This is a genomic window from Virgisporangium aurantiacum, assembly GCF_016863635.1.
Classification (GTDB): Bacteria; Actinomycetota; Actinomycetes; order Mycobacteriales; family Micromonosporaceae; genus Virgisporangium; species Virgisporangium aurantiacum.
On sequence record NZ_BOPG01000027.1, the window covers coordinates 1 to 56,022 of the forward strand.

56 protein-coding genes (1 of these 56 only partly in view) are annotated in these 56,022 nt (G+C 71.4%); 38 read left to right on the forward strand and 18 right to left on the reverse strand.

Annotated features, from left to right (window positions below; all coding sequences use genetic code 11):
- The first annotated feature begins 929 nt into the window (after positions 1–929).
- The 9 genes from Vau01_RS21255 to Vau01_RS21295 all read left to right on the forward strand — a co-directional run bounded on the left by Vau01_RS21255 (position 930) and on the right by Vau01_RS21295 (position 7,665).
- Entirely contained in the window at positions 930–1,271 is a 342-nt protein-coding gene (locus Vau01_RS21255; protein WP_203995616.1) for an ArsR/SmtB family transcription factor, read from the forward strand.
- The gene (locus Vau01_RS21260; protein WP_203995623.1) at positions 1,268–1,699 is read left to right on the forward strand and encodes an SRPBCC family protein; all 432 of its coding nucleotides are present in this window, start codon (positions 1,268–1,270) and stop codon (positions 1,697–1,699) included. Before Vau01_RS21255 ends, Vau01_RS21260 begins: the two co-directional genes overlap by 4 nt.
- The gene (locus Vau01_RS21265) at positions 1,696–2,256 is read left to right on the forward strand and encodes a maleylpyruvate isomerase family mycothiol-dependent enzyme (RefSeq protein WP_203995624.1); all 561 of its coding nucleotides are present in this window, start codon (positions 1,696–1,698) and stop codon (positions 2,254–2,256) included. Before Vau01_RS21260 ends, Vau01_RS21265 begins: the two co-directional genes overlap by 4 nt.
- Positions 2,257–2,405: 149 nt before the next feature.
- The gene (locus Vau01_RS21270) at positions 2,406–3,299 is read left to right on the forward strand and encodes a permease (RefSeq protein ID WP_203996045.1); all 894 of its coding nucleotides are present in this window, start codon (positions 2,406–2,408) and stop codon (positions 3,297–3,299) included.
- Positions 3,296–4,009, forward strand: a complete 714-nt coding sequence (locus Vau01_RS21275; protein ID WP_203995625.1) for a TIGR03943 family putative permease subunit — start codon at positions 3,296–3,298, stop codon at positions 4,007–4,009. Before Vau01_RS21270 ends, Vau01_RS21275 begins: the two co-directional genes overlap by 4 nt.
- A gap of 108 nt (positions 4,010–4,117) precedes the next feature.
- Positions 4,118–4,987 (forward strand): polyphosphate polymerase domain-containing protein, encoded by an 870-nt coding sequence (locus Vau01_RS21280; RefSeq protein ID WP_203995626.1) that lies wholly within the window; start codon positions 4,118–4,120, stop codon positions 4,985–4,987.
- On the forward strand, positions 4,977–5,654 hold the full coding sequence (locus Vau01_RS21285; RefSeq protein ID WP_203995627.1) for a DUF4956 domain-containing protein: 678 nt from the start codon (positions 4,977–4,979) through the stop codon (positions 5,652–5,654). The genes Vau01_RS21280 and Vau01_RS21285 overlap by 11 nt, the downstream gene beginning before the upstream one ends.
- Positions 5,654–7,249 carry a CotH kinase family protein gene (locus Vau01_RS21290; RefSeq protein ID WP_203995630.1) on the forward strand — a complete coding sequence of 532 codons (1,596 nt, stop codon included), beginning with the start codon at positions 5,654–5,656 and terminating at the stop codon, positions 7,247–7,249. Before Vau01_RS21285 ends, Vau01_RS21290 begins: the two co-directional genes overlap by 1 nt.
- A 17-nt stretch (positions 7,250–7,266) precedes the next feature.
- Positions 7,267–7,665 (forward strand): VOC family protein, encoded by a 399-nt coding sequence (locus Vau01_RS21295; RefSeq protein WP_203996047.1) that lies wholly within the window; start codon positions 7,267–7,269, stop codon positions 7,663–7,665.
- Positions 7,666–7,879: 214 nt separating this feature from the next.
- Here the strand turns inward: Vau01_RS21295 and Vau01_RS21300 are convergent, their stop codons facing one another.
- Together Vau01_RS21300 and Vau01_RS21305 are read right to left on the reverse strand one after the other, a co-directional pair.
- Positions 7,880–8,380: a hypothetical protein gene (locus Vau01_RS21300; protein WP_203995631.1), complete on the reverse strand. Its 501-nt coding sequence runs from the start codon at positions 8,378–8,380 to the stop codon at positions 7,880–7,882.
- Positions 8,364–9,227 (reverse strand): SCO6745 family protein, encoded by an 864-nt coding sequence (locus Vau01_RS21305; protein ID WP_203995632.1) that lies wholly within the window; start codon positions 9,225–9,227, stop codon positions 8,364–8,366. The genes Vau01_RS21300 and Vau01_RS21305 overlap by 17 nt, the downstream gene beginning before the upstream one ends.
- A 120-nt stretch (positions 9,228–9,347) precedes the next feature.
- On the opposite strand from Vau01_RS21305, the gene Vau01_RS21310 reads away from it, so the two are divergent.
- Together Vau01_RS21310 and Vau01_RS21315 are read left to right on the forward strand one after the other, a co-directional pair.
- Positions 9,348–10,076: an ABC transporter ATP-binding protein gene (locus tag Vau01_RS21310; RefSeq protein WP_203995633.1), complete on the forward strand. Its 729-nt coding sequence runs from the start codon at positions 9,348–9,350 to the stop codon at positions 10,074–10,076.
- The gene (locus Vau01_RS21315) at positions 10,073–12,565 is read left to right on the forward strand and encodes an FtsX-like permease family protein (protein ID WP_203995635.1); all 2,493 of its coding nucleotides are present in this window, start codon (positions 10,073–10,075) and stop codon (positions 12,563–12,565) included. Before Vau01_RS21310 ends, Vau01_RS21315 begins: the two co-directional genes overlap by 4 nt.
- Positions 12,566–12,568: 3 nt before the next feature.
- Here Vau01_RS21315 and Vau01_RS21320 read toward each other — a convergent pair whose 3' ends face one another.
- A complete protein-coding gene (locus tag Vau01_RS21320; protein WP_203995637.1) occupies positions 12,569–13,219 on the reverse strand; it encodes a response regulator in 651 nt (216 codons plus the stop codon).
- Positions 13,207–14,370 carry a sensor histidine kinase gene (locus Vau01_RS21325; protein ID WP_239151754.1) on the reverse strand — a complete coding sequence of 388 codons (1,164 nt, stop codon included), beginning with the start codon at positions 14,368–14,370 and terminating at the stop codon, positions 13,207–13,209. Before Vau01_RS21325 ends, Vau01_RS21320 begins: the two co-directional genes overlap by 13 nt.
- 120 nt (positions 14,371–14,490) lie before the next feature.
- On the opposite strand from Vau01_RS21325, the gene Vau01_RS21330 reads away from it, so the two are divergent.
- Positions 14,491–15,624 (forward strand): hypothetical protein, encoded by a 1,134-nt coding sequence (locus Vau01_RS21330; protein WP_203995644.1) that lies wholly within the window; start codon positions 14,491–14,493, stop codon positions 15,622–15,624.
- Positions 15,625–15,648: 24 nt separating this feature from the next.
- The gene (locus tag Vau01_RS21335) at positions 15,649–16,164 is read left to right on the forward strand and encodes a GNAT family N-acetyltransferase (protein ID WP_239151755.1); all 516 of its coding nucleotides are present in this window, start codon (positions 15,649–15,651) and stop codon (positions 16,162–16,164) included.
- Here the strand turns inward: Vau01_RS21335 and Vau01_RS21340 are convergent.
- Positions 16,134–16,565: a protease complex subunit PrcB family protein gene (locus tag Vau01_RS21340; RefSeq protein WP_203995646.1), complete on the reverse strand. Its 432-nt coding sequence runs from the start codon at positions 16,563–16,565 to the stop codon at positions 16,134–16,136. The genes Vau01_RS21335 and Vau01_RS21340 overlap by 31 nt on opposite strands.
- Positions 16,566–16,605: 40 nt before the next feature.
- Between Vau01_RS21340 and Vau01_RS21345 the strand changes: the two genes are divergently transcribed.
- Positions 16,606–17,793, forward strand: coding sequence for a VOC family protein (locus Vau01_RS21345; protein ID WP_239151756.1), 1,188 nt, complete (start codon positions 16,606–16,608; stop codon positions 17,791–17,793).
- Here the strand turns inward: Vau01_RS21345 and Vau01_RS21350 are convergent.
- Positions 17,783–19,489: a glycosyl hydrolase gene (locus Vau01_RS21350; RefSeq protein ID WP_203995648.1), complete on the reverse strand. Its 1,707-nt coding sequence runs from the start codon at positions 19,487–19,489 to the stop codon at positions 17,783–17,785. The genes Vau01_RS21345 and Vau01_RS21350 overlap by 11 nt on opposite strands.
- Before the next feature lie 124 nt (positions 19,490–19,613).
- Here Vau01_RS21350 and Vau01_RS21355 point away from each other — a divergent pair, with 124 nt between their 5' ends.
- The gene (locus tag Vau01_RS21355) at positions 19,614–21,107 is read left to right on the forward strand and encodes a PepSY-associated TM helix domain-containing protein (protein ID WP_203995649.1); all 1,494 of its coding nucleotides are present in this window, start codon (positions 19,614–19,616) and stop codon (positions 21,105–21,107) included.
- On the opposite strand, the gene Vau01_RS21360 is transcribed toward Vau01_RS21355, so the two are convergent.
- A complete protein-coding gene (locus Vau01_RS21360) occupies positions 21,077–22,702 on the reverse strand; it encodes an amidohydrolase (RefSeq protein WP_203995650.1) in 1,626 nt (541 codons plus the stop codon). The two genes, Vau01_RS21355 and Vau01_RS21360, sit on opposite strands and share 31 nt — an antisense overlap.
- 122 nt (positions 22,703–22,824) lie before the next feature.
- Here Vau01_RS21360 and Vau01_RS21365 point away from each other — a divergent pair, with 122 nt between their 5' ends.
- The 5 genes from Vau01_RS21365 to Vau01_RS21385 all read left to right on the forward strand — a co-directional run bounded on the left by Vau01_RS21365 (position 22,825) and on the right by Vau01_RS21385 (position 29,577).
- Positions 22,825–24,042, forward strand: a complete 1,218-nt coding sequence (locus Vau01_RS21365; RefSeq protein ID WP_203995651.1) for an alpha/beta hydrolase family protein — start codon at positions 22,825–22,827, stop codon at positions 24,040–24,042.
- Positions 24,043–24,125: 83 nt separating this feature from the next.
- Positions 24,126–25,775 (forward strand): 2,3-epoxybenzoyl-CoA dihydrolase, encoded by a 1,650-nt coding sequence (gene boxC, locus Vau01_RS21370; protein WP_203995652.1) that lies wholly within the window; start codon positions 24,126–24,128, stop codon positions 25,773–25,775.
- Positions 25,776–25,779: 4 nt separating this feature from the next.
- Positions 25,780–27,198, forward strand: a complete 1,419-nt coding sequence (boxB, locus tag Vau01_RS21375) for a benzoyl-CoA 2,3-epoxidase subunit BoxB (RefSeq protein ID WP_203995659.1) — start codon at positions 25,780–25,782, stop codon at positions 27,196–27,198.
- 17 nt (positions 27,199–27,215) lie between these two features.
- Entirely contained in the window at positions 27,216–28,733 is a 1,518-nt protein-coding gene (locus tag Vau01_RS21380) for a benzoate-CoA ligase family protein (RefSeq protein WP_203995661.1), read from the forward strand.
- Position 28,734: 1 nt separating this feature from the next.
- On the forward strand, positions 28,735–29,577 hold the full coding sequence (locus tag Vau01_RS21385; RefSeq protein WP_203995663.1) for a PaaX family transcriptional regulator: 843 nt from the start codon (positions 28,735–28,737) through the stop codon (positions 29,575–29,577).
- Here the strand turns inward: Vau01_RS21385 and Vau01_RS21390 are convergent.
- Positions 29,566–30,102, reverse strand: a complete 537-nt coding sequence (locus Vau01_RS21390) for a P-loop nucleotide/nucleoside kinase family protein (protein ID WP_203995665.1) — start codon at positions 30,100–30,102, stop codon at positions 29,566–29,568. The genes Vau01_RS21385 and Vau01_RS21390 overlap by 12 nt on opposite strands.
- Before the next feature lie 29 nt (positions 30,103–30,131).
- Here Vau01_RS21390 and Vau01_RS21395 point away from each other — a divergent pair, with 29 nt between their 5' ends.
- Both Vau01_RS21395 and Vau01_RS21400 read left to right on the forward strand, forming a co-directional pair.
- On the forward strand, positions 30,132–31,073 hold the full coding sequence (locus Vau01_RS21395; protein ID WP_203995667.1) for a cyclase family protein: 942 nt from the start codon (positions 30,132–30,134) through the stop codon (positions 31,071–31,073).
- Between the two features lie 24 nt (positions 31,074–31,097).
- Positions 31,098–31,505, forward strand: a complete 408-nt coding sequence (locus Vau01_RS21400) for a hypothetical protein (RefSeq protein ID WP_203995669.1) — start codon at positions 31,098–31,100, stop codon at positions 31,503–31,505.
- A gap of 473 nt (positions 31,506–31,978) precedes the next feature.
- On the opposite strand, the gene Vau01_RS21405 is transcribed toward Vau01_RS21400, so the two are convergent.
- Positions 31,979–32,146: a hypothetical protein gene (locus tag Vau01_RS21405; protein ID WP_203995671.1), complete on the reverse strand. Its 168-nt coding sequence runs from the start codon at positions 32,144–32,146 to the stop codon at positions 31,979–31,981.
- A gap of 90 nt (positions 32,147–32,236) precedes the next feature.
- On the opposite strand from Vau01_RS21405, the gene Vau01_RS21410 reads away from it, so the two are divergent.
- Entirely contained in the window at positions 32,237–32,503 is a 267-nt protein-coding gene (locus Vau01_RS21410; protein ID WP_203995673.1) for a hypothetical protein, read from the forward strand.
- Positions 32,504–32,575: 72 nt separating this feature from the next.
- On the opposite strand, the gene Vau01_RS21415 is transcribed toward Vau01_RS21410, so the two are convergent.
- A complete protein-coding gene (locus tag Vau01_RS21415) occupies positions 32,576–34,894 on the reverse strand; it encodes a xanthine dehydrogenase family protein molybdopterin-binding subunit (RefSeq protein WP_203995681.1) in 2,319 nt (772 codons plus the stop codon).
- Between the two features lie 119 nt (positions 34,895–35,013).
- On the opposite strand from Vau01_RS21415, the gene Vau01_RS21420 reads away from it, so the two are divergent.
- Positions 35,014–35,166, forward strand: coding sequence for an LxmA leader domain family RiPP (locus tag Vau01_RS21420; RefSeq protein WP_203995684.1), 153 nt, complete (start codon positions 35,014–35,016; stop codon positions 35,164–35,166).
- 403 nt (positions 35,167–35,569) lie between these two features.
- On the opposite strand, the gene Vau01_RS21425 is transcribed toward Vau01_RS21420, so the two are convergent.
- Together Vau01_RS21425 and Vau01_RS21430 are read right to left on the reverse strand one after the other, a co-directional pair.
- A complete protein-coding gene (locus Vau01_RS21425) occupies positions 35,570–36,415 on the reverse strand; it encodes a hypothetical protein (protein ID WP_203995685.1) in 846 nt (281 codons plus the stop codon).
- Positions 36,416–36,435: 20 nt separating this feature from the next.
- Positions 36,436–37,560 (reverse strand): Kelch repeat-containing protein, encoded by a 1,125-nt coding sequence (locus tag Vau01_RS21430; protein ID WP_203995686.1) that lies wholly within the window; start codon positions 37,558–37,560, stop codon positions 36,436–36,438.
- 48 nt (positions 37,561–37,608) lie between these two features.
- On the opposite strand from Vau01_RS21430, the gene Vau01_RS21435 reads away from it, so the two are divergent.
- Positions 37,609–38,121 carry a hypothetical protein gene (locus Vau01_RS21435; RefSeq protein ID WP_203995687.1) on the forward strand — a complete coding sequence of 171 codons (513 nt, stop codon included), beginning with the start codon at positions 37,609–37,611 and terminating at the stop codon, positions 38,119–38,121.
- Positions 38,122–38,129: 8 nt separating this feature from the next.
- On the opposite strand, the gene Vau01_RS21440 is transcribed toward Vau01_RS21435, so the two are convergent.
- The gene (locus Vau01_RS21440) at positions 38,130–39,164 is read right to left on the reverse strand and encodes a HEAT repeat domain-containing protein (RefSeq protein ID WP_203995689.1); all 1,035 of its coding nucleotides are present in this window, start codon (positions 39,162–39,164) and stop codon (positions 38,130–38,132) included.
- Between the two features lie 18 nt (positions 39,165–39,182).
- On the reverse strand, positions 39,183–39,788 hold the full coding sequence (locus Vau01_RS21445) for a zinc-dependent metalloprotease family protein (protein WP_203995691.1): 606 nt from the start codon (positions 39,786–39,788) through the stop codon (positions 39,183–39,185).
- A 116-nt stretch (positions 39,789–39,904) separates the two neighbouring features.
- Between Vau01_RS21445 and Vau01_RS21450 the strand changes: the two genes are divergently transcribed.
- Together Vau01_RS21450 and Vau01_RS21455 are read left to right on the forward strand one after the other, a co-directional pair.
- A complete protein-coding gene (locus Vau01_RS21450; protein WP_239151757.1) occupies positions 39,905–40,465 on the forward strand; it encodes an RNA polymerase sigma factor in 561 nt (186 codons plus the stop codon).
- A complete protein-coding gene (locus tag Vau01_RS21455; RefSeq protein WP_203995695.1) occupies positions 40,462–41,295 on the forward strand; it encodes a hypothetical protein in 834 nt (277 codons plus the stop codon). The genes Vau01_RS21450 and Vau01_RS21455 overlap by 4 nt, the downstream gene beginning before the upstream one ends.
- A 26-nt stretch (positions 41,296–41,321) precedes the next feature.
- Here Vau01_RS21455 and Vau01_RS21460 read toward each other — a convergent pair whose 3' ends face one another.
- Positions 41,322–42,518, reverse strand: coding sequence for an ROK family transcriptional regulator (locus tag Vau01_RS21460; protein WP_203995697.1), 1,197 nt, complete (start codon positions 42,516–42,518; stop codon positions 41,322–41,324).
- A gap of 118 nt (positions 42,519–42,636) precedes the next feature.
- Here Vau01_RS21460 and Vau01_RS21465 point away from each other — a divergent pair, with 118 nt between their 5' ends.
- From Vau01_RS21465 to Vau01_RS21480, 4 genes are read left to right on the forward strand one after another with little or no spacing between them, the layout of a single operon-like run.
- On the forward strand, positions 42,637–43,713 hold the full coding sequence (locus Vau01_RS21465; RefSeq protein ID WP_203995699.1) for a sugar ABC transporter substrate-binding protein: 1,077 nt from the start codon (positions 42,637–42,639) through the stop codon (positions 43,711–43,713).
- Positions 43,713–44,435, forward strand: coding sequence for an ATP-binding cassette domain-containing protein (locus tag Vau01_RS21470; RefSeq protein WP_203995701.1), 723 nt, complete (start codon positions 43,713–43,715; stop codon positions 44,433–44,435). The genes Vau01_RS21465 and Vau01_RS21470 overlap by 1 nt, the downstream gene beginning before the upstream one ends.
- Positions 44,432–45,568: a sugar ABC transporter permease gene (locus Vau01_RS21475; RefSeq protein ID WP_203995702.1), complete on the forward strand. Its 1,137-nt coding sequence runs from the start codon at positions 44,432–44,434 to the stop codon at positions 45,566–45,568. Before Vau01_RS21470 ends, Vau01_RS21475 begins: the two co-directional genes overlap by 4 nt.
- Positions 45,569–45,620: 52 nt before the next feature.
- On the forward strand, positions 45,621–46,508 hold the full coding sequence (locus Vau01_RS21480; protein WP_203995703.1) for an ROK family protein: 888 nt from the start codon (positions 45,621–45,623) through the stop codon (positions 46,506–46,508).
- Here Vau01_RS21480 and Vau01_RS21485 read toward each other — a convergent pair.
- The 3 genes from Vau01_RS21485 to Vau01_RS21495 form a co-directional block, all read right to left on the reverse strand.
- Complete coding sequence (locus tag Vau01_RS21485; RefSeq protein ID WP_203995707.1) at positions 46,487–47,233, reverse strand: MBL fold metallo-hydrolase; 747 nt, start codon at positions 47,231–47,233, stop codon at positions 46,487–46,489. The two genes, Vau01_RS21480 and Vau01_RS21485, sit on opposite strands and share 22 nt — an antisense overlap.
- A 26-nt stretch (positions 47,234–47,259) precedes the next feature.
- Positions 47,260–47,661: a peptidase inhibitor family I36 protein gene (locus tag Vau01_RS21490; protein WP_203995708.1), complete on the reverse strand. Its 402-nt coding sequence runs from the start codon at positions 47,659–47,661 to the stop codon at positions 47,260–47,262.
- A 65-nt stretch (positions 47,662–47,726) separates the two neighbouring features.
- On the reverse strand, positions 47,727–48,713 hold the full coding sequence (locus tag Vau01_RS21495) for an AraC-like ligand-binding domain-containing protein (protein WP_203995709.1): 987 nt from the start codon (positions 48,711–48,713) through the stop codon (positions 47,727–47,729).
- A 120-nt stretch (positions 48,714–48,833) separates the two neighbouring features.
- Here Vau01_RS21495 and Vau01_RS21500 point away from each other — a divergent pair, with 120 nt between their 5' ends.
- From Vau01_RS21500 to Vau01_RS21530, 7 genes are all read left to right on the forward strand, one after another.
- The gene (locus Vau01_RS21500; protein WP_239151776.1) at positions 48,834–49,646 is read left to right on the forward strand and encodes an AfsR/SARP family transcriptional regulator; all 813 of its coding nucleotides are present in this window, start codon (positions 48,834–48,836) and stop codon (positions 49,644–49,646) included.
- Positions 49,647–49,798: 152 nt separating this feature from the next.
- Positions 49,799–50,680 carry a transketolase gene (locus Vau01_RS21505; protein WP_203995711.1) on the forward strand — a complete coding sequence of 294 codons (882 nt, stop codon included), beginning with the start codon at positions 49,799–49,801 and terminating at the stop codon, positions 50,678–50,680.
- On the forward strand, positions 50,677–51,642 hold the full coding sequence (locus tag Vau01_RS21510) for a transketolase family protein (protein ID WP_203995712.1): 966 nt from the start codon (positions 50,677–50,679) through the stop codon (positions 51,640–51,642). Before Vau01_RS21505 ends, Vau01_RS21510 begins: the two co-directional genes overlap by 4 nt.
- Complete coding sequence (locus Vau01_RS21515; RefSeq protein ID WP_203995714.1) at positions 51,635–53,101, forward strand: FGGY family carbohydrate kinase; 1,467 nt, start codon at positions 51,635–51,637, stop codon at positions 53,099–53,101. Before Vau01_RS21510 ends, Vau01_RS21515 begins: the two co-directional genes overlap by 8 nt.
- Positions 53,102–53,145: 44 nt before the next feature.
- Positions 53,146–54,438 carry an ABC transporter substrate-binding protein gene (locus Vau01_RS21520; RefSeq protein WP_203995716.1) on the forward strand — a complete coding sequence of 431 codons (1,293 nt, stop codon included), beginning with the start codon at positions 53,146–53,148 and terminating at the stop codon, positions 54,436–54,438.
- Positions 54,435–55,313 carry a carbohydrate ABC transporter permease gene (locus Vau01_RS21525; protein WP_239151758.1) on the forward strand — a complete coding sequence of 293 codons (879 nt, stop codon included), beginning with the start codon at positions 54,435–54,437 and terminating at the stop codon, positions 55,311–55,313. Before Vau01_RS21520 ends, Vau01_RS21525 begins: the two co-directional genes overlap by 4 nt.
- On the forward strand, positions 55,310–56,022 hold the 5' portion of the coding sequence (locus tag Vau01_RS21530; protein ID WP_203995718.1) for a carbohydrate ABC transporter permease. It continues 112 nt past the right edge of the window; the window shows 713 of its 825 coding nt (coding positions 1–713); the start codon lies at positions 55,310–55,312; its stop codon lies off the right edge, out of view. Before Vau01_RS21525 ends, Vau01_RS21530 begins: the two co-directional genes overlap by 4 nt.

Below are 56,022 nucleotides of genomic sequence, written 5' to 3' on the forward strand. Positions count from 1 at the left end.
CGGGACCCAACCGGACCCGACCGGGCCCAACTGGCGCCCAACTGGTCGGCTGCCCGGAGCGGCGGCGTGTCGGTCGACGACCAACGGTTACCCCAACTGGTCAGTTGAGTGGCGGCTGCCTGGCTGCGAGCCCGACTCGTTGCGGTGCTCGACTGGTACCGCCTGGATGTGCGCCGCTGGGGCTGGAGGTCACCGGTCCGACGCCGGGACCGGTGCGGCCGTGACCGGGCAGGAGCCGGTCTGGCCGAACCGCGGTCCGGTACCGGTGGCCACGCGGACCGTCCCGCGGCGGTACCGCGGCGGTACCGCGGCAGGACCGCCGTGATACCGCCGAGGCCGCCGTCGGTACCGCCGGGACCGGTCACGGAACCGGTCCGGTGACCGGTGGGCCTGCCGACCGCGGTACCGGTCACCCGGGTCGACCGGGCCAGGACCGCACCGGTCACGGCGCCCGACGAGGAGGCCGCCGGCCGGGTGATGACTCAGACGGGGGTCGGGGCCGCCCGTTGAGCACCCAACTGACCCAACTGGATCCGCGACCGGTTGGGTCAGTTGGGGTCAGTTGGGTACCCGCCCACCGGCAGTTGGGTGCCGGTTGGGCCATCGGTTGGCGTGAACCCTTCGACCCCAGCGGGCGAGCCGCCCACGCCCGCCGCTCGACACGGTCGCCGGCGCCATCGTCGCCCTCGCCACCCTGCCCGCCGGCACCGCCGCGTACACCCTCACCCCGCTGCTCATCCCCGCCGCCCGACAGGCCGGCCTCGACTGGCTTCGGCCCGACGTCGCCGACGCATACCTACGGGCCGGGGCGTCCGCTGGCCGAGGGTTCGGACGCCCGGTCGGCCTCCCTGCCGCAGATGGGCGACGGCTCGATCGAGGCCGCATTCTTCTAGTTGACGGTTGATAAAGCTGATGCTTGAGTAAGGTGCATGACAAGCACCACCGAGGACGAACGGCTCGACGCCGTGTTCACGGCGCTCAGCGATCGGACACGGCGGGACATTCTGGCCCGGCTCGGCGTGGGCGAGGCGACCGTCAAGGAGCTGGCCGAGCCGTACGCCATGAGCATGCAGGCCGTTTCGCAGCACATCGGGGTTCTGGAGCGGTCCGGGCTGATCAGCCGGGGACGGCATCGGCAGACCCGGCCGTGCCGGCTCGAACCGGCGGCGCTCGAGGCGGCGCTCTCGTGGATCGAGGCGAGCCGGCGGACCTGGGCGGACCGCATGGACCGGCTGGAGTCGCGCCTCGCCGATCTGCAGGAGGACCGGTGAGCGATGACGAACTCGTCTACCGGCGGGTCTTCCACGCGCCGCGCGACCTGGTGTGGCGGTGCCTCACCGAACCGGCCGAGCTCGCCCGGTTCTGGGGGCCGCGGGGCATAACCACCCCGCTCGACGGCATCGTCGTCGAGCTGCGGCCCGGCGGGCGCTTCGAGACGCTGATGGTCGGCGACCACGGCAGCTACCGGATGGTGGCCACGTTCACCGAGGTCGTTCCGCCGGAGCGGCTGGCCTGGGTGGAGCCGGCGAGCGGGATGCACACCACCAGCACGCTCGACGACCTCGGCGACGGCACCACCGCCGTCGTCATCCACCAGCGGCACGTACCCGAGGCCATGCGGACGCCCGAGGCCCGCGCCGGGTTCGCCACGTCCCTGGACAAGCTCGAGGAACACCTACAAGCGAGGAGACCGACGTGACCGACCTGCAGTCCCTGGTGGCGCCGACCTGCAACCGGCTCGCCGACGTCCTGGAAACCGCCGGGGCCTGGGACAAGCCGTCGCTGTGCGAGAAATGGCTCGTGCGTCATGTGGTCGCGCACATGACGATGCCGGCCCGGCTGACCCCCGAGCAGTTCGGTGCCGAGATGGCGGCGGCCGGCGGCGACTTCGGGGTGCTGTCCGACACCGTGGCCGCCCGGGACGCCTCGCTGCCCACCGAGGACCTGCTCGGCCAGCTCCGGTCCCCGAAACTGCACGGGTGGCAACCGCCCGGAGGCGGCGCGGCCGGCGCGCTGAGCCACGCCGTCATCCACTCCCTGGACGTGACGATCGCGCTCGGCCTGCCCACGGTCGCGCCGGACGAGGCGGTGACCGCCGTCCTCGACCTGCTCACCGGCGCGAACGGCGCCTGGTTCGGGGTCGACCTGACCGATGTCCGACTGGAGGCCACCGACAGCGCCTGGAGCTGGGGGAGCGGCGGCCGGACCGTGCGCACCGACAGCGGCTCGCTGGTGGCATTCCTGAGCGGCCGCTGAACCGTCGGCGCCCGGCGGGCGTACTTCCGACCGTGACCACCACCGAGACCGGCCCGGACATCAGCCCGGAGACCGGCTCCGCCCGCAAGCCGGCCGACCGCAGCCTCAACTCGGTTCTCGCCTTCACCGTGGTGCTGCTGCTGGTGACGATGGCGCGCGGGCCGATCTCCGGGCTGCTGTCCGGTCCGGCGCTGCAGAGCTGGATGACGGTGTTCATCGCGGTGGTCACCCAGGCCCTGCCGTTCCTGGTGCTCGGCGTCGTCCTGTCGGCGGTGATCGCGGTCTTCGTGCCGCCGTCGTTCTTCGCCCGGGCGCTGCCCAGCCGGCCCGGTCTCGCGGTTCCGGTCGCCGGTGCGGCCGGTGCGGTGCTGCCCGGCTGCGAGTGCGCGTCGGTTCCGGTGGCCGGTGCGCTGGTCCGGCGCGGGGTGACGCCGGCCGCGGCCCTCACGTTCCTGCTGTCGGCGCCGGCGATCAACCCGGTGGTGCTGACGGCCACCGCGGTCGCGTTCCCGGGCAACCCGGAAATGGTGCTGGCCCGGTTCGTGGCGAGCCTGCTCGTCGCGTGCGCGATGGGCTGGTTGTGGCACCGGCTGGGCCGCGCGGACTGGATCCGCCCGCCGGCGCGCCCGTCGACCGACGGGCAGAGCCGGGCGACCGCGTTCTGGACGTCGGTGCGCCACGACGTGCTGCACGCGGGGAGCTTCCTGGTGCTCGGCGCGGCCGTCGCGGCCACCCTGAAGGCGGTCGTGCCGGAGGCGTGGCTGGCCGCGGTCGCCGGCAACCCGGTGGTGTCGGTGCTCGCGCTGGCCCTGCTCGCGGTCGTCCTGTCGATCTGTTCGGAAGCTGACGCGTTCGTCGCCGCGTCGCTGTCGCAGTTCTCGCTCACCGCCCGGCTCGCGTTCCTCGTGGTCGGCCCGATGGTGGACCTGAAGCTGATCGCCATGCAGGCCGGCACGTTCGGGCGCGGGTTCGCGCTGCGGTTCGCACCGACCACGTTCGTGGTCGCGGTGGGTGTTTCGGTGGCCGTGGGGGTGTTCCTGTGAACCGGGAGACGCAGGGGATCGTGACCGGGCTGGTCGGCGGGGCGGTCCTGTACGCCAGCCTCACCGACGCCTACCTGCGCTATGTCAAGGCGGGCCTGCGTCCGCTCCTGATCATCACGGCCGTCGTGCTGCTCGTCACGGCCGCGGTGACGCTGTGGCAGGAGTACCGGTCCCAGCGGCAGGACGAGCACGACGACGGCCACGGTCACGGTCACCGCGAGTCGCGCCTGTCCTGGCTGCTCGTCGCCCCGGTGTTCGCCCTCGTGATCGCGGCACCGCCGGCGCTCGGCTCGTACACCGCGGGCCGGGCCGGTACGGCGCTGCAGCAACCCGTCGGCTACGCCGACCTCCCCGCGACCGACCCGCTGCCGATGCCGGTGCTGGACTACGCCGCCCGCGCGGCGTTCGACCACGGCCGGTCGCTCGACGGCCGGCGGATCCGGCTGACCGGCTTCATCAGCTACGGGCGGACCGGCACGCCGTACCTCACCCGGATGACGCTCAACTGCTGCGCCGCCGACGCCCAGCCCATCAAGGTCGGCCTCGCCGGCACCCTGCCGCCGGACCTGAAACCGGACACCTGGATCGAGGTCACCGGAACCTACACCGACCGCATGGCGAAGGACGACATCAACGGCGGGCCGATCCCGTTCATCGTGGTCGTCGACTCCCGCCCGGTGCCGGCTCCGGAGCAGCAGTACGAGAACTGAGCGCGTTCACCCGGCGTTCACGTGTAGTTGGGATCCCGTTTCCAGGGTTCTTTGAGGTTCGGCTGCTTGCATCCATGTTCGTCCCTGTCATTCAGAGATGGGCCTGCCATGCGCCTGCCGTTCCGACGCCGCCGTGCCTCGCCGCCGACCCCGGTTCCGTCGGCCGTCGACCCTGCGGCGGTCGTCGACGACGTCGGTCACGCGTTGCGGGCGCCGAGCGCGTTGCACGCGTTCAACCGCTACGAGATCAAGTACCTGATGCCGGCCGACGCCGTGCCGGCGCTGCGGCACGAGCTCGCGGCCCGGCTCGACGTCGACAGCCACGGTGTCAGCGGCGGCTACGGCGTGTGGAGCGTCTACTACGACACCACCGACCTGCGGTTCTACTGGGAGAAGATCGAGGGGCTGCGGTTCCGCCGCAAGCTGCGGATCCGCCACTACGGCGACCGGTTCACCGTCGACGACGACACCACCGTGTTCGTCGAGATCAAGCAGCGGGTCAACCGGGTCACCCAGAAGCGCCGGATCGCCCTGCCGTACCGGTTGGCCCGCGACCTGTGCGACCAGCGCGTGATGGTGGAGCACGACCCGGCCCAGCGCGCGTTCGTCGAGGAGGTGCTGGAGCTGGCGTCCGGGCTGGACCTGCGTCCGGTGGCGGTCACCGGCTACCAGCGCGAGGCGTTCCTCGGCCGCGGCGCCGAGGTCGGCCTGCGCGTCACCATGGACCACCGCGTCCGCGGCCGCGACCGCGACTTCCGGTTCGACGCCGACGCCGAGAACCGGCTCATCGTGCCGGCCCGGCTGGCGGTGGTGGAGTTCAAAGCCAACGAGCGGGTGCCGTACTGGCTGACCGACCTCACCGGCGAGCTGAACATGTCGGTGGTCCGCATGTCCAAGTACTGCCAGGGCGTCGAGGCGTTCGGCCGGGCGCCCCGATCGATCTTCCACATTCCTACCGAGGTGTCATATGCCGTTTGATGTCCAGGACCTGTCCGGCACGTTCAGCGTCGGCGACATCGCCATCTCGTTGACGCTGTCGTTCGTGCTCAGCGTGATGATCGGTTGGGTGTACCGGTTCACCCACCGGAACATCTCCTACAGCCAGTCCTACGTGCAGACCCTCGTGATCCTGGGCATGCTGATCTCGTTGATCATGCTGGTGGTCGGCTCGAACATCGCGCGGGCGTTCGCGTTGGTCGGCGCGTTGTCAGTGGTGCGGTTCCGCAACGCCATCAAGGAGACGCGCGACGTCGGGTTCATCTTCCTGGTGATGGGCATCGGGATGGCCGCCGGTACGCGGTTCTACACGCTGGCGATCGTCGCCTCGGTGGCGATCTGCCTGGTGATCCTCGTGATGTTCCGCTTCAACTGGTTCGCGGCCAACGTGCAGCGGCAGGTGGTGAAGGTGCAGGTGCCGCCCGACGGCGATTACCTGAACCACATCCAGGACGTGCTGATCGCGCACACCAGCGAGTTCGAACTGGTCAGCATGGAGTCGATCCGGGGCGGCGCGCTCACCGAGATCATGTACACGGTCCGGCTCAAGAAGGGCCACGAGCCGGGCCAGCTGATCACCGCGCTCGGCGAGCGGACCGGTGGCCAGCGGGTGACGGTGCTGACCGGGTACGACCAGACGGACCTCTGATGTCGCTCCGGCATCGGATCCCCGTGCGGGTACGGCACTACTGGAAGCTGCTCGCCGTCTGCGCGGCGTTCCTGGTGACGTGCGCGGTGGTGTTCAGCACCGTGCGGGTCGCCCCACTGGTCACCAGCGCCAGCGACGACACCGCCGACACGGTCACCCGGAACGTCGCCGGCACCACGGACCTGTTCGACGCGACGGTCGCGCACAGCATCAAGCTCACCTTCCACGACGACGACTACCAACGGCTGCTCGACTCGTTCTGGACGGAGGGCGAGAAGGAGTTCCTCGAGGCCGACATCACGATCGACGGCACCACCATGGCCAGCGTCGGCATCCGTCTCAAGGGCAACTCCACGCTGGGCGGGTTGACCCGCAACGGCGTCAGCCGGCCGGGCGGCTTCGGCCCGGGTGGCGGGCAGGGCCAGCGCCAGAACGGTGGCATTCCGGGCGGGAATCCGGGCGGTTTCCCGGGCGGCGGCGCTCCCGCCGGCGGCGGGTTCAACCGGGCGTCCCTCAAGGCGGAGGAGCCGGAGACGCTGCCGTGGCTGATCCGCTTCGACGAGTTCGTCGACGGCCGCGTCTACCAGGGCCACCGCGAGATCGCCGTGCGGGTCGCCGGAATGGGCGGCGGAACCACCGTCCTCAACGAGGCGGTGTCCCTCGACGTCCTCGCCGCCGCGGGCCAGACCGCCCAGCGCTACGCCTACACCGGGTTCACCGTCAACGACCGGCCCACCACCGCCCGGCTCATCGTGGAACACCCCGACGAGGGTTTCGCCGGCACGCTCGGCGGTTCCGGCGTCCTCTACAAGAGCCTGGCCTCCGGCCAGTTCGCCGACCAGGGCGACGATCCCACCGCGTACACCGACGACTTCAAGCAGATCACGATGAAGGGCAGCCAGGACCTGCAACCCGTCATCGACCTGATCAAATGGGTCACCTCCAGCAGCGACGCCGAGTTCGCCAAGCACCTCGCCGACCACGTCGACGTGCCGTCGTTCGCCCGCTACCTCGCGGTGCAGAACCTGCTGCTGAACTTCGACGACATGTCCGGCCCCGGCCGCAACTACTACCTCTGGTACGACCTGAAGAGCCGGAAGTTCACCGTCGTCGGCTGGGACTACAACCTCACCTTCTCCGGCAACGCCACCCAGGGTCCCCACGACGCGATGACCATGGGCGGCGGGCGGGGCGGTTTCCAGCCACCGGAGGGAATGCAGCCCCCGCCGGGCGCCGGTCAGCAACCCGGCGGCGGCCAGCAACCCGGCGGCGGCCAGCAACCCGGCGGCGCCCAGCAACCCGGCGGCGGCCAGGGACGGCCCGGCGGCTTCGGCGGTGGCGGCCACAAACTCAAGGACCGTTTCCTCGCCAGCGCCGCGTTCACCACGACCTACGAGGACGCCTACCGCGAGCTGTACCGCAAGATGTTCGCCGGCGCCACCGCCCTGACCTCCGTCGACCGCATCGCGTCGGTCCTCGCCACCGTCGACGGCAGCGATCGGCAAAAGGCCACCGCCGAGGCCGACCAGCTTCGCACCGTCATCCGGCAACGCACCCAACACCTGGCCACCGACCCCGTCATCACCAAGGCCTGAGCGTGAGATGGTGGGTCATGCCGTTGAGCGAGCATCCCGTCAGAACGTCGATCGCCGTGTCCGACATACAGGCGGCGATCGGGTTCTACGAAGGCAAACTCGGCCTCCGGGCACTGAGGTCCGGACCCAGCGCCACCATCGCGAACGGCAGTCGCGTCTACGGTTCCGGTGGCGGGCCGGCGCTCAACGTCTACCAGTCGGCCACCGCCGGGAAGACGCCGGCGACCCTGGCGACGTGGTACGTCGACGACATCGACCGGATCGTCGACGAGCTCGTCTCGGCCGGCGTCGAGTTCGTCCGCTACGAGCAGTTCGACCACGACGCCAGCGGAATCACCGCCCGGGCCGGCGGCGGGCGGATCGCGTGGTTCCAGGACCCCGACGGCAACACCTTCGCCATCGAGGCCGACGCCTGACGCTCAGGCGCAGTCCTGGACGAACGCGGTCAGCAGGGCGGCGAACGCGCCGGGCTGTTCGACGTGCGGTGCCCACGTCGGGTGTGAACCCGATCGCGACCGCCGGGTTCGGCCGGAACGCGGCGGCGGGGCCGGCCGCGTCGGCGACCGGCGGCGTTCCGAAGACCGCGATGCCGGCCGGCGACCGGCCGTGCCGTGCACGAACACGACCGGCTCAGGTCGTGGCTGATCTTCTCAATCGTGCCTTGAAGTCGTCGTAGGCGGCCTCGACCGGGTGGAGGGCACCGGGACCGGCTTCGGCACGGGAAACGGGCGGGCGAGCCGGCCAGCGGTCCGCCACGTGCGGATCGCCGGCGAGAACGCGCCACGGGGGTGCCAGCCGTATCCCGCTGGCCGGCACCCCGATGAGCGCCTCGACGAGCACGATGTCGGAGGTCAACCACTTGTGGGTGCCGGCGCCGTTCGGCTCGTCGAGCCAGTGGTCCCAGCTGTGCACCGTGCCGGTCACCCGCAGGCGGTCACGGTCGCGCCACGCCTGGTCGAACGCCCCGTCGTGGACGCCGACGAGCAGATCGACGTCGCTCACCCCGTCAGCGAGGTCCGACGCCAGCGACCCGATGACGACGACCACGGCGACCCACGGCAGGTCCGCGACGCGCCGCTGCAGCCGGTCCAGGAACCGCTGTTGCCGCTCCGGTTCACCCAGCCCGGCCATGGCCGCTCCCCGGGTCAGCGGTAGCCCGGGGCACGCCCATCGGGTTGGGGTAGGGGACGAACACCTCGACGGCGTCCGCCAACGGGGCCAACAGTTGTGCCAGCCGAGGCTGGTCGATCGCGGCCCAGGGTCGGGCGGCGAGGCGGTCGGTGCGGTCCTCGACGGCCCGGTGCAACGCCTCTGCCGCGGCGGTGGGACGGCCGTCGTCGCCGAGCAGCCCGCGTCCCGCCAGAGCCCGTGCCGCGGCGTCCCATTCGCTGTTGCCCCAGCCCCGGTTGGGTTGCAGCTGTTCGCGTCCGCCGTACAGGGCGTCCCGCAGGACGAGCGCCTGGCACCCGTCGAGCTCGGCGTCCACCAACGCGGCGACGTGCCCGTCACCCCGGTGCTCCCGCAGCACCGTGGCGGCGTGCCACAACCGGGCGAGCGGATCGGTCGGCCACGGCAGGGCGGCGTTGGCCGCGGCGAGCGCCCGTCCGTCGGTCACCACCGCCCGCGCGGCGGCCTCCAACAGGTCGGCCGCCTCCGCCCAGTGTGCGGGCCCGGGCGGCAGAATCGCGCGGAGCGCGGCCGTCGCCCCGTCGAGGCGGGCCGCCAACGCCTCGTCCGGCGACGCGCGCGCCCACACGTCGGGCACGGCACGGGCGACCATGGCCGGCGCGAACGAGAAGAACAGGGCGGTGACCGGTGCGGCCCCGACCACCCCCAGCGGAGCCGCCCGCCCCGCGAAGTACCCACGCCAGTACCCGCGAAGCGCGACGCGTTCATACGCGGCCCGCGCCTGCGGCGCAAAATAGGTGACCGCGTGCAAAGGCTCGTACAACTGCCACAGGTGCCGGACCGTCGCCATGCCGACGATCCAATCATCGGGTGGGAAGCGAGGAGGTGCCGGTACTACAGCCAGCTGTACCACGGGTCCGGTGGCAGGGGGTATCGGTCCGGGCCGGCGGCGAACCTAGCGTCGATCACCATGAGATACGCGGTGCGCCTGGACGGGGTGTCCAAGGAATACGGGTCGGGGAAGAACGCGGTGCGCGCGCTCGACGGGGTGACCGCCGGGTTCCCGCGCGGGACGTTCACCGCCGTCATGGGGCCGTCCGGGTCCGGCAAGAGTACGTTCCTGCACTGCGCGGCCGGCCTGGACCGGCCGACGGCGGGGCGGGTGGTGCTCGGGGACACGGAGCTGTCGGGCCGGTCGGAGACCGAGCTGACCGAGCTGCGGCGCGACCGGATCGGGTTCGTGTTCCAGGCGTACAACCTGCTCGGCGCGCTGACCGTGGCCGACAACGTCACGTTGCCGGTCAGGCTGGCCGGGAAGTCCGTCGACCGCGGGCACCTGGACACGGTGCTCGCCGCGGTCGGGCTCGCCGAGCAGCACGACCGTCGGCCGAGCCAGCTCTCCGGTGGGCAGCAGCAGCGGGTGGCGATCGCCCGGGCGCTCGTCACCCGGCCCGACCTGGTGTGCGCCGACGAGCCGACGGGTGCGCTCGACAGCCGCAGCGGGCGTCAGGTGCTGGACCTGCTCCGGAAGATCGTCGACGAGCTGGGCCAGACCGTGCTGATGGTCACCCATGATCCGGTCGCGGCCGCGCGGGCCGACACCGTGGTGTTTCTCGCGGACGGCCGGGTGGCCGGCGAGCTGGACCGACCGTCGGCCGAGCGGATCGCCGAGCGGATGACCCACCTGGGGGACTCATGAGACTGGCGTGGGCCACGATCCGGGGACGCAAGGGCGGGTTCGTCGCGGCGTTCGTCGCCGTGCTGTTCGGCTCGGCGGTGATCACGGCCTGCGGGATCCTGCTGGAGAGCAGCGAGCGGTCGGGTGCGCCGACCGAGCGGTACCGGTCCGCCGATGTGGTGGTGGGCGCCCGGCAGGCGCTGCCGGTGGCCGACGACGTGGATCCCCGGTACGCCGAGCGGGCGACCCTGCCGGCCGGCACGGTCGGCGACGTCGCGCGGGTGCCCGGCGTCCGGGCGGCGATCGGTGACGTGAGCGTCCCGGTGAGCCTGGGGAACACGAACGCCGCGGGACACGGTTGGGGGTCGGCCGTGTTGGGGGCGTTCACCCTCAGCGCCGGCACGGCGCCGACGGAACGGGACGACGTCGTAGTGGACCCCGCGCTGGCAAAGAGCGTCGGCGAGACGGTCGAACTCGCGGTCGGCTCGACGACGTCGACCTACACGGTGACGGGCATCGTGGGCCAGGAGGGACGACGGCAGCCCGCGGTGTTCTTCACCGACGACCGCGCCCGGGAACTGACCGGCCAACCCGACCGGGTCGACGCGATCGGCGTCCTCGCCGAGAAGGGTGTCGACGCCGAAGACCTGGCGGACGCCATCAGCAAAGCCGTCAGGAACACCGTCGTCTACACCGGCGGCGACCGCGCCGAGGTCGAGTTCCTCGACATCGGAACCACGCGGTCGTTCATCAGCGAGCTGGCCCTGGCGTTCGGCGGCACGATGATTCTGGTGATCATGGTCGTCGTGGGGAGCACGCTCGCGCTGTCCGTCCGGCAGCGGCTGCGCGAACTGGCGCTGCTGCGGGCGATCGGCGCGACGCCGAAGCAGGTGCTCCGCATGATCTCCGCCGAGACGATGGTGGTGGGGACGCTCGGCGCGGTGCTCGGGGTGATCCCGGGCATCGGGCTGGCGTTCCTCTTCCGCGCGACCTTCACGCTCGTCGGCGCGGTACCGGCGGACTTCGAGCTGTCGATCGGCCCGCTGCCGGTGCTCGCGGCGGTGGTGCTGTGTCTGGTCGGCGCCCGGCTGGGCGGCTGGATCGCGGCGCGGCGCGCGGCGAGACTCCGGCCGGTGGACGCGCTGGGCGAGGCCGCGGTCGAGCCGCCGAAGCTCGGGTGGTTCCGGGTGACCGCCGGCGTGCTGCTGGTCCCCGCCGCGCTCGCCATGGCGTTCGTGGTGCCGTGGAGGCTCGTCGGCGAGGGGTCCGCGGAGAGCGCCGCCTTCTCGGCGTTCATGCTCGTCGTCGCGGTCGCGTTGCTGGGGCCGCGGCTGCTCGGCGGCGCTGTCACCGTGCTGGGTCCCTGGTTGAACCGCCGGTCGGGCGTCAGCGGGTTTCTCGCGACCGCGAACGCGCACGCCAACTCGCGGCGGATCGCCGCGGCGACCACGCCGCTCATCATGGGCATCACGCTGGGCGCCGGTCAGCTCTTCAGCGGCACGACCGCGACCGCGGCCGCCCAACGCCAGGCCGCCGACGGGCTGCGCGCCGACTTCGTCGTCACGTCGACCTCGGCCGGCGTCTCGCCCGAGGTTGCCGACACACTCCGCGCCGTGCCCGGCGTCGCCACCGTGACCCCGGTCGTCCGCACGCGGACGCTGGTGGTCTTCGGCCCGAAGGACGGCCCGCAGTACCGGAGTTACGCGACGCAGGGGATCGTCGGCGACGACCGGACCATCGACCTCGACGTCATCGAGGGGGATGTCGCAGCCGTGAAGGGCGACGCCGTGGCGGTGAGCCGGATCGCGGCGAGCACGATCGGCGTCGGGCTCGGCGACACGGTCGACCTTCGGCTGGGCGACGGCACGCCGATCAGGCCCACGGTGGTCGCGATCTACGAACGCGGGCTCGGCCTCGGTGACGTCACCCTGCCGCACGACCTCGTCCTGGCGCACACCACCGACCGTCTCGATACCGCGGTCCTCGTCGCGGCGGCCGCGGGAACGGACCCCGGAAGGCTCGGCGACGCGTTGCGGTCCGCGCTGACGGGCGCACCCACGCTGCGGGTGAGCGACCGCGGGTCGTTCGTCGCCGCGCAGCGGGACGCCTCGGCCGGCGAGTCGGCGGTCGGGCTCATCCTCAACGCGGTGCTGCTCGGCTACCTCGCGATCGCCGTGGTGAACACGCTGGTGATGGCGACCGCCGCACGCTTCCGCGAGTTCGCGTTGCTGCGACTGGTCGGCGCCACCCGCCGGCAGGTGCACGCGATGATGCGGAGCGAGGCGCGCATCATCGTCGTCGCGGCCGTGCTCATCGGCACCCTGGCCGCGGTGCCGTCGCTGGTCGGCACGAGCATCGGGCTCACCCGGACGCTGATCCCGTCCGTCCCGCCGTTGGCCTACCTGGGGATCGTCGCCGTGGCAGCGCTGCTCGGCCGGGCCGCGGTCATGGCGTCCACCCGCATTGCCATGCGGCAGGAGCCGGTCGACGCGATCGGCGTCCGCGAATGACGGTCACCGGAGCCCCGCCGCGTTCAGGTAGGTGAGGACCGCGAGGACGCGGCGGTGACCGCTGTCGGTCACCGCCAGTCCGAGCTTCGTGAAGATGTTGCCGATGTGCTTGTGGACGGCGTTGTCGGTGATGACGAGCTGCTGCCCGATCGCGGTGTTGTCGTGTCCCTGCGCCATCAACGCGAGCACCTCGCGCTCGCGCGGCGTGAGGGCGTCGATCGGGTCGCCGGCGCGCTGGACGAGCTGCGCGATGACCTCGGGGTCCATGGCCGTGCCGCCGGCGGCGACCCGGCGCAGCGCGTCGACGAACTGGTCCACCCGGCTGACCCGGTCCTTCAGGAGGTAGCCGACGCCGCCGCCGGTGGTGGACAGCAGTTCGGCGGCGTACTGCTGCTCGACGTACTGCGACAGCACCAGCACCGGCAGGCCGGGATGCTCCCGGCGGGCCTGGAGGGCGGCCCGGATCCCCTCGTCGCGGAACGACGGCGGCAGCCGGACGTCGACGATGGTGACGTCGGGCCGGTGCTCCCGCACGGCGGTGAGGAAGCCCTCCGCGTCGTCGACGATGGCGACGATCTCGAAGCCCACCCGGCCGAGCAGCAGCTCCAGCCCGGTGGACAGCAGCACGTTGTCCTCGGCGATCACGACCCGCACGGCAGCTCCACGGTGATGGTGGTCGGCCCCCCGGTGGGGCTGTCGACGTCGACGGTGCCGTCGAGCGCGAGTACCCGGCGGCGGATCCCGGCGATACCGGTGCCGCGGCTGTCGTCGGCGCCGCCGGTGCCGTTGTCGGTGATGACCGCCGACAACCGGTCGCCGGCGCGGTCGACCCGGACGCCCGCCGCGGTCGCGCGGCTGTGCTTGGCGACGTTGGTGAGCGCCTCGGCGACGGCGAAGTAGACGACGACCTCCACGGCCGCCGGCACCCGGTCGAGGTCGCCGATCGTCAGCCGGGTCGGCACGCCGCAGCGGGTGGTCACCGCGGTCAGGGCACCGGCGAGGCCGCGGTCGGCGAGAATCGGCGGATAGACGCTCCGGATCACGTCGCGGAGTTCGGTCATCGCCTCTTCGATCCCTTCGTGCGCGTCCCGGAGCAGCCCTTCCACGAACGCCTCGTCGCGCGGGTCGTCGGCGAACGCCTGCCGGGCCACGGCGAGCCGCATCGCGGTGGCCACCAGCCGGGCCTGGGTGCCGTCGTGCAGGTCGCGTTCGATCCGGCGCAGCTCCGCACCGTGCGCGTCGAGCACGTCGGCCCGGGTGCGGGTCAGCACCTCGACGCGCTCGGCGAGCTCTTCGGCCGTCGAGTGCGACAGCACGGCCAGGCAGATCCGGGCGTGGGCGCGGGCGATCGGCCGGAACGCCAGATAGGCGACCGCGGCGAGCAGGACGATCTGTAGTGGACCCAGGGTGAGTGCCGTCGCCCAGCCCGTCACCGGAACGTCGACGAACAGCCGGGGCCGGTCCACCGGCCGGAACGCCCACCACAGCGGCGTGGCGATCGCGGCGACCACGATGTTGCCCACGCACAGCAGCGCGGGCAGGCCGAGCGCCAACCCGGTCAGGGCGTTCACCGGCAGCCACAGCAGGTCGCGGGGCGTCGCCGCATCCGCCCACCGACGCCGGGCGGGACGGGGTTCCAGCGGCGTACCGAGCAACCGGCCGGCGCGGTCGCGGTGCCAGTTCGCCCAGAGCCGGGCCAGCCGGGGATGGAACAGCAGCGGCAGCACGAGCACGGTGGCGGCACCGGACATCAGCGACCCCAGCAGGTAGACCCCGCCGCGCCACGCCTGCCCCGTTCTCGACACGGCGCCCAGTCTGCCTGGTGCCGGTTGCCCACGGCACTACAGCCTGCTGTAGCGCCGGTTCCGTTGCCACGCCTCGTTAGAATGACCGTCCTCGATGGTCTTCGGCGGCGGGAGATGCCGGTGCGTCAGGTGGGACCGAGGCAGTTGCCGGGGCCGCTGCGGTGGATCGGTCCGCTGCGTCGGCGGGCCGAGATGGCGGAGCTGGCCGAGCGGGCGGGCATCGGGCCGGTCCGGCGCCGGTACCGCACCCGGCGCACCATGGCCAGCCGCGGCCTCGGCTGGCTGGTCTTCGGCGGCGCCCTCGCGGCGGCCACCGTCTACGTCAACCTGTCGGCGACGTTCGGGTACGTCATCGCGGCGACCGTGATCGGCCTGTTCCTGTACCTGGTGTACCGGCTCGACACGGGGGACCCGGCCGGGTGGTACCACATCGGCGCCGCCGACGGCGGGCTCGTGCTGATACCGAAGTACGGGACGCCCACCGTGCTGCCGTGGGCGTCGATCGCCGGCGTCGTCGAGCACCGGGCCGGCACCGAGTCGGTGTTCGAGGTGCAGGCGGTCGACGCCGCGGCTGGTGGTGGCCGGCCGATGTTCGTCCGCATCGACGCGATGACCGGCCGCGGCGCGTTGATCCGGTCGATCCTCGACCGCACGCCGGTGCGGCCGCCGGTGGTGGCGCGGGCGGTGGTCGCCGGCGTGCTGGCCGTCGTGCTGCTGGTCACCGCGTGGCTGGTGTTCCTGCCCGACTTCATCGTCCGGAGCGAGAAACTGCCGGGTGACGTGGACGGGCTGGCCCGCGCGTGCGAGCGGGCCGGCGCGAAGTTCCCCGACGCGCCGCGCCTGGCCGGGCCGGCGCCGCACCCGATCCGGGCGTTCGCCGAGGTGGACGACCAGAACGGGCGCGAGTACGGGCCGATGTCGGTGGCCGTCAAGGACCCGCCGCCCGGCTACGGTGTCACCTCGCCGCGGGAGATCCAGCTCGTCGCGTGCGTGCGCCGCACCGGATCCGGCGCCACGCTCGACAACTGCGTCTACCGGGAGCAGCTCGGCAGCGACGTGAAGACGCTGACGATGCGGTCGGCCACCTACACGGTCGACGTGTACGAGCTGCGCTCGCACCGCCGGGTCGGGTCGGTGCGGGTCACCGGCGACGACGGCGACTGCCCCACCTACGTCGGTGACGACGACGAGCTGTACTCGGAACTCGACCCCGACGACCTCCGCGCGGCGCTGGACCCGTACGTCAACCGCTGACGCACCTGTTGACACCATGGCGTGGTGAACATCCGCATCGTGCACCTGGACGTCGCGGCGTTCCGCGCCCTCGCCGACGGCGACCTCGACGCCGCGAACGCGGCCGGCCCGGTGCCGCTCTCGCCCTACCTCGCCGGCCCCGAGTGCCAGGGACTGTGGCGCATGCGCCGCGACCAGTGCGAGCGGGATCCGTCCCACGCGGCGTGGGTCACCGGCGTCATCTGGGACGAGCGCCGTCACCTGGCGGTCGGCGCGGCCGGGTTCCACGGGCCGCCGGACGCGTCGGGCCTGGTGGAGATCGGCTACCGCGTCGACCCGCAGCACCGGCGCCGCGGCTACGCCCGGGCCGCGTTGGAGGCGTTGCTCGACCGGGCGGCGACGGAGCCGGACGTGCGTCGGGTGCGGGTCAGCATCGGCCCCGGCAACCTGCCCTCGGTCGGGCTGGCGCTGCAGTACGGCTTCGTCAAGGTCGGCGAGCAGTGGGACGACGAGGACGGGCTGGAGTTCGTCTACGAGATGGTCGCTTCGCAGTCCTCGTAGGCGATGCGCAACGCCATCCTGCCGTCACCGGGATGGGCACGAACCGCCACGGCGTGGAACGGGCTGGTGACGGCGCGCGTGGTTCCGCAGTGGGGGCCGGGCCGGATCTCCCATGCCCGCACGGTGAGTACGCCGTCGAAGTCCCCGATCATGTCGATCACGACGAAGTACCCGCCGCTCGACCGCTGCCCGAGGGAGACGACGACGCACATCTCGGTCTGCCAGGACACTGCCAACGCCGGCGGCTCCGACGGCGGGCGGGAGTCCACCCGCGTCCACAGGCGGGCCCACTCGTCCGCGTCGCGGACGATGTGCAGACCCTCCGGAAGGTGCCGGTGCGTCTGCAGGAGACCGTCGATGGTCCGGTACGGCAGCAGGACGAAGCCACCCGGCTCAACCATCAGGACACCGTACCGCCGTACCCGGGTCTAGGGTCGGGCTGTGACCGACTTCCAGCACGGGGACTGGCGCGTTCTCGACGCCGGCGCGAGCGCCTGGTTCGGCGCGCCGTCGATGGCCGCGGGTGCGGCGCTCGTCCGCCGGATCGCCGACCTGACGCCCGCCGGCGGCCCGCCCGACGTCGATCTGCGACCCGGCGGGGTCCGTGTGCGGCTCGGCCCGACGGACGCGGAGTTTGCCCGCTCGGTCTCCGCGGCCGCCCACGACCTGGGCCTGACCGCGGATCCGGCCGTGCTCCAGACCGTGCGCCTCGTGATCGAGACCGCCGACCGGTCGTCGCTGGTGCCGTTCTGGCGGGCCGTGCTCGGCTACGGGCCCGCCGGCGCCGACGGGCTCGCGGATCCGTCCCGACGCGATCCGGCGCTGTCGTTCCACGAGAGCCCGCCCCGGCCGGTGCGCGACCGGATCCACGTCGACGTGGTCCGCGCGCCGGACGCGGTGGCGGCGGCCCGGGCCACGGTCGGGCAGGAGCCGTCCGGGCCGTTCGGCGTCGCGCTCGCCGACGCCGACGGGAATGTGGTCGACCTGGTGCCCGGCGGCGGCATCGCGAAGGAGCCGGAGACCGCCGACTGGCAGGCGCTGTTCGCCGCGGTGACGTTCTACGCCGTCGACTCGCCGGTGCGGGCGGCCGAACTCGCGGCGGCCGTCGCCGGTCTGGCCGACGACGCGGGGCTGCCGCTGCTGGTCGACGTGCGGCCCGACGGCGTCACGATCGACAGCGGAAAGGACCTGTGGGAGGACGGCACAGGCACCGCCACCACCGGGTTCCTCGCCCTGGCCGGTCGGATCCAGGCGGCGGCCCACGACCTCGGGCTCGCCGCCGACCCGACCCGCCCGCGCTTCGTCCAGGTCGGCATCGACGCGGTCGACGTTCCCGCGGTGCGGGCGTTCTGGATGTCCGTGCTCGGGTACCGGCCCGACCCGCGGGACTTCCTGACCGACATCTGCGATCCGCGTCGGCTCAATCCGGTCCTGTTCTTCCAGCCGACCGACGCGTCGGACGCCGGCCGGCGGGAGCACCGCAACCGCGTCCACCTCAGCCTTGCCGTACCCCACGATCAGGCCCGGGTCCGGATCGACGCCGCGGTGGCCGCCGGTGGGCGGCTCCTCCCCGGTGGTCACACGGTCGCCGACCCGGAGGGCAACGAGTTGGACATCGTCACGAGATGAACTCCCGGTACGCGTCGTAGGCGAGGCGGTGCGTGCCGTCCCAGTTGACGATGCCCCACTTCTGGTCGGTGGTGGTGGCGCTGTAGTCGAACATCTTGAACCAGACGTACGCCTGGGCCCACGGCCAGTTGACGAAGTCGGCGAGGCTGCGCTGCAGATAGGCCGCCTGGCCCTCCTGCGTCAGGACGGTGCCGTCGAGTTCGACGTCGAGGCGGAAGCCGATCTCGGTCAGCCATACGGGCTTGGTGGGGAAGTCGGCGTGCGTGTCGGTGGCCCGGCCCCAGCCCAGCGCCTCCTGGTAGGAGTTGTACGGGTGCACGGTGACCGCGTCGGCCAGGGCGATCGCCGCCGGTCCGTCGGGTGCGGCCTTCACCAGGTCGTTCCATGACCGGGTGGTCCAGTTGCCGTTGCCGTCGTGGAACGGCTGCGGGTCGGTGGCGAGCAGGAACTTCGTGTTCGGGTTGGCGGCGCGGGCCCGGGTGACGACGGTCCGGAAGAACGTCGCGTAGGCGGCCGGCTCCGGCGACGGGTAGAACCACGGCACGAACGGCTCGTTCAGGATCTCGAAGTAGACCGGGGCGAGGTGACCGTCGGTGCGCCCGACCCAGTAGGTGCCGCCCGGGCCGTACCGGGCGACCACACCGGCGGCCCAGGCCGACCACGCGTCGACGTCGATGGTGGAGATGCGTTGGTAGTGGCTCAGGATGGGCAGCGGCGTGAGCCCGTCGGCGACGTCGCGCGCCATCACCGCGTCGAGTTCGGCGAACGACGCCGGGTACTTCCAGTCGTCGCGGTCGAGCGTGAGGCCGACCCGCTTTGCGTCGGCGCCGGCGTCACCGCGCGGTCCGTGCGCGTTGGCGACGCCGTAGTACTTGACCGGCGGAGCCGCGACGGTGACCTCGGGTGCCCAGGGGTTGCTCGCGGGTCCCGCGGCGCGGGCGCTGACCCGCACCGTCCGGCCGCCGTACACCGCCGGATCGATGACGAACGGCGACGGCGCCTCGACGTACCGGTCGGCCAGGTCCGCGCTCTTCACCACGAAGACGAAGGTGGTGGCGCCGGGCAGCGTCGCGCGCACGTGCCGGCGGTCCGGCCCGATCTCGACCACCGGTACGCCGGCGGTCGGGGCCGGCACGGTGAACTCGACCGACGTCGCCCACGGATTGCCCGCCGTACCCTGCGCGCGGGCGCTGACCCGCACCGTCCGGCCGCCGTACGTCCACGGATCGACCGCGAACGTCGAGGCGACGTTGTCGACGTAGAAGTCGTCCAGGCCGTTCGACTTCACCACGAAGACGAAGCTGGTGGCGAGCGGGAGGCTCGCGGTGACGTGCCGCCGGTCGGCCGCCAGCGCGAGCGACGGCTTCGCCTCTGCCACGGTGAAGGTGACGGCCGACGACCACGCGTCGGTCGGCGACGTCCGCCCGCGGGCGGTGACTTTCACCGGGAGGCCGCCGTAGACCAGCGGGTCGACCGTGAACCGCGGGCCGACGTCACGGACGTACCGGTCGGGTCGGCCGGGCGCCGTCACGAAGAACTCGAACAGGGTGACGCCGGTCAGTTTCGCGGTGACGTGCCAGCGGTCGGCCTCCACCGAGAGCGTGGGCGCGGGTGCCGCGGCGGACGCCGCCGGGCCGGGCACTCCCGACCCCACCAGGCAGGCGAGCATGATCAATAGTCGCGCAACAGTTCGCATCGAATCCCCCATGGTCGGCGCGTAGGGGAAATCATATCCACGGCTGTAAATGGGAACTTCTCGCCGGTGGTGGACGACCAATACCTCCGACGCCCACCGACCGGGTACCGGATGAGGAGTGACGATGGCCGCACCAGAGACGACCGCCGTGGCAGACGGGCCACCGGACAGCCGGGCCGACGCCGGCTCCCGGTTGGGTGACGGTGTCACCGCCCCGAGCCGCTCGATCGCGCCGCTGCTGCTGCGTCTGCACTTCTACGCCGGGATCCTGATCGCGCCGTTCCTGGTGGTCGCCGCGGTGACCGGCCTGGCGTTCACACTCACCCCGACGCTGGACAGGCTGGTCTACGCCGACGAGTTCTTCACCGACGGGTCCGGCCAGCGCCGGCCGCTCGCGGAGCAGGTCGCGGCCGCGTCCGCCGCCCGGCCCGACGGGACCGTCGCGGCCGTCATCCTCCCCGACGGCAACGACGCCAACACGCGCGTGGTGTTCAACGTCGAGGGGCTCGGCGAGAATCAGATCACGGTGTACGTCGACCCGTACACCGCACGGGTGACGGGCTCCCTGGAAACCTGGTTCGGGGAGACGCCGCTGCAGACCTGGTTCGACGACCTGCACCGCAACCTGCACCTCGGCGACGTCGGCCGGCACTACTCGGAACTCGCGGCGAGCTGGCTCTGGGTGGTGGCCCTCGGCGGCCTCGTGCTGTGGCTGCGCCGCCAACGCGGCCGGCGGAAGAAGGTCCGCGGGACGCTGCTGCCCGACCTGGCCGCCCGGAAGGGGGTGCGCCGCACCCGCGGCTGGCACGCCGCGACCGGCGTGTGGCTGACCGTGGGCCTGCTGATTCTCGCCGCGACCGGCCTGACGTGGTCACGGTATGCCGGCGGGAATTTCGGCGCGGTTCTCGACCACTTCGACAAGGGCCGCCCGGCGGTGTCGACCGACGCGACTGCCGCCGGGGGCGGCGGGCACCACGACGCGGCCGGCGGGGCAGCGACCGAGGTGGACCTGTCGGTCCTCGACACGGTGGTCGGTACCGCCCGTGCGGCCGGCCTCGACGGTCACATCGAGATCAGCGTGCCGGCCGCACCGGGCGGCGCCTGGACGGTCATCCAGGACGACATGCTGTGGCCGGTGCACTACGACTCGGTGGCCGTCGACGCGGGCGGCACCACGGTCACCGACCGGGTGAACTACTCCGAATGGCCGGTGCTGGCGAAGCTGAGCAAGCTCGGCGTCCTCGCCCACATGGGGCTGCTGTTCGGCATCGCCAACCAGATCGTGCTCGCCGCGTTCGCGATCGGGCTGCTGTGCGTCATCTTCTGGGGGTACCGGATGTGGTGGCAGCGCCGCCCGACCCGGGCCGACCGCGCCCGCCCGTTCGGCGTCGCACCGGCCCGGGCGGCCTGGCAGCAGTTGCCGTCCTGGGCGATCGTCGTCGGTGTACCGGCCGTGCTGGCGATCGGATACGCCATGCCGGTCCTCGGGGTCTCGCTCGTGGTGTTCCTGGCGATCGACCTCGCCGTCGGGACCGCCCGGAAGCGGCGGGTTGGCCGGATCGCACCGGTTTCCCCCGCCGTCGACAGTCACGCGTACACCAGGGCTCCGTCGACGTAGGTGCGGGCGGCCCGTGCGGCGCCGATCTCCTCGGGGGGACCGTCGAAGGGGTCGCGGTCGAGGACGACGAGGTCGGCGCGCCGGCCGACGGCCAGGGTTCCCGTGTCGTCGCGGTGGTTCACGTACGCGCTGCCGGCGGTGTAGGCGGCCAGTGCCGTTCCCAGGTCGACTCGCTGGTCGGGCAGGAACGCCGCGCCCGTCCGGCCGTGCAGGCGGCGGTTCACCGCGACGTGGATCGCCGCCATCGGATCCGGGCTGCTCACCGGCCAGTCGCTACCGGCGGCCAGGGTCGCACCGGCCCGGAACAGGTCGCCGAACGGATACTGACGGGCGGCCAGGCCGTCGCCGAGGAACGGAACGGTCAGCTCGTCCATCTGCGGCTCGTGCGTGGCCCACAGTGCCTGCAGGTTCGCCGACGCGCCGAGCCCGCGGAAGCGTGGAACGTCGGCGGGGTCGACGACCTGCAGGTGGGCCAGGTGCGGGCGGGTGTCCCGGAACCCGTTCGCGGCCCGCGCCGCCGCCACCGCGTCGAGCGCCTCGCGCACGGCCCGGTCGCCGAGGGCGTGGAAGTGCACCTGGAAGTCCAGCGCGTCCAGCGCGGTGACGTGCTCGCAGAGAGCGGCGGGATCGACGAAACTCAGGCCGGTGTTGGCGGTCGCGTCGCCACGGGCATCCTTGTACGGGCTGGTCATCGCGGCGGTGAAGTTCTCCACGATGCCGTCCTGCATGATCTTCACCGTCGAGCACCGCAATCGTCCGACGGTGAACCTGGCGCGCGTGTCGACGAGGTCGGGGATCTGTTCGGCGCCGCGCTCCCGGTCCCACCACAGCGCCCCGACGACGTCGGCGGTCAGCAGGCCGTCCCGGGCCGCGGTCAGGTACGCGTCCGACACGTCCGGGTAGCCGTTGGAGCCGCCCACCATCGCGTCCTGCCAGGCGGTGATCCCGAGCGAGTGCAGCAGCGTCTGCGCCCGCAGCAGACCGGCCAGCCGATCCGCCGGTGTGACCGCGGGCAGCACCCCGGCCACCAGCGACACCGCGCCCTCCTGCAGACAGCCGGTCGGGCGTCCGTGGGCGTCGCGGTTGACCACACCGTCGGCCGGGTCCGGGGTGTCGCGGTCGACGCCGGCCCGCTCGAGTGCCCGGCTGTTCACCCACGCACCGTGGTGGTCCCGGTTGAAGAGGAACACCGGCCGGTCCGCCACGACGGCGTCGAGCAGGTCCGCCGTGGGCACGCCGCCCGCGAAACTCTCCAACGACCAGCCACCCCCGACGATCCACTCCGCGCCCGGGTGGGCATCGGCGTAGGCGCGGATCCGGCGCAGGTACTCGTCCGGATCGACGGTGCCGGTCAGGTCGCACTGGCCGAGTTCCACGCCACCCAGCACGGCATGGACATGGGCGTCCTGGAAGCCCGGCAGCAGCGGCCGTCCGGCGAGCTCCACGACCTCGGTTCCCGGGCCCACCAGGTCGCCGACGTCGCGTCCGATGGCCGCGATCCGCCCGCCGCGGACCGCGAGCGCGCTCGCCCGCGTGCGCGCTCCGTCCATGCACAGCACCGGACCACCGGTGAACACCAGGTCCGCTTCGCTCATCGGGCCGCCTCACTTCGACCGCCCCATTGTCGGTCGTTTCGCACCAGGACGCAGCACTGAGGCGATCCAGCTCTCGTTCCGGCGCGAATACCACCCACACCGATTTGCTACGGAGGAGAGAGATGTCCCACCCGGACATGCCGGGCAGCATGCTGTCCCGGCGCTCGTTCCTGTCCACCGCGGCGACCGCCGCGTTCGCCGTCCCGTTGGTGGCCCCGACCCGCGTCGGCGCGGCCACCCGCCCGGGCCCGGCCCGGCCGACTCCGCTGTTGCTGCCCGGGCCCACCGGCCGGTTCGCGGTCGGCGTGCTGCCGCTGCACCTGCGTGACCCGTCCCGCCCCGACCCCGTGGTGCCCGGAATCCCGTTCCGCGACTTCATGGTGAGCATCTGGTACCCGGCGCACCCGGGATCCGGGCAGCCGCGCGCCGACTGGCTCCTGCCGGCGGCCTGGCGCACGTTCGGGGAGGGCAACGGGCTGCCGCTCGACGTGCTCGCCGTACCCCGTACGCACGGTCGGATCGGTGCCCGGGTGCGGCACGCGGCCGCGCCGTACCCGGTGGTGATCTTCTCGCCCGGGGGCGGCCTCGACCGGGACAGCGCCACGGTACTGGTGGAGGATCTGGTCAGCCACGGATACCTGGTGGTCACCGTGGACCATCCGCACGACGCCGGGGAGGTGCAGTTCCCGGACGGCCACGTGGTGACGGCCGGCCTACCCGACGACGACGTCCTGTTGGTCGGGCTGCGGACGGCCGACGTGCTCTTCACGCTGGACCATCTGTCCACTGTGGACGCCGGCCGGAACCCGTCGGTGGAGGGCGGGCCGTTGCCGGCGGGCCTGGCCGGTGCGCTGGATCTGGGTCGGCTGGCGGTGATCGGGCACTCGCTCGGCGGCGCCACGTCGGCACACCTGCTGACCGACCCGCGCGTGCGGGCCGGCGCGAACCTCGACGGCGCCATCTTCGGCCCGCCGTTGTGGAACGGCTCGGACAAGCCGTTCCTGTTCTTCCTGGGCCAGGGCCACGACACCACCCTCGACCCGACCCTGCACGACCTGTGGGTGCGGCTGCACGGGTTCCGGGCCGCGGTGAACCTGCGCGATTCCGGGCACCTGTCGTTCACCGACTTCCAGGTGTTGGTCCCCCAGCTCGCCGGTCCGGCGGGCTTCCCGCCGGAGCAGGTGGCCGGCTTCATCGGCACCATCGACCCGGTGGCCTCGTTGCGCACGGTCCGTGCGTACCTGCGCTCGTTCCTGGACCTGACCCTGCGCGGCCACGACGACGGCCTGCTGCGGCGTCCGTCACCGCGATTCCCGGACGCGCAGTTGATCACCCTGTGAATATCGCTTAAATGCTACATACAGTTGACGGATGGACGCAGGTTTGTAGTATTTAGGGGACGCCGGCAGGAAGGCGACCCCCCATGACCGTCGAGTTCCGGACCGACCCTGGGCAGTACCGGCACTGGCGGCTGAGCGTCGACGGTGCGGTGGCCACGCTCGCGATGGACGTGGACGAGCAGGGCGGACTCGTGCCCGGCTACGAACTGAAGCTCAACTCCTACGACCTCGGCGTCGACATCGAGCTCTACGACGCGGTCCAGAGGCTGCGGTTCGAACATCCGCGGGTGCGGGCCGTCGTGATGACCTCCGGCAAGGACCGCATCTTCTGCGCCGGTGCGAACATCCGGATGCTGGCGGCGTCGCCGCACGCGTGGAAGGTGAACTTCTGCAAGTTCACCAACGAGACCCGCAACAGCATCGAGGACGCCAGCGCGCACTCGGGTCAGACGTGGATCGCCGCGGTGAACGGCACCGCCTCGGGTGGTGGGTACGAGCTGGCGCTCGCGTGCGAGCACATCATGCTGGTCGACGACCGGTCGTCGATGGTGTCGCTGCCGGAACTGCCGCTGCTCGGCGTCCTGCCGGGAACCGGCGGCCTGACCCGGGTCGTCGACAAGCGGCACGTGCGCCGCGACCTCGCCGACTACTTCGCCACCAAGTCCGAGGGCGTCGGCGGTCGTCGCGCCGTGGCGTGGCGCCTCGTCGACGAAGCGGTCAGCCGTCCGCAGTGGGCCGAGAAGGTGGCGGCCCGCGCGGCGGAGTTCGCCGCCCGCTCCACCCGACCCGACACCGCAGACGGCGTCGCGTTGACGCCGCTGGAGAAGTCCCGCACCACCGATGCCATCACCTACCGCCACGTGCGCGCCGTGCTGGACCACGACCGGGGCTGCGTCGAGATCACCGTGCAGGGGCCGGAAACGGACCCGCCGGCCGATGTGCACCTCCAGGGCGCCGACTTCTGGACCCTCGCCGTGACGCGCGAACTCGACGACCTGATTCTCGACCTGCGCACCAACGAGACCGAGCTGGGCACCTGGGTGCTGCGGACCGAGGGCGACCCGGCGCGGGTGCTGGCCTACGATGCTCTGCTGCTGGCCAACCGCGACGACTGGCTGGCCAACGAGATTCTGCTCTACCTCAAGCGCACGCTCAAACGCCTCGACGTCACCAGCCGCAGCCTGCTCGCCTTCGTCGAACCGGGAAGCTGTTTCGCCGGTTCGCTGTTCGAGCTCGCCCTCGCGGCGGACCGCGTCTACCACCTGGCGGGTGTGTTCGAGGACGGCCCGGCCGACGCGGAACCGGCGACGGTGACGGTCGGGCCGATGAACCTCGGCCCGGTGCCGATGGGCAACGACCTCACCCGTCTACAGACCCGGTTCTACGGCGACCCAAGCGGTTTCGCCGCGGTGGAGGCCGCCGCCGGGAAGGCATTGGAAGCCGAGGACGCCGAACGGCTGGGCCTGGTGACGTTCGCACCCGACGACATCGACTGGGCCGACGAGATCCGCATGGCCGTCGAGGAGCGGGCCAGCTTCAGCCCCGACGCGTTGACCGGCATGGAGGCGAATTTCCGCTTCGTCGGGCCGGAGACGGTCGAGACGAAGATCTTCGGCCGGCTGGCCGGCTGGCAGAACTGGATCTTCCATCGGCCCAACGCGTCCGGGCCGGACGGGGCGCTGCGCAAGTTCGGCACCGGCCAGCGTGCCGACTTCGACCGGAAGCGAGTGTGAGCCGATGACCGCCGCCGACTACAGCGACAAGATTCCCAACAACGTCGACCTGCACGAGGACCGCCGGCTCCAGCGCGCGTTGGAGTCGTGGCAGCCGAACTTCCTGCGGTGGTGGGACTCGATGGGCCCGACGCTGCCCACCGAGGACGTGTACCTGCGCACGGCGGTCAACGTCGGCCGGGAGGGGTGGGCGCACTTCGGGCACGTCGCGATGCGCGACTACCGGTGGGGCATCTTCCTCGCCGACCGCAAGCACGACCGACGGGTCGCCTTCGGCCAGCACCGCAACGAACCGGTCTGGCAGAAGGTGCCCGGCGAGTACCGCTCCGAGCTGCAACGCCTCATCGTGATCCAGGGTGACACCGAACCGGCATCCGTTGAGCAGCAACGCAATCTGGGCGCCACCGCGCCGAGCCTCTACGATCTGCGCAACCTGTTCCAGGTCAACGTCGAAGAGGGACGCCACCTCTGGGCGATGGTGTATCTCCTGCACGCCTACTTCGGCCGCGACGGACGCGAGGAGGCCGAGGAGTTGCTGCACCGCAACTCCGGCAGCGAGGAGGCGCCGCGCATCCTCGGCGCGTTCAACGAGGAGACCCCGGACTGGCTGTCGTTCTTCATGTTCACGTACTTCACCGACCGCGACGGCAAGTACCAGCTGGGCACGCTGAAGGAGTCGGCGTTCGACCCGTTGTCGCGCACGTGCGAGTTCATGTTGAAGGAGGAGTCGCACCACATGTTCGTCGGCACCACCGGCATCGACCGCGTGGTGGAGCGGACCGTGCAGCTCATGGTCGAGCACGACACCGACGACGTCGGCCCGCACGGCGGCATCCCGCTGACCGTGCTGCAGAAGTACCTCAACTTCCACTACTCGGTCTCGTTGGACCTGTTCGGCTCGGAGACGTCGACAAACGTCGGCAACTACTACACGTCCGGATTGAAGGGCCGCTGGTCCGAGGAGCGCCGCCACGACGACCACACGCTCACCAACGACTCGGTCATGGTCGACGCCGTCACGGCCGACGGCGAGATCGGACAGACCGAGGTCGCCGCGCTCGTCGGTCTCAACAGCGACCTGCGCCGCGAGTACATCGGCGACTGCCAGAACGGCGTCAACCGGTGGAACAGGATCCTGGACGAGGCGGGCATGCCGCAGCGGCTGCGGCTGCCGCACGTCGCCTTCAACCGGAAGGTCGGCGCGTTCGCCGGAATCGAGGCGACCCCCGACGGCAAGGGCCTCACCACGGAGGAGTGGGAGCGTGGCAAGGGCCGGTGGTTGCCGACCGACGTCGACAAGACCCACGTCCGGTCGCTGATGCGGCCGGTGTACGAGCGCGGCAGGATCGCCGCCTGGATCGCGCCGCCCCGGCAGGGCATCAACGGCAAGCCGTTCGACTACGACTACGTCCACCTCTCCTGACCCGGGACGGTGCCGCCATGACCAATGCCAGCATCTATCTCCTCGACCGCCGCCTCGACGAAGGCGAAGGCGGCGGCGACCGGATCGCGCTCGCCGGTGTCGCGGGCGAGACGACCTACGCCGAGTTGCACGACCGCGTCCGGCGAACCGCCGGCGGCCTGCGCCGGGCCGGCCTGCGGCCCGAACAGCGGCTGCTCATGGTCATGGCGGACTCGCCCGAGTTCGTCACCGTGTTCCTGGCGGCGCTGCGCATCGGCGCCGTTCCCGTGCCGGTGTCGACGATGGTGCGCACCGACGGACTCGTCGAGTTGCTCCGCGACTCCCGGGCCCGGTTCCTCGCCACCACAGCGGAGTTCGCGACCCTGGCGGCCGCCGGTGCGGCCGGCGCGCCGGAACTGGAGCGGCTCCTCGGCCCGCAGGAACTCGGGGAACTGGCCGCCGGCGACCCGGACGACGAGGTGTATCCGACCGCGGCCGACTCGCCCGCGTTCTGGCTCTACACCTCGGGCACCACCGGCCGGCCGAAGGCCGCCATGCACCGGCACGGCTCCATTCCCGTCGTCTGCGAGACCTACGCCCGGCAGGTTCTGGGCATCCGGCCCGACGACCGGTGCCTGTCCGCGGCCAAGGCGTTCTTCGCCTACGGCCTCGGCAACTCCGTCCTGTTCCCGTTGTCGGTCGGTGCGACGGCCGTCCTCGAACCGGCACCGTCGAAGCCCGACACGATCGCCGCCTGCGCCCAGAAGTACAGCGCGACCCTGTTCTTCGGCGGACCCACGTTCTTCGCCGGCATGCTCCGCACCGGGCTGCCCGCCGACGCCCTACCCGACGTCCGGCTCGCCGCCTCGGCCGGCGAGCCGTTGCCCGCGGAGCTGTACCGGCGGTGGACCTCGCACTTCGGCGTCGACGTCATCGACGGAATCGGCATGACCGAGATGCTGCACATCTTCCTGTCCAACCGACCCGGCGCGGTCCTGCCCGGGACGACGGGCGTCGCGGTGCCCGGATACGACCTGCGCATCCTCGACGAGCAGGGCCACGAGGCACCCAACGGCACACCGGGCACGCTGTTCGTCCGCGGCGACTCCACCGCCACCGGATACTGGTCCCGCTACGCGGCGTCCCGGCAGGTGTTCCAGGGCGAATGGCTGCGCACCGGCGACACCTACGTGCGCGGCGACGACGGCTACTACACGTGCCTCGGCCGCACCGGTGACATGCTGAAGGTCAGCGGCATCTGGGTCGCTCCGTTGGAGGTCGAGAACCGGTTGCTCACCCATCCCGCCGTCGCGCAGGCCGTTGTCGTCGGCGCCCCCGACGCCGACGGGCTCGACAAGCCGGTGGCCTACGTCGTCAGCCGGCCCGGCAGCACCGTCACCGAACACGAACTCGTCGACCACTGCCGCGAAGGCATCGAGTCGTTCAAACGTCCCCGCCGCGTCGTCTTCGTCGACAGCTACCCCACGACCGCGACCGGCAAGGTCCGCCGGGTCGAACTCCGCGAGGCCGCCCGGCAACTGCTGAAGGCCGGCTGATTTGCCGAGGACGAATGACGACGAGGCGTCCGTCGCGTCCCGACGGCACGCCGCCGGTGCCGACAGCGCACCGGGGCTGCTGCTGACGGTCCTCGGCGAGTTCCTCCTCCCGTCCGGCGGCGCGGCACTCACGGCCGCCTTCATCGACGTCCTCGGTCGCCTCGGCGTGGAGGAGAAGGCGGCCAGGCAGGCGTTGATGCGCACGGCGGCCGACGGCCTCCTGCACGCGCGGCGGGTGGGGCGGCGCACCCTGTGGCGGCTGACCGCGAAGGGGGAGCAGTTCCTCAGCGAGGGCGCCGAACGGATCTACGGCTTCCAGGCGTCGCAGGCCGGCTGGGACGGCCGGTGGCTGATCGTGCTCGCCCGCGCGCCGCAGACCGACCGGGCCGCCCGGCACGTGTTGCGCACCCGGATGATGTGGGCCGGGTTCGGCAGTCCCGCCCCGGGCGTGTGGATCAGCACCCATGTCGACCGGGCGAAGGAAGCCGAGCGGGTGCTGCACGAGGCGGGCCTCGACGACGGCCAGATCTTTCTCGCCGAGCACCACGCCGGCGGTCCGCTGGACGCGATGGTGCGGCAGGCCTGGGACCTCGACGCGCTGGAGGAGGGGTACGAACAGTTCCTCGCCGAGTACAGCGGGGACGGGTCGGGAGACGCCATGGTCCGGACCGTCCAGTTGGTCCACGCGTGGCGGCGGTTCCCGCGCGTCGATCCCGCCCTGCCGACCACCCTGCTGCCGGCCCGCTGGAGCGGCGTCCGCGCGGCGGAGCTGTTCACCCGCCGGCGCGCGCAGTGGCACGCGGCCGCGCAGGCGGAGTGGCGCCAGCAGGCGTCAGGAGACTGACGGTGGCCAGCGGTGTCCGCGCCACCCGTCCCAGGTCGCGAATCCGGCCGGTGGGTCGCCGACGGGTTCACTGCCGTCGAGTTCGCCTCGCGTGGGGATTTCGATCCGGGCGGTCCACTCGACGAGTTCCTCGTCGGATATGGGCCACGTCGTGTCCGGCGCGTCGGCCTGCCGCTGGTCGAGTCTCCTCCGCTGTTCGGCCGGCGTGAGTTCGAAGTAGCGCAGCTGCACCGCCGCGCCCAGGTCTGCCGCCGCCTGGCGGAGCGCGGAGCGCTCGTCCCGACTCCAGAGGCCGAAGTCGATCACGACGTTGGTGCCCAGTTCGAGGACGCGCAGCCCGATCCGGATGAGCCGTCCTTCGATGACGTCCCCGGCCGACGGCGGGTTCTCGGGCCCGTAGAGCGCCTTCACCCACTCGTCCTTCGTGAGACGAAGTGCGTCGTGCTCGACCTCGATGCGCCGGGCGGCGGTGGTTTTCCCGGTGCAGGGGAGTCCCACCGTCAGGAACAGTGTCGGTCGCCGCATCGTCACCACCCTACGGGTAAGGTTCCGGGATGACTGTTCCCTCGCAGGACGACGTGCTCGGATACTTCGACACGCTGTCGAACTGGGGACGATGGGGCGACGACGACCAGCGCGGAACCCTGAACCACATCACCGACGACGTCCGGCTGGCGGCGGCGCGGGCCGTGCGCCACGGCCGGAGCGTGTCGTGCGGATGGGAAGTCGCCGTACCAGACGAGATGGAACGGTCGACGACGGCGTGCCCGTCCGCCGTCGACATGCCGGGTGCCGAGCACATGCCGGCCGCCTTCCAGGCCGACCGGCGCTGGGGCTTCTCGAATGAGCGGCTCGGCATCATGTTCCACGGCAACACCATCACCCACCTCGACTCGCCGTGCCACATCTTCTGGGACGGCACGATGTACAACGGGCGGTCGCACTCGTTGGTCGACGCCGAAATGGGATCGGCGTGGGCGGCCGTTACGGCGGCCGCGAACGGGATCGTCACGCGTGGCGTGCTGCTGGACGTCGCGCAGGTCCGCGATGTGCCGTGGTTGGAACCGGGGGAGGGTGTGTTTCCCGACGACCTCGAGGCGGCCGAGCGTCGCCAGGGTGTGCGGGTGCGATCCGGCGACGCGGTGCTCCTGCGCACCGGCCATGGCCGCGCCCGGCACGAGTCCGGTCCGTCCGGTGGTATCACCCAGGCCGGCTGGCACGCGTCCTGCCTACCGTGGCTGCGCGAACGGGAGGTCGCGCTGATCGGCGCCGACACCCCCCAGGACGTCCAACCGTCCGGCTACGACGACGTGCTGATGCCCGTTCACGCCGTGAGCCTCGTCGCGATGGGCCTGTGGCTGCTCGACAACTGCGACCTCGAGGCGTGCGCGTCGACCGCCGCCGAACTCGACCAGTGGGACTTCCAGCTCGCGGTCGCGCCGGTCCGCTTCGCCGGCACGTCGGGCAGTCCGGTCAACCCGATCGCCACCTTCTGACCACGGCGCGCTCGATTCCTGCAGTTGTTCGTCCTCGGGTCGGGTCCGGAACCCATCCGAAGGCGGATCGACTTCCTGCCCGGTGTTTCTGAGCGCGGTACGTTCCGGTATACGTGCGAAGGCTGGGGATTGATTCAGCTCCAGTACGGCGGTCGCTACCGGGACGAACTGCGATGGAGCCATACCAATCACAACTCGGAGAAGCGGGCCCGGGCCTGGGCGGCGAGCATCCCGCGTCTCGGTGACCCAGCCGAGTGGAACTGGCCGGCGGTGACAAGCGCATCCGCCAAACTCAACCGGAAGGTCCGCGGGATGGCTGTGAGCAAGATCAGCTCCCACTCCGTGTTGCCGCACGTGGCGCAGTTCATCGCGGACAACGGCCTGCAATACGAGTACGGCACAGGCATCCACCCGAACCCGATCGCGGCATGATCCCTTGACAACGGTCTCGGCTAGCTTCGATCGGTGACGCATACGCATCATCTCGTCGTCGGTCGAGGGCGGGTGACCAAGCGGTACGTGTCGTGGTCGCGTGGAGAACACGTGCGCGAGTGGACGGTACTGCGTCGCGTGTTCGCGCGATGTCCCGATCTGGACGCCGATCCGCCCTTCGTCGTGATGAGCATGCTGCCCGGCAGCCCGCTGACCGGCATCGTGGACCTCGAGCAGCAGGCCGCGTTGGCCGAAGCGCTGCGCCGGTTGTGGTCGGTACCGGCGGTCGACCTTCCCGCCCGCCGGCACCACCCCGCCGAGATTCATGCGCTGATGACCGGGCGCATGGCTGGCCTGGACCTGCCGGGCTCAGCCGGCGAGGCCGCCCGTGCCGCCCGTTCCTTCCTCACCCGGCTCCGCCTCGGCCCCGCCGCCTGCACGGTGTTGGGTCACACCGACCCGAACCTGGCCAACTACCTCAGACCCGGTTCCTCGCGACGTTCGACCTCGACCTCGACCGGCTGCTGGACGCTCGTCGGCTGTTCGCCATCTTCTGGCTCCACCTGCTCCGACCCGGCGGCCCCGCCGAACGCCGCAACCCGCCAGCCGCCCGGGATCAACAGGCCGAACGAGTCCTGCACCTGCTCACCTGACAACCACCGCGTAGCGCGTCGCCCCGGTCTCGTTCGCCCGCGCGGAACGGCATCGGGGTTCGCGTACGCTCGCGAACCATGTGGCAACGGGAAGACCCCACGGAGATGCGGCGCTTTTCCGCCAACGACGTGCTTGACGGTCACATCAACTTCCGTGCGTATCCGCACCGGTATCTTTTCGTCTACGGAGACGCCCGAGGCAAGGAGAACCGGTTCGTGATGCCACGCCTACTGGCGGCCGTCGAGGCGCTGGAGAGCCAGGCATGGGAGCTCGTGAACGTGCTCGGCAACAACGGTAATTTCTTTGCCGTGATGCGTAGGCCGGACACTCCGCCGACGCCGTGATGCCTGGCAACCGTCGTGTTCCCGGAGGCGTTCGCGGCGGGTCAGCGCGTGCTCGACGGTCGAGGCGGCCACCTACTGCCCGGGGCTCGACGCGTGGCGGGGAAGACGCCACAGTGCGTACGGCGTCATCGGTGTGTCGGTGATGCGATCGGCGATCTCCGGCAGCGCGGCGGCGACCGCGTTGCCGACCGCCGCGGTCGAGCTGACCGTGCCGCCCTCACCGACTCCCTTCATGCCACCGGGTGTCCGGGGCGAGGGCGTCTCCAGCGTCGTCACGTTGATGTCGGGCACCTCGCGCGTGGTCGGAAGGTCGTAGCTCGCGTTCGGTTGGCCGTCGGGTGTGTACCCGATCTCCTCGAACAGGGCCATCCCGATGCCCTGCGCCACCGCGCCGCGGAGCTGGCCCGCCACGATCGCCGGGTTGACCAGGACACCCGAGTCGTTGACCAGCCAGTAGCCCTCGACCTCCACCGCACCGGTGGCCGGGTCGACGGCCACGGCCGCCGCGTGCGCGCCGCAGGCGTAGGTGTAGGCGACCGGTTCGTAGGAGACCCGTTCCAGCAGACCCGGTGTGCTGCCGTCGGGAAGGTCCCATCCGCGCCAGGCCGCGGTGGCGATCTCACGCAGCGTCCGGGCGACCTGCGGGGTGCCCTTGACCCGCACGGTGGAGTCGACGATCTCCAGATCGGCCGGGTCGACCTCGAGCTGGTGCCCGGCGATCTCCAGGATCCGGGTGCGCAGTTGTGCCGCGGCGCGGGTGAGAGCTCCTCCGCTGACCGCGAGCGCCCGGCTGGCGATCGACCCGATCGAGGAGTACGGCGTGGTCGTGGTGTCACCGAGCACCACCCGCACGTCGTCGAGGGCGACACCGACGTGGTCGGCGGCGATCTGCGCGAGGGCCGTTTCGATGCCCTGCCCGATGCCGACCACGCCGGCGGAGACCACCACCGACGCGTCGGGCTCCATCTGGACGACCGCGGTCTCGAAGCCACCGGCCTGGATCCCGATCGCCTTCATCCCCATGGACGGGCCCATGCCGGTCGTCTCGACGTGGCAGGCGAACCCGATGCCGCGCCGGCGTCCGTCGTCGCGGTGCGGCGCGACGACGCTGTCGCGCAAGGTGCGCAGGACCCGCGGGTAGTCGCCGGAGTCGTAGTCCTGCCACGTGCGGGTGGTGTACGGCAGCTCGTCGGGGCCGATCATGTTGCGTAGCCGCAGTTCGACCGGGTCGATCCCGGCGCGGCGGGCGGCCTCGTCGATCAGCCGTTCGCGGGTCCAGGCGGCTTCGGGTTGACCGAACCCGCGGTACGAGCCGGTGGGTGTGCTGGTGGTGACCGCGCCCCGCACCCGGGCACCGACCCGGTCGAAGCGGTACGGGCCCGGCAGCATCGTCGCCGAGACCGCGGCGGGGGCGATGCCGCAGTTGGCCGGGTGCGCGCCGAGATCGGCGAGCACGTCGGCGTACAACGCGACGAAGCGCCCGTCGGCGTCCATGGCAAGGATTCCGCGGTGGACGGCGGCGCGGGCGGGCAGCGTGGCGACCAGGCGGTCGGCGGGCTCCTCGGACCAGCGGACGGGTCGACCGGTCCGGATCGCCGCCAGGCAGACGAGCGCCTCGTCCGGGTACAGGTGCTCCTTGGCGCCGAACCCGCCTCCGGTCTCCCGGCTGATCACCCGCACCCGGTCGTACCGCAGGCCGAACAGGTCGGCGGCGTGATCGCGCACGTGGTGCGGTGCCTGGGTGGACGCCCGGATCGTCAGTGTCTCCTCGGCATACGACGCGACGATCGCGCGGGGCTCCAGCGGGTACGGCGAAGCCCGCCCGAACCGGAAGGTCATGTCGACGACGTGTGCCGCGTCGTGGGCCGCCGCGGCACAGTCGCCGCGCGGGTCACCGACCTCGAAGTCCGTGGCCACGTTGGTCCCCCAGTCGGGGTACAGCCGCGGCGCGTCCGGATCCACCGCGTGCTCGACACCGATCGCCGGCGGCAGTTCGTCGTAGTCCACGGTGACGAGGTCGGCGGCGTCGCGGGCCGCGGCCGGGGTACCCGCCACCACGACCGCGAGCGGCTGACCGACGTAGCGGACCACGTCGTCCAGCAGCGGGTAGGACAGTTCGCGTTGTCCCGGCCCCGGCGACACGCACGGCAACCGCAGATCCGACGCGTCGCGCACGCCGATGACGTCCACCACCCCGTCGGCGGCGCGGGCGGCCGACAGGTCGTAGCCCGTCACCCGGGCGTGCGCCACCGGGCTGCGGACCACGTACGCGTGAACCATGTCCGGCAGCCGCAGACCGCCCACGAACCGACCGCGCCCGGCGAGCAGCCGCGCGTCCTCACGGCGCGGCACCGGGCTTCCGACATAGGCGTTGCCCACTGGTTCGGTCATCGTCTGAGTATGCGACGACGCGACGGCGCGTCCCCTGAGTAGGTCGCCTGCTCTTTCTGCGTCCTCTCCGCCGCCCTTACGGTTGCCGACACTACGCAAAACGGAAGGAGGTGAGAATCTTGAGCATCGAGACCCTGCTCGGTGGCGCGGACGCCTACGCCTCGCTGGACGAGGTGGCGGCGACGCCAGACGTCGCGGTTCCGGAGGCGTCCCCGGTGTTGACCTCCATCATCATGGAGACCATTACGGTGACGCTCATGACCGAGTGCTGAATGGAAACCGTGATGCCGGGGGCGTCGGCCGATCTGGCCGCGTCTCCGGCGCGCCGCCGGAGAGGCTGTCGACGTGCCGCCTGACCACCCGCTCGGCCCCGACGGCCAACCGTGGTACCTGGCCATCAGCACGGATGAGGAGGGGGCGGTCCGGTCCAGGGTCGGTGGCAACCCGCCGGCCCGCTTCGAGGGGGCGCCGCTGCTGGACGGTCACCGGTACCTGTTGACGCTCGGCGACGACTTCACCCGGCTCACCGGCGGCGACGAACTGTCGATCCTGGTGCCCACGGGCGACGGGTACATGTACGGAGATCCCGCGCAGTACCGGCGGATGGACGTGGTCTGCGTGCGGCATCCGCCGTCGCCGGTCGGCCGACGGCGTCATCTCGGAGATCGTCCCGGGTTATTTCCAGTTCTGACCGGCGAGGGCCGCCGCACCGCTGGCAACCATCCGGAAGTCGTCATACCGCGTGAGCCGGGCGAGCGTCACGTCGATTTCGAGGCCGAGCCATTCCGGGACGGTGGTGGCCAGCAGATCGGCGTCGCCCTCGTAGTCGTCTCCGGCCCGGAAGATGGGCGACTCGCCGGACCCGTCGCGCCAGTCGCTGACCACCTCGACCCACTCGCCGTGATCCGAGCCGATCTCGATCAGCGAGTACCGGATCTCGGGGTCGAGCATGACGCTGTCGCCCACCGCGAAATCCCGCCAGGTGGCCGCCGTCGCCCGCTTGGCCTCGTCGGTCTCGGCGAACCACTCGACGTACTCGTCCTCCAGCGTCTCGTGCACCGGCGACATCGAGTTGCGCGTGACCGCGATCGACAACCGGTACGCCGCCCCCAGGTCGTGGTCGAGGTAGCAGGACGGTTCGAAGATCCTCGGCCGGACGAGGGCGCCCACCAGGCTCCGCCACTCCGGGCTGCGCTCGCGCAACTCCCAGAAGCCCACCAGCGACGGCGGCAGCGCCGCGCCCAGCCGCGTCTCCAGCCTCGCCAGCAGTTCCCCGAAGGCCGCCGACGGCGCGGCGGCCGCGCGGCAGGCCGCCCGGGCCGGCTCCGTCAGGGACCGCAGTTCGTGGAACGGCAGCGTGACGCCCGCGTCGTGGACGGCCTCGTCGAACGCGTCGGCCAGACCGGCCGCCTCGACGGCGAGCAGCCATCGGCTGATGCGGTCGGTCACCTCGGTGAACGTCGACTCGGGCGCCCGCCGGCCGTGGCCACGGGTCAGTGTCGAGAAGGCTGCGTCGCTCATCGACGCAGCCTAATGGCGGGCTACGGCTGGATCACGACGGCGGTTGCCGTGAGGAACGTGCGGTCGTCGTACCCACCGGTGATGAGGATGCGGCCGTCGGGGAGTGCGGCCACCGCCGGGAACTGCCGTTCCGGGCCGGGAACCGGTCCCAGCGCGCGCAGGGAGCCGTCGGCGTACGTGTCGACGCCGTACCCGCCGGCGATCACGACCCGGCCGTCGGCCAGGGCGACCACCGATTCGGAGATCTTGTACCGCGGCTCGGACATCTGCGGGCCCGGCCGGAACGTGCCGGAGCGCGGGTCGAAGCGTTCGGTGCGGGCGAGCCGGGCCTGCGGGTCGTCGGCGGTCTGGCCGCCCACGACCAGGGCACCGCCGTCCGGCAGCGGGGCGACGGCCAGCTTGTACTTCGGCGTGTCGAGCCGGCCGGCGTCGCGCCAGGAGTCGGTGGCCGGATCGTAGATCGCCGCCGTGTCGACCAGCGTGCCGCGCGCGGACTGGCCGCCGGCGACGAGCACCCGGCCGTCGGCGAGCAGGGCCGCGCCGTGGATCGACCGCGGACCGGGCAGTGCCGCGGCGGCGCTGAACCGGCCGGTCGCCGGGTCGTAGAGCTCCGCGGCGGCGAGGACGTTCGTGCCGTTCGCGCCGCCGGCGATGAGTACCCGCCCGTCCCGCAGGCGGGTGGCCGTGTGCTCGGCGCGGCGCACCGACACCGCACCGGTCGGCTCGAACCGGCCGGTCGCCGGGTCGTACACCTCGGCGCTGGCGAGCGGCGGCAGCCGTTCGCCGGAGAACCCGCCGACCACGAGGACGCGGCCGTCGGTCAGGGCCGTCGCGGTGTGCCCGGCCCGCGGCACGGACAGCGGCGCGCCGGGCGTGAACCGGCCGGTCGTCGGGTCGAACAGTTCGCTGTCGGCTCCGGCGGGGCCGTCGCAGTGGTCCACCACGCAGCCACCGACGATCAGCACGCGGCCGCCGGGCAGCGGCGTCGCGGTATGGGACGCCCGCGGGACCGCCATCGCCAGCCCGGCCTGCGCCGGCGCGGTGACCGCCGGGGGCGGTGGGGGTTGGGGCGTGCCGGAGGTGCAGCCGACGGTGAGCGCGCCGGTGGCCAGGATCAGGCATGCCGCGAATGAACCGCGCAACATGCAGAGATGGACACCGCCCGAGGCGTCCAGGTTCCCTAGGATGTCGACATGTCGATCGATACCTCGAATCCGCGCACCCGGTCGGCGCGCCTGCGACGTGTCCACGCACTGGTATTGATCCTGGTACTTGCCGCATCGGTAGTGGCCGGAATTCGGGTGGCCTTCCCCGCGAAGTGGGGCTGTGTGGTGGGCGCGGTGTCGTTCACATCTGTGGACGTGCCGCCTGACAACGCGACCCCGGAGGATGTCGTCCGAACATACCTACGCGCCCTCGACGCTCATGATGCGGACACTGCCGCCGAGTTGTATCCGCCGCCGAACGGAGTGCCTTCATTCGCCTGCAACGTGCGTGGCGTCGACGGTGTGAACCTCACGTCCGGAGTCCCCGGCGCCGAGGCGCACGCCGACGATGGCACTGTTCGGGTCGGTGCCCAGTTCACGATCGAGGTGTTCGACGAGGCGGCGGCCGGGCGGGCCAATGGCCGCGTGGGGGAGTCGTACTACCTGCGCCGCCAGGGCGTCGACGGCCCGTGGCGCATCGTCTCGTCGGGTCAGGGATAGGCAGGTGATCAGAGTTCCAGCGGCCTCGGCGCGCTCTTGTCGGTGACCTGCGGGGAGGACGCGGCCGCGGTGAACACGATCTCCGAGCTCTGGATCCGACCGCGGAGGAGGACCGGTACGTTCCCCCTGCCGCGCACCGACTTCAGGTCGAAACGGGCGCCCTCCCGGTCGGGGGTACCGAGTCCGAACATCATCTGGTTGCCGTCGGTGCGGTAGACAGCGATGTGGAATCCGCCGTCGTCCTGCGGTCCGGCGAGCAGGACCATCCGGGCCGAGTAGCTGCCGTCGGGGGCGCGCTGCGCGACCAGGCCGGGCATCATGGGCTGCCGCAACGGGCCGGCGGCCCCGCGGCGGAGGAAGTCCTCGGAGAACGTCACGACCAGGCGGGCCAGGCCGCACTCGATCCGCAGCCCGACCCGGCCCGACAACGACAGCCCGAAGGTGTCGGTGCGCAGGCTCGCGAGCGTGGCCGCCGTCTCCTCGACGGCCGCCCGGCCGACGAGCACCGGCGTCGACTGCCGGGCGTCGACCTCCTGGACGTCGTCGGGTCCGGGCGGCGGCACCTCGTGTCCCGGAAGCCCGGCGCGGTAGGAGATCACCAGCCGGCCGAACGTGGCCAGCCGACTCACCGCCGGTTCGGGGTCGCCGGCCAGCCGGTCGAGTTCCGGGAGGGAGAACCGGCTGCCGACGCGGGCCAGCCCGCCCACGATCTTGGCGCGGACGACCACCGGTGCGGCCGCCGGCAGTGCCCGGAGGAGCAGATCCTCCGCCTCCGGGCGGCCGGTCCCGGCCAGTTGGGACGCGGCGGCGGCGCGGACGGCCGGGTCTTCGCCCGGGTCGGCCACCACGACGCCGAGCAGCTGCGGTGCGTCGGGGGCAGCGGCCACGACCAGGGCCTCCATGGCCCGGACCCGGAACGGGTTCGGTTGTGCACCGGACACGATCTCCCGAAGCTGGTCGAGGTCGGCGGCGGTCAGCGACCCGACGACCGCGCCGTCCAACCGGTGGCTGGTCTGGAACATCGCATCGAGACGATCCGGCATCGCACACCCCCGTCCTGTTCAGCTTCGTACGAAGCAGTGGCGTCGCATGATGGTCCCCTGCCAGGTGAAGATCCCGGTGAAGCTGTTCGACGAACCCCCGCCGCCGATGAAGTTCCCCGAGTCGGGCACGTGTTCGAGACCGAGATAGTGCCCGACCTCGTGCGCGAGGGTGTTGGCGATGTTGCTCGCGCTACCGTTCAACGACACCACCGCTCCGGTCATGCCCTTGGAGTTCTTGTCGCAGCTCCCGTCGATCGCCGACCAGCCGTCGGCGCCGTTCATCGCCCGGACCACGAAGACGTCGAGGGAGTCGTTGCCGACCGTCCAGTCCGACGTCAGATCCTCCGCCTCGCTCTGGCTGTCGATCACGGTGTGCGAGCCTGCTTCGGCCACCGAGATCTGCCAGAAGCTGACGTTACGCACGTTCAGCCGGACGGTGGCGTAGATGGCCCGCGTCACCTGGATCGCGTTGTTCATGTTCGCCACGTCGGCGGCGGTGAAATCCTCGAAGCCGACGCAGATCATGTTCAGATCCAGGTGCCGGATCGGCGGTGGAGGTGGCGGACCGCCGCCGCCACCACCGTTCGGTTCCTCTTCGCCGTTGGGTTGTCGAATCGGCCGCACGCGCCCACCTCCCGGCGCCGTCCCATCAAGCGATGCCAGTATTCCAGAACCCGGCGGACCCCGGCACCGCATGCGGCGCGCAACACGGACCCCGCCGCCGGCCACTAACAGGTGTGATGACAGACCTCCACCCGACTGACCGGCAGCTGTGGGCCGGCGGCGACGGGGCCGCGTTCGCGACCCTGTTCGACCGGCACGTCCGCGCGGTGTACAACCACTGCTTCCGGCTGTGCGGTTCCTGGTCCGACGCCGAGGACGTCACCCAGCTGACGTTCCTCACCGCCTGGCGCCGCCGCGCCGAAATACACCTCTCCCACGACTCCGCCCTGCCCTGGCTGCTCACGGTCGCGACGTTCACCGTCCGCGACCACCAACGCGCGGCGCGGCGGTGGCTCACCGCGCTGCGCCGACAGCCCGTCACCCCGGCCGACGACACCGACCCCACCGACGACATCGCCGGCCGCATCGACGACGAACGCCGGATGCACGCCATCCTGCGCCACGTCAACCGGCTACCCCGCGGGCAGCGCGAGGCACTGGCCCTGTGCGTGTGGTCGGGCGTGTCCTACCGCGACGCCGCAGAACAACTCGGCATCACCGAAGCCTCCGTGCGGTCCCGCGTCAGCCGGGCCCGTGCCACCCTCGCCGACCACGCCGACCCCGAGGAGACATCATGATCGTCGAACTGCCCGAGTCCCGGGACCTGCCCTCCGGCCGGCAGGAACGCATGCGGGCCGGCCTGCTGGCCGCGATCGACACACCCCGGCGCAGCGGTCGGCACCGGCGCGTCGTGCGGTTCGCCGCCGCCGCGGTCGTTGCCGCGGGGGTCACCGCCGGCGCGGTCGCGGTCGTACCCGCATTCCTGCCCGGCCGGGACAACGGGCCGGCCGCCGCGCTCGCCTACGCCGGCGGCGCCATCGCGCCCGAGATCCAGCGGGCCGCCGACCAGTGCATCGAGGACAACCGTGTCCACACCGACCTCGAACCCGCGCTCCCCGACGACCTCCGCCTGGCCAACCTCGTCAGCCGCAACGGAAACGTCGCCGTCGTCTTCACCACCGAGGGCGGGGCCCTGTACTGCTTCAACGAACCCGGCAACGGCAGCCGTTCGATGACCCGCCGCGTCGTCTCCAACTGGATGCCCGGCGCCATCGAGATCGGCGGCGCCACGTCGATGGAGGCCCACGGAACCAGCGACTACTTCGCCACCGCCGGACGGGTCAGCAGCCGCGTCGCCCGCGTGGTGCTCGACCACGGAAACGGCAGGCAAACCGCCGCCAACGTCGCCGACGGCACCTTCGTCGTGATCGCCGACGGTGACGTCGAGGTCGACGAGACCGTACTGGTCGCCTACGACAGCGCCGGCACGGAGATCGCCCGGAGCCAGGGTTGGTCGCGCCGCGGTCTGTCGGAACAGAGCGCCGACTGCTACGTCGACCCCACCGGTGCCGTCGTGTGGGGCTCGACGCCGGGCACCGTCTGCCGGGACGCCGAAGCCTGGCGGTAGTCGTTACACGGTCGTCCGCCGGCCCGTCAGAGGCTGGCGGCGCGGTTGAGCACCAGGTCGCGGGCGGCGGTGAGGCCGACGGCGAGTGCGCCGCGGAGCACGGCGTCGGCGCCGAGCACGGAGACCTCGATCCGGGGCGGGACCAGTGCGACCAGGCTGGTGAGCCGGTCCCGGACGGGGCCGGTCAGCAGGTCTCCGCCCTGGCTGCCGATGCCGCCGCCGAGCACGACCAGTTCGGGATCCAGGATCGCGGTGACGGCGGCCAGGGCGTGGGCGACGTGGTCGGCCTCGTGGAGCACCGCCCGCGTGGCGGTGGGGTCGCCGGCCCGCGCGGCGTCGAACACGTCCTTGGCGGTGACCGCGGCGGTCATCCCGAGGCGGCGGGCGAGGGAGACGATGCCGTCGGCGGAGGCCACCGATTCGAACATGCCGCGTTTGCGCGACGCCGGCTCGTCCTGCAACGGGTCGCCCTCCGCGACGGGTAGGTAGCCGACCTCGCCCGCCGCGCCGCGGAACCCGCGGTACAGCCTGCCGTCGATCATGATGCCCATGCCGGTTCCGGTGCCGATCGACACGTAGACGAAGTGGGCGATGCCCACGCCCAGCCCGTACGCTCCCTCACCGACCGCGGCGAGGTCGACGTCGTTCTCCACCACGAACGGCGCACCGGCCACCTCGGCGAGGCGGTCGACCGCGCCGGGACGGTCCCAGCCGGGGAGGTTGGGTGCCGAACGGAGCGCCCCGGTCTGCGGGTCGTGGACGCCGGGCGTCCCGAAAACCGTGAGCGTGATGTCGGACCGGGCGATGCCCACCTCGGCGGCCAGTTCGTCGGCGAGGCGGATGAGCTGGGCGGCCAGGGTCGACGCGCGGGAGCCGCGCGAAGGCCGGTCCGTGCGGGCGACGATCGCGCCGAGCAGGTCGGCGATGGCGACCCGCACGTAACCGCGGCCGACGTCGACGGCGAGCACCCAGCCGGCCTGCGGCCGGACCTCGTACAGCAGCGCGGAGCGTCCGGCGGCTCCGGCGCGCTGGCCCACCTGGCGCAGCAGGCCGGCCCGTTCGAGATGGGTGAGCGCCAGCGCCACCGTCGGCTTGGACAGGCCGGTGGCCTGTGCCAGCTCGGGCCGCGACGCCTTGCCGAGGCGGAACACCTCGGCGAAGACGGCGCGGGAGTTCATCACGCGTAACACGCTGGTCGTGCTGGCGGTTCCGGTGATCTGCACCGGCCCAGCCTGCCACAGTCATTCGAAAAGGTCTCTTATCAAATTCGTAAAGGTCCTAGCCAAAAGCCCGGCGCATGCCCCACGATGCTCAGCACCACCGAGGCTCAGGAGGCACCTCATGAGAACCAGCTGGCTCGCCGCCGCCCTGGTCGCGATAACGCTGATCAGCGGTTGCGGTGAGGGTTCGACCGCCGGGGACTCCGGCGACAAGGACGCGCCGACCATCGCCCTGTTCCTTCCCGAGTCCAAGACGACCCGCTACGAGGCGTTCGACCGGCCGCTGTTCGAGGCCAAGGTCAAGGCGTTGTGCGCCGACTGCAAGCTGCTGTACCAGAACGCCGACCAGGACGCGGCCAAGCAGCAACAGCAGGTCGAGGCCGCCCTTGCCCAGGGCGCCGACGTGCTCGTGCTCGACGCCGTCGACGCCAGCGCCGTCGCGTCGCTGGTCAACCAGGCCAAGCAGAAGAAGGTCCCGGTGATCGCGTACGACCGGCTCATCTCGGCGATCTCGTACGAGTACTACGTGTCGTTCAACAACGTCCGGGTCGGCGAGATGCAGGGCCAGGCGCTGCTCGATGCCATGACGAAGGCCGGGACGGTCGACAAGGGCAAGATCGTGATGATCAACGGCGCGCCGACCGACCCCAGTTCGGCCGACTACAAGACCGGCGCGCACAAGGTGCTCGACGGGAAGGTCCAGATCGGCCGGGAGTTCGACACCCCGGACTGGAGCCCGGACAAGGCCCAGCAGGAGATGGAACAGGCCATCACGGCCCTGGGGCGCGACAGCATCGTCGGCGTCCTGTCGGCCAACGACGGCATGGCCAGCGGCGCGATCGCGGCGATGAAGCGGGCCGGCTTCCCCACCCTCCCGCCGATCACCGGGCAGGACGCCGAACTCGCCGCCGTCCAGCGGATCCTGACCGGCGAGCAGTACATGACCATCTACCTGAACATCCGCGCCGAGGCGGAGAAGGCGGCCGAACTGGCCGTCGCGTTGGGTCGGGGGGAGAAGCCCGCGGCGCCGACGACGGTCAACAACGGAACCGCGGCCATCCCGTCGTTCCTCCTCGACCCGATCCCGGTCACCGCCGACAAGGTCAAGGAGACCATCGTCAAGGACGGCTTCTACAAGGCGTCCGAGATCTGCACCGCTGAGGTCGCGGCGGCGTGCGCCAAGGCGGGCATCCAGTAATGCTCTCGGCGGTCGCCGTCTCCAAGCGTTACAACGCGGTCCAGGCTCTCGACGGGGTGAGCCTGGACCTGCGTGCCGGCGAGGTGGTCGCGCTGGTCGGCGACAACGGCGCGGGCAAGTCGACGCTGGTCAAGGTCATCTCCGGCGTCGTCGCGCCGGACGAGGGCAGGATCGAACGGGACGGGCATCCGGTGCGGGTCAACCACCCGCAGGACGCCCAGCGGATCGGGGTGTCCACCGTCCACCAGGATCTTGCGTTGTGCGAGAACCTCGACGTCGTCGGCAACCTGTTCCTGGGCGCCGAGCGGCACCGGTGGTCGTTGCTGCGCCACATCCGGATGGAACGGACCGCCCGTGACCTGCTGTCCTCGTTGGACGTCCGCATCCGGGACATCGGTGTGCCGGTCGCCATGCTGTCGGGCGGGCAGCGGCAGTCGGTGGCGATCGCGCGGGCCCTGATCGGGGACCCGAGCGTGGTCATCCTGGACGAGCCGACGGCCGCTCTCGGCGTCGAGCAGACCGCCCAGGTGCTCGCGCTGATCCGGCGGCTGCGCGAGCGCGGCCTGGCGGTCCTGCTGATCTCGCACAACCTCGCCGACGTCCGGGCGGTCAGCGACCGGATCGTCGTGTTGCGGCTCGGCCGCAACGCCGGCGAGTTCCCGACCGAGGGCACCGCACCGGAGACCGTCGTCGCCGCGATCACCGGGGGTGGGTCGCAGTGAAGCTTCGCGACGTGGACCTCGGGTCGTGGCCGGTGGTCGGTGGGCTGGCCGCGATCGCGGTGGTCTTCGGGACGCTCAACGAGCACTTCCTCTCCGCCGAGAACCTCACCAACCTGGCTCTGCAGATGGCCGCGACCGGCACCATCTCGCTCGGTCTCATCCTGGTGATCCTGCTCGGCGAGATCGACCTCTCGGCCGGCTCGGTCAGCGGGCTGTGCGCGGTGGTGATGACGATCCTGTACGTCCGCCACGGGTGGCACCCGGCCGCGGCCATCGCCGTCGCCCTCGCCGCGGCCGCGCTCATCGGCGCGCTGCACGGCTGGATGTTCACCCAGTTGCGCATGCCGTCGTTCGTGGTGACCCTCGCCGGCCTCATCGGCTGGCAGGGACTCATGCTGTACCTCCTCGGCCGGGGCGGAACGATCAACCTGCCGTTCGACGGTCCGGTGGCGAAACTGAGCGACACCTGGTTACCGCCGTGGGCCGGCTGGCTTCTCGTCGTCCTGATCGTCGGGATCCGGACCGGCAGCACCCTGATCGAACGCCGGCTCCGGCGGGCCGCCGGGCTGCCCGTGTCGCCGGCGCGGTGGGTGGTGCTCCGGCTGGTCGGCCTCGCGGCCGCACTGGCCGCCGTGGCCGCCGTCCTGTCGGCCGACCGGGGCGTGCCGCTGCTGCTGCTCATCTTCGCCGCTCTCGTGGTGACCGCCGACCTCGTGCTGCGGCACACCACCTTCGGCCGGCACGTGTACGCGGTGGGCGGCAACGCGGAGGCCGCCCGGCGGGCCGGCATCCACGTGACGCGGATCCGGATTCTCGCGTTCGTCGGCGGTTCGGCCCTGGCGGCGTTCGGCGGGATCCTCGCCGCCAGCCGGCTGGCCGCGGTGAACCAGAGTTCGGGCAGCAGCGACACGCTGCTGATGGCGATCGCGGCCGCGGTCATCGGCGGCGTCTCCCTGTTCGGCGGCCGGGGACGGGCCTACGCCGCGCTCCTGGGCATCCTCGTCATCCAGTCCATCACCAACGGCATGCTGCTGCTGAACGTGGACTCGTCGGTGCGCTACATGGTGACCGCCGCGGTGCTCGCGGTCGCGGTGGCCATCGATTCGCTCGCCAGGCGCGGCCAACCACGATGAATCGGTTCAGGGGAGCGCGAGGGTGGCGAAGCCCCCTCGCAAGGGGAGAACGGTGAGTGTTCTCGGCATCGACTTCGGCGGCACCAAGGTGGCGCTGGCCACCGCTGATGGTGGACCTCCGCTCCGCGACACCCTGCGCCTGCCGACCCTGGCGCCGGCCGGGGCCGCGCAGGTGGTGGAGCGGGCGCTCGCCGCGGCCCGGACGCTGACCCGCCGGCCGACGGCCGTCGGCGTGTCGACGTTCGGCGTCGTGTCGCGGGACCGGATCCGGTTGGCGCCCAACGTGCCCGGGTGGGACGGTCTGGAGCTGCCCCGGCTGTTGCGCGAGGAGTTCGACGCGACGCCGGTCGTGGTCCACAACGACGTCAACGCCGCCGCGACCGCCGAACTGCGCTGGGGTGCGCTGCGCGGGGTGGACCTGGGTATCTACCTGAACCTGGGCACCGGCCTCGGCGGCGCGCTGATCGCGGGCGGCCGGGTGCTGACCGGGGCACACGGTGCCGCCGGCGAGATCGGCTACCTGCTCGGCGCGGATCCGACCCGGTGCTTCGCCACCGGGAACGCGCCGCTGGAGGAAATGGCGTCGGGAGGCGCGCTCGCCACGCGCGGCGCGGCCCTGCTGGGGCGCGACATCACCACCGTCTCCGAGCTGTTCGACCTCGTCGACCGCCCGGACATCGCGGCCCTGCTGGACACCGCCGTCGACGCGCTCGCGGCGGCCGTCGCCAACCTGTGCATCGCCGTCGACCCGCAGCGGGTCGTCATCGGGGGCGGCATGATGTCGGCGGCGCGGCACATCCTGCCCCGGATCTCGGCACTGACCGCGCGGGCCGTCCCGTTCCCCCCGGAGATCGTGGCCGCCCGCTTCGTCCACGACGCACCGCTCATGGGCGCGATAGCGCTCGCTCTCGACGCGGCTCAGGATGTCCCGCGCAGGTAGGCCCCGGCCAACTGCCGAAGGCGGGTCCGGCCGAAACTGTGACCGTGGCCGGGATGGACGACGGACACGTCGAGGTCGGCGAGGAACTCCATGCTGTGCCGGTAGGCGGCCACGTCGGAGTTGGGCAGGGTGTCGATCAGGGCACCCTCGTAGACGATGTCGCCGGAGTACAGGGTCCCGGTACGCTCCTCCAACAGGGCGATGCTTCCCGGTGTGTGGCCGGGAAGGTGCAGCACCGTCAGCACCCGGCCGCCCAGGTCGATCCGGTCGCCGTCGTCGAGCATGCGGCTCAGGGTCATGGGTTCGACGCGGTAGGCGGCCGGGTCGTAGCCGGGATCCGGCAGGATGTCGATCATGAGCTCGGGGACCGGTTCTCCCGCCGCGTCGATCCCCAACTTGTCGTAGAGCTCCGCGCCGTACAGACTCCCCGGTACACCCGCCGCCAGCACCCCCGCCTCCGCGGGATGGGCGGCCCGGTCACCGAACTCGGACGCCCCACCGACATGATCCAGGTGCGCGTGGGTGAGCAGGACCATGGGATCGCGCTCGAACATGGCCGGAATCGCCTCCCGCAGGGCGACGACACCGAGCCCGGCGTCGACCACGATGTCACGATCGGTGCCGCGCAACCACCAGAGGTTCGCCGACACCAGTTCGTTGACGTGCGGTTCCGAGACCCGGATGACGCCGCCACCCACGTTGTCCTGCGTGTACCAGTCGACCACGTCGGCAAGTGTGCCAGTGCGCCGGCTTACGGCCACGCGCCGACGGAGTAGCTTCTGTTCGCGAGGATCAATTGACCGCCAGGGTAGATGATGACATTGCCACCGGTGCAACTCGACGATCGCCAGAGCCGCTCGCGCCAAACGGTACGGTTGTAGGCCGAGAGATATCCGATGGAGAAGGTGCGACATTCACCGGTGAAGACGGGCGGGAAGGCGCCCATCCTTCCGGAGAAATTGGTGTTCTCCCACACGCAGATGTGATCGATTGGGCAGTCGGCGAGACCCTTCGTGCTGATTTTCATGGCGATCCCGGCCGAACCCGCGTCCTGCGGAGCCTCACTCGCGTGAGCGGCGGCCATTGGCGACACGGCTGCCGACACCGCCAGCGTGGCGCTGAACATCAGCGCCATCAGCGTCTTCTTTCGCATTTCCCGTACCTCTCGTCGATGTTGGCTCATCGGCGAAGGTATGGATGCCGAAATTCATCCTTGCTTCACTCGGGCTTCGCGGGTGGGTTCAACGTCTGGTGGCGGAACTGGCGCGGGGAGAGGCCGTAGGCGGCGCGGAACGCCTGGCTGAAATGCGCGGGGCTGGTGAATCCCCACCGGGCGGCGATTGTCTGGATCGATCGGGTGGCCAGTCGCGGATCGCCGAGGTCGTGCCGGCAGTTCTCGAGACGGCGATGACGGATGTGGCCGGCGACGGTGTGTTCTTCCGGCTCGAACACCTTGTGCAGGTACCGCGGCGAGATGTGGTGGGCGGTGGCGATCGCCTCCGGGGTCAGCCGCGGATCGCCGAGGTGGTGATGGATGAAGACGAGGATCCGGGCCAGGAGTGCCCGCTGCCGGGTGTGTGGCGGCAGCACGTTCTCGGCGTCCAACGCGTCGGCGAGTGCGGTGGTGAGCACGTCCAGCGTGAGGGTGGACAGGCGGGCGGTCTCCGATGCACTGAGGTTCGGCATCCGCCGGGCCAGGTGGCAGAGGAACTGCGACGTCAGCGCACCGATGCTCCGATCACCCGAGAGGCGCACGGCGGTCAGCCGCCGCAGGTCCTGAGCCGGAAACGGCAGCAGCGAACGCGGAAAGTGCAGGATCAGCACCTTGCTTTCCGGGACGTGCGGCGCATGGTCGACGCGGTACGGCCGCGACGTCTCGAGCAGAACGAGGTCCCCGGCGCCCACCTCCGCGCACCGGCCGTCCTGGGTCACCGTGCCGGCGCCGTGCAGGGTGCAGCCGATCTCGAGCACGTCGGGGTCGGCCCGGCGGATGAGCCTGGGCGTGCGGTGCGTCGTGTGCGGCACCATGGTGGCCAGCGCGGCCCGCACGGGACCGAACGCGCTGACCCCGACGTGCGCCCGGAATCCGTTTCGCACCTCCGGGTCGCACCGCAGGTCGTAGGGGACGAACAGCTTCGAGTTGACCTCGCGCCAGTAGGTGAACCGCTCCTCGGCCGGAACCTCGTCGGTGCTGACGACATCCATGCCTCTCATCGTGTCACGGTGCGCGGAGACTAAAGGACTGTTCACTCACCGGTAACGACAGCCCGGTCCGCCGCGCGCATCCTCGGGGAAGGGATGCCTAGGGGGAAGGCCATCGTGGGGATGCTGACGGTCGGGGTGCTCGGTCCGCTCGAGGTCTCGGTGTGCGGGCAACCCGTGTGCATCCGCGCGTCCAAGCTCCGGACCCTGGTGATGGTGCTGGCGATGACGGCCGGTGCGCCCGTGTCCGTCGACAGGCTTGCCGACGCGGTGTGGGACGAGAAGCTGCCCGTGCATCTGCGGCGGGCGTTGCAGACCCTGCTGACCCGGCTGCGTGGCGTCCTGGGCAGAGACGCGATCGTCACCGACGCGGCCGGATACCGGCTGCGCGTGGATCCCGACCACGTCGACGCGTTGCGGTTCGGGCGGCTGCTCGGTCGTGCCGCGCGCGCGTCCGATCCGGTCAGTGAACGCGGTCATCTGGAGGCGGCGCTGGCGCTGTGGCGGGGCGACCCGTTCGACGGCAGCCGGCTCGACTGGTCGAGGGGACAGCGGGTCCGGTTGGTCGAGGGGTATCTGGCGGCCCTGGAGCGGCGCGTCGACCTCGATCTGGCCGAGGGCCGGGCCGGTGAGGCCGTCGTGCTGCTGCGGGAGGTGGCCGCGGCCCATCCGTTGCGGGAGCCCCTGCTGGCGCGGTTCCTGATGGCGCTGACGGCGGCCGGCCGGCGGGCGGAGGCGCTGGCGGAGTACGAGTCGATCCGCCGGCGTCTGGCCGAGGAACTCGGCACGGATCCCGGTCCGGAACTGCGGCGGATACACGCCGGGCTGCTGGTGCCGGCACGGGAGCTCCGACCGGCACTGTGGAGGACCGCCTCTCGACCCGGGCCGGTGATCGCGGCGGTCCCGGCGGTCCCGGCGGTCCCGGTATCACGCTGAACAACCTCGCCAGATCCGGCGGCCGCGTTGCGGAACCGTGTCATTGACATTGCCATCGGCATCGCCCTACCGTCTGAGTTATGTCCGGTCGGGCTTGAATAGATATGCAGATGAGCGACTGCCGCGATCATGGCAGTGGAAAAGGAACGCCGATGCTGTCCGCCGATCCTGCGGCCGCCGCCGAGTACCGCGCGGTGTCCGCGCGCATCCGCGCCGCCGACCCCGAGTCGACAGCGGCAGGGCTGCGCGACATCTCGCAGGGCGTGCGCCGCAGCATCGTGCGGATGATCGACCGGGCGGGGATGGGCCACATCGGTGGCGACCTGTCGGTGACCGACATCCTCGTCACCTGCTTCTGGGGGGTGCTGTCCCTCGATCCGCAACGGCCGGCCTGGACCGGGCGGGACCGCTTCATCCTGAGCAAGGGCCACTGCGCGGCGGCCCTGTACTCGACGCTGGCGCACAGCGGCTTCTTCCACGTCGACGAGCTGGCGACCTTCATGGCACCGATGTCGGCGCTCAACGGTCATCCCAACAAGAACGAGGTACCCGGTGTGGAGACCAACACCGGGGCCCTCGGCCACGGCTTTCCGGTCGCCACCGGGTGCGCGATCGCCGCACAACTGGGTGGCGAGACCTGGCGCACGGTCGTTGTGCTGGGCGATGGGGAGATGCAGGAGGGCAGCAACTGGGAGGCGGCGATGACGGCGTCGCACTACGGGCTGTCCTCGCTCACCGCCGTCGTCGACCGGAACCGGCTGCAGCAGGGTGCACGTACCGAGGAGACCAAGAGGTTGGAGCCGTTCGCGGACAAGTGGCGCAGCTTCGGCTGGGAGGTCCGCGACGTCGACGGCCACGACCACGTCGCCCTCCTGCAGGCGCTCGCGCCGTCGAGCGCGGGCGACCCGGTCGTCGTCATCGCCAACACGATCAAAGGCAAGGGTGTGTCCTTCATGGAGGATCGGGTCGAGTGGCATCACAAGGTGCCCACCCGTGAGCAGGTCGAGCTCGCTCTCGCGGAGCTGGCGGCATGACGCTCGCCGAGCAGGCCGCCACGTTCGACTGCCGGCAGGCGTTCGCCGAGGAGCTGACCGCGCTGGCCCGGGTCGACGACCGGATCGTGGCCGTGTGCAACGACTCGGTCGGGTCCAGCAACCTGGTCGGGTTCCGGCAGGAGTTTCCGGACCGGTTGGTGAACGTGGGGATCGCCGAGCAGGATCTCGTCGGCGTGGCGGCGGGACTGGCCAACGCGGGCCGGATCCCGTTCGTGTGTGCCGCCGCGCCGTTCCTGACCGGACGGGCGCTGGAGCAGATCAAGGCCGACGTCGCCTACAGCCGGGCCCACGTCGTCCTGTGTGGACAGAGTCCCGGCATGGCCTACGGGGAACTGGGACCGACGCACCACTCCATCGAGGACCTGTCGTGGATGCGCGCGGTGGCCAACCTCGACGTGATCGTGCCGGCCGACCCGGACCAGACCCGGGCCGCGGTGCGGTGGGCGGCCGCCTCCGGACGCCCCGTGTACATGCGGATTCCCCGGTTCAAGGTCCCCGTCGTCACGCCGCCCGACGCACCGTTCGCGCGCGGGCGTGCCATCCGGCTCGTCGACGGCGACGACGTGACGGTCATCGCGATCGGTTCGCTGATCTCCCGCGCGCTGGACGCCGCCGCCCGGCTGCGGGGGGAGGGGATCGGGGTCCGCGTGTTGAACATGCCGTTCGTCGATCCCCTCGACACCGCCGCGGTCCTCGCCGCCGCCCGCCAGACGCGGGGGATCGTCACCGCCGAGGAAGCCACCACCAGCGGTGGGCTGGGCGCCGCGGTCGCGTCGACCGTCGTGACCGCCCACCCGGTCCCGATGCGCATCCTGGGCGTGCCGCGGGTGTTCGCCCCGACCGGCGACACGGCGTTCCTCCTGGACCACTTCGGGCTGTCCGCCGACGGCATCGTGGCCGCCGTCCGGGACCTGCTGGGAAGCGGTGACGGTCATGGCTGACGGCCCGCTGGTACTCGCCGTCGACCAGGGCACCGGTTCGACGAAGGCGGTGCTCGTCGACGTGTCCGGCCGGGTCGTCGCCCGGGCGGTGGCGCCGCTGTCGGAACGCCAGCCCCGGCCCGGCTGGGTCGAGCAGGACGCGGACGAACTGTGGCACAGCGTCAGCCGCGCCGTCGTCGACTGCGTCGATCCGGCTGTGGCGCACCGGATCGCCGCGGTCGGTGTGAGCAACCAGCGGGAGTCGCTGGTGCTGTGGGACCGGCGCACCGGCGAACCACTCGGCCCGTTGGTCAGCTGGCAGGACCAGCGCACCACCGCGAAGTGCCGGGACCTGATCGCCGCCGGTGCCGGCCCGCTCGTCCGGACGGTCAGCGGCATGCCGCTGGACCCGATGTTCTCCGCGCTCAAGGCGGGCTGGCTGTTGGACACCCACGACCCGGAACGACGCCGGGCCAAGGCCGGCGAGCTGTGCCTGGGCACGGTCGACTCGTGGCTGCTGAGCCGCTTCGGCGGCGACCACATCATCGAGGTCGGCAACGCGTCCCGGACCCAGTTGCTCGACGTCGGGACCCGGCGGTGGGACGAGCGCCTGTTGGACGTGTTCGGCGTTCCGGCGTCGGTGCTGCCGCGCGTGGTCGCGTCGTGCGGCGACTTCCCGACCGTCCGCGGCCTGGCACCGGTTCCGGACGGCACCCCGGTCGGCGCGGTGCTCGGCGACTCGCACGCCGCCATGTTCGCGCACGCCGGCTGGCGACCCGGGGTGGTCAAGGCGACCTACGGCACCGGCTCGTCGGTGATGGCCCTCGGCGACGGCGGCGACAGCCCGGCCCTGTGCCGCAGCGTCGCCTGGGACGTGACCGGTCCGGTCCTCGCCGTCGAGGGCAACATCCGGGCGACCGGTCGCACCCTCACCTGGCTGGCCGACCTGTTCGGCCTGGACGAGCAGATCCTGCTCGACGAGGCGGCCGAGACACCCGGGCGGGTGCAGTTCGTACCCGCGTTCGGTGGCCTGGGCGCCCCGTGGTGGGAGCCCGACGCGGTGGCCGTCCTCAGTGGACTCACGCTCGGAACCGGTCGGGGCGAGCTCGTCACGGCCGCCCTGCACGCGGTGGCGCATCAGGTCGAAGACGTGGTGTCCGCGGTCGAGACGATCGTCGGTGACGTCCGCGAGCTGCTGTGCGACGGCGGCCTGACCCGCAGCACGCGGATGATGCAGCTCCAGGCCGACGTGTCCGGGCGGCGGGTCGCCCGCTCGGCCGAGCCGGACCTGTCCGCCCTCGGAGCCGCGGACGCCGCCGGTCTCGCCGCCGGCCTGTGGAGCCTCGCCGACCTCGAAGCCCGGCACCGGCCGGCCACCGCCTACCACCCGGCCATCGACGACGCGAGCCGGACCGACCGGCGCGCCGACTGGCGCACCGCTGTCGCCCGGGCGCGCCTCGGAACCGACACCACCCCGTGAACACCCCACCACCAACCCACCACGACCCTCCTCAAGGAGACGGAATGACCGGCAACCACCTCAGCCGCCGCACGTTCCTCGGCCTCACCGGCGGCACCGCTCTCGCCGCCGGCCTGGCCGCGTGCACCGGTTCCTCAACCTCCGACGGCGGCTCGTCGTCGAGTTCGAACGAGCTTCGCCTGTTCACCTACGAGGACAACTCGACGATCGGGCTCCTGAAGGACCAGATCAAGAAGTTCGACCAGCAGAACGGCACCACGACCACCGTCGACTCGCTGCCCGGCTCCGGCGCGGCGGTCTACCCGGACAAGCTGCGTACCGAGCTGCTCGGCGGCAAGGGTCCCGACGTGTGGCGGATCTGGGGCGGTCAGATCGGCGCCCCGTTCGCCAAGGCCAAGCAGGCGGCCGACCTTGCCCCCTACTACGAGAAGTACGGATGGGCCTCGAAGCTCAACAGCGCGGCGATCGAGGGCATGACGCTGAGCGGCATGAAGGCGGGCCTACCGTTCATCTCCCTCGGTATCGGGGCGTGGTACAGCAAGGCCGCATTCCAGAAGGCCGGCATCTCCGGGCCGCCGACCACCTACGCTCAGCTCGAAGAGGTCAACGCGAAGCTGCTCGCCTCGGGCATCATCCCGTGCGGTCTGGGCGGCAAGTACGGCTGGGACGTCATGCGCCTGTTCGAGTACCTGCTCGAGACCGCGGCCGGCCCGCAACTGCACGACAAGCTCCTCACCGGCGAGGAGACCTGGGACCGGCCCGAGGTGGTCACGGCGTTCACGAACTTCAAGAAGTGGCAGGACCAGAAGTGGCTGCCGGACGGCGCGGTCGGCCTGGACCCCGCCGACGTCGAGCCACAGTACGTCCAGGGTAAGACGGCCTACACCATCACCGGCCCGTGGACCGAGGCACAGGCCATCCAGTCGGCCCAGAAGAAGTCGGACGACTTCGGCGTCTTCCAGTTGCCCACCGGCAAGACGCCGGCGCGGCACTCCGGGTTCGTCGAGGGCTACATGATCAACGCCAAGAGCGGGAACAAGGACAAGGCCGCGGCGCTGCTCGACTTCCTCATCCAGCCCGACACGGTCAAGGCGCTCAAGGTGACCGCCTCGACCGTGCTCGGCGCCGAACCGGACAAGGCGACGCTGCCGCTGTCGTACGAGTGGAGCCAGGGTCCCGGCAAGCAGCCGTTCTACACGATTCAGGACCAGGCGTTCCCGAAGCAGCAGGCCGACCAGTACTTCGCGATCCAGAGCGACGTGCTCCAGGGAACGACCGGTCCGGCCGAGGCGGCCAGGAAGATGCAGGACGTGGTCAAGGCCTGGGACAAGAAGTGAAACGCAGCCGCGGCGGAGCCGTGGCCTGGGTCTTCGCGCTGCCCGCCCTGATCGTCTACGTGATCTTCCTGGTGTATCCCGCGCTGTCGTCGTTGTGGTTCAGCTTCACCGACTGGGACGGGCTGAGCCCGACCTACAACGTCGTCGGGGTCGACAACTACCGGGCGATGCCGAGCGATCCGGTCGTCGTCCAGGCGGCGACGAACACGCTGATCTGGGCCGTGGTCACCATCGTCGTACCGGTCGTCATCGGCCTGACCCTGGCGATCCTGCTCAACGGCAACGTGCGGGGCAAACCGGTGCTCCGGCTCATCTTCTACACCCCGGCCGTGCTGCCGCTGGTGTCGATCGCCTCCATCTGGGGCTGGTTGTACAACCCGCAGTACGGCGCGATCAACACGTTCCTGCGCGACATCGGGCTGGACGGGCTCGCCCAACCGTGGCTCGGGCAGGACTCCACCGCCTTGGCCGCGACGATGGTTCCCGCGATCTGGCTGCGCGTCGGGTTCCCCATGCTGCTCTACCTGGCCGCCCTGCAGGGCATCAACCGCGAACTGTACGAGGCGGCGACGGTCGACGGCGCCGGCCGCTGGCAACTGTTCCGGCACATCACGATGCCCGGCCTGAAACACGCGCACTACATCACGGTCGCGCTGTCGGTGATCGACTCCTTCAAGGTCTTCGACCTGATCTACGCGATGACGTACGGCGGACCCGGCACCGCGACCCAGGTGATGGGCACCTGGATGTACTTCAACGTGTTCCAGTACAGCAAGGCCGGCTACGGCACCGCGATCGCCGTCGTCATCACCGTGGTGGCAATCGCGGTCAGCATCCCCTACGTCCGTTCCCAGACGAAGGAGCAGACAGCATGAGGGCGCGGCGTGGCATCGGTTCGACCCTCCTCCTGACGCTGGTGGCGCTGCTGTGGATTTCGCCGTTGGCACTGCTGCTCGTCACCGCCCTGCGGCCGTTGTCGGACTTCATCGCCCACGGACCGCTGTCCTGGCCCGACGAGTTCACCATGACGAACTTCTCGGACGCCTGGCGGATCGGGAACTTCAAGGCCACCTACACCAACAGCGCCACCCTGCTGATCCTGAAGGTGCCGATCGGGGTGTTCCTGTCGGCGATGCTGGCCTACGCACTGGCAAAGCTGCGGATCCGGTTCGGCGTCGCGATCATGTACACGGTCTTCCTCGGCCTCACGATCCCGATCTACATCACGATCGTGCCCGTGTTCGTCATGATGCGCGGCCTCGGCGCGACCGACAGCCTGATCGGTCTCGTCGGCCCGTACCTCGCGTTCGGCATTCCGTTCGAGGTGCTCATCCTGCAGTCGTTCTTCCGGCAGATCCCCGACGAGATCATGGAGGCCGCCCGGATCGACGGCGCCGGCGCCTGGCGGACCTTCCTCACCATCGTGCTTCCCCTGTCGGCACCGGCACTGATCACCGTGCTGATCCTCGACGGCGTGGCGACGTGGAACGAATTCCTGTTCGCGCTGATCCTGCTCAACTCCGACGCCAACAAGACGATTCCGGTGGGCCTGTTGAACTTCCAGGGTCAGTTCTCCAACAACAG

Bases quoted from the DNA above. Each gene is read 5' to 3' on its own strand.
- Vau01_RS21255 (WP_203995616.1), top strand. From the start codon at position 930: ATGACAAGCACCACCGAGGACGAACGGCTCGACGCCGTGTTCACGGCG.
- Vau01_RS21270 (WP_203996045.1), top strand. From the start codon at position 2,406: ATGGCGCGCGGGCCGATCTCCGGGCTGCTGTCCGGTCCGGCGCTGCAG.
- Vau01_RS21280 (WP_203995626.1), top strand. From the start codon at position 4,118: ATGCGCCTGCCGTTCCGACGCCGCCGTGCCTCGCCGCCGACCCCGGTT.
- Vau01_RS21285 (WP_203995627.1), top strand. From the start codon at position 4,977: ATGCCGTTTGATGTCCAGGACCTGTCCGGCACGTTCAGCGTCGGCGAC.
- Vau01_RS21290 (WP_203995630.1), top strand. From the start codon at position 5,654: ATGTCGCTCCGGCATCGGATCCCCGTGCGGGTACGGCACTACTGGAAG.
- Vau01_RS21295 (WP_203996047.1), top strand. From the start codon at position 7,267: ATGCCGTTGAGCGAGCATCCCGTCAGAACGTCGATCGCCGTGTCCGAC.
- Vau01_RS21300 (WP_203995631.1), bottom strand. From the start codon at position 8,380: ATGGCCGGGCTGGGTGAACCGGAGCGGCAACAGCGGTTCCTGGACCGG.
- Vau01_RS21305 (WP_203995632.1), bottom strand. From the start codon at position 9,227: ATGGCGACGGTCCGGCACCTGTGGCAGTTGTACGAGCCTTTGCACGCG.
- Vau01_RS21310 (WP_203995633.1), top strand. From the start codon at position 9,348: ATGAGATACGCGGTGCGCCTGGACGGGGTGTCCAAGGAATACGGGTCG.
- Vau01_RS21315 (WP_203995635.1), top strand. From the start codon at position 10,073: ATGAGACTGGCGTGGGCCACGATCCGGGGACGCAAGGGCGGGTTCGTC.
- Vau01_RS21340 (WP_203995646.1), bottom strand. From the start codon at position 16,565: ATGGTTGAGCCGGGTGGCTTCGTCCTGCTGCCGTACCGGACCATCGAC.
- Vau01_RS21350 (WP_203995648.1), bottom strand. From the start codon at position 19,489: ATGCGAACTGTTGCGCGACTATTGATCATGCTCGCCTGCCTGGTGGGG.
- Vau01_RS21355 (WP_203995649.1), top strand. From the start codon at position 19,614: ATGGCCGCACCAGAGACGACCGCCGTGGCAGACGGGCCACCGGACAGC.
- Vau01_RS21360 (WP_203995650.1), bottom strand. From the start codon at position 22,702: ATGAGCGAAGCGGACCTGGTGTTCACCGGTGGTCCGGTGCTGTGCATG.
- Vau01_RS21365 (WP_203995651.1), top strand. From the start codon at position 22,825: ATGTCCCACCCGGACATGCCGGGCAGCATGCTGTCCCGGCGCTCGTTC.
- boxC (WP_203995652.1), top strand. From the start codon at position 24,126: ATGACCGTCGAGTTCCGGACCGACCCTGGGCAGTACCGGCACTGGCGG.
- boxB (WP_203995659.1), top strand. From the start codon at position 25,780: ATGACCGCCGCCGACTACAGCGACAAGATTCCCAACAACGTCGACCTG.
- Vau01_RS21380 (WP_203995661.1), top strand. From the start codon at position 27,216: ATGACCAATGCCAGCATCTATCTCCTCGACCGCCGCCTCGACGAAGGC.
- Vau01_RS21390 (WP_203995665.1), bottom strand. From the start codon at position 30,102: ATGCGGCGACCGACACTGTTCCTGACGGTGGGACTCCCCTGCACCGGG.
- Vau01_RS21395 (WP_203995667.1), top strand. From the start codon at position 30,132: ATGACTGTTCCCTCGCAGGACGACGTGCTCGGATACTTCGACACGCTG.
- Vau01_RS21410 (WP_203995673.1), top strand. From the start codon at position 32,237: ATGTGGCAACGGGAAGACCCCACGGAGATGCGGCGCTTTTCCGCCAAC.
- Vau01_RS21415 (WP_203995681.1), bottom strand. From the start codon at position 34,894: ATGACCGAACCAGTGGGCAACGCCTATGTCGGAAGCCCGGTGCCGCGC.
- Vau01_RS21425 (WP_203995685.1), bottom strand. From the start codon at position 36,415: ATGAGCGACGCAGCCTTCTCGACACTGACCCGTGGCCACGGCCGGCGG.
- Vau01_RS21430 (WP_203995686.1), bottom strand. From the start codon at position 37,560: ATGTTGCGCGGTTCATTCGCGGCATGCCTGATCCTGGCCACCGGCGCG.
- Vau01_RS21435 (WP_203995687.1), top strand. From the start codon at position 37,609: ATGTCGATCGATACCTCGAATCCGCGCACCCGGTCGGCGCGCCTGCGA.
- Vau01_RS21440 (WP_203995689.1), bottom strand. From the start codon at position 39,164: ATGCCGGATCGTCTCGATGCGATGTTCCAGACCAGCCACCGGTTGGAC.
- Vau01_RS21450 (WP_239151757.1), top strand. From the start codon at position 39,905: ATGACAGACCTCCACCCGACTGACCGGCAGCTGTGGGCCGGCGGCGAC.
- Vau01_RS21455 (WP_203995695.1), top strand. From the start codon at position 40,462: ATGATCGTCGAACTGCCCGAGTCCCGGGACCTGCCCTCCGGCCGGCAG.
- Vau01_RS21465 (WP_203995699.1), top strand. From the start codon at position 42,637: ATGAGAACCAGCTGGCTCGCCGCCGCCCTGGTCGCGATAACGCTGATC.
- Vau01_RS21470 (WP_203995701.1), top strand. From the start codon at position 43,713: ATGCTCTCGGCGGTCGCCGTCTCCAAGCGTTACAACGCGGTCCAGGCT.
- Vau01_RS21490 (WP_203995708.1), bottom strand. From the start codon at position 47,661: ATGCGAAAGAAGACGCTGATGGCGCTGATGTTCAGCGCCACGCTGGCG.
- Vau01_RS21495 (WP_203995709.1), bottom strand. From the start codon at position 48,713: ATGGATGTCGTCAGCACCGACGAGGTTCCGGCCGAGGAGCGGTTCACC.
- Vau01_RS21500 (WP_239151776.1), top strand. From the start codon at position 48,834: ATGCTGACGGTCGGGGTGCTCGGTCCGCTCGAGGTCTCGGTGTGCGGG.
- Vau01_RS21505 (WP_203995711.1), top strand. From the start codon at position 49,799: ATGCTGTCCGCCGATCCTGCGGCCGCCGCCGAGTACCGCGCGGTGTCC.
- Vau01_RS21510 (WP_203995712.1), top strand. From the start codon at position 50,677: ATGACGCTCGCCGAGCAGGCCGCCACGTTCGACTGCCGGCAGGCGTTC.
- Vau01_RS21515 (WP_203995714.1), top strand. From the start codon at position 51,635: ATGGCTGACGGCCCGCTGGTACTCGCCGTCGACCAGGGCACCGGTTCG.
- Vau01_RS21520 (WP_203995716.1), top strand. From the start codon at position 53,146: ATGACCGGCAACCACCTCAGCCGCCGCACGTTCCTCGGCCTCACCGGC.